The sequence below is a fragment of the Pseudomonas sp. S5F11 genome (genome assembly GCF_019641515.1).
Taxonomy (GTDB): Bacteria; Pseudomonadota; Gammaproteobacteria; order Pseudomonadales; family Pseudomonadaceae; genus Aquipseudomonas; species Aquipseudomonas rhodesiae.
This window is the reverse complement of record NZ_JAIFJZ010000001.1, coordinates 5,846,015-5,902,838: the sequence shown is the minus strand read 5'-3', so window position 1 is coordinate 5,902,838 and position 56,824 is coordinate 5,846,015. Positions and strand designations below refer to the sequence as shown.

At 62.7% G+C, this 56,824-nt stretch carries 51 protein-coding genes and 2 pseudogenes (2 of these 53 cut by a window edge); 26 read left to right on the top strand and 27 right to left on the bottom strand.

Annotation, left to right across the window (positions count from 1 at the left end; genetic code table 11):
- The 12 genes and pseudogenes from K1567_RS26860 to pedF all read right to left on the bottom strand — a co-directional run.
- Positions 1 to 1,572: the 5' portion of an MFS transporter gene (locus K1567_RS26860; RefSeq protein ID WP_220697984.1), read on the bottom strand. Its footprint begins 75 nt before the window's first position; the window shows 1,572 of its 1,647 coding nt (coding positions 1–1,572); the start codon lies at positions 1,570 to 1,572; its stop codon lies beyond the left edge, outside the window.
- Between the two features lie 186 nt (positions 1,573 to 1,758).
- Positions 1,759 to 3,222, bottom strand: coding sequence for a DASS family sodium-coupled anion symporter (locus K1567_RS26855; protein ID WP_220697983.1), 1,464 nt, complete (start codon positions 3,220 to 3,222; stop codon positions 1,759 to 1,761).
- A 76-nt stretch (positions 3,223 to 3,298) separates the two neighbouring features.
- Positions 3,299 to 4,669 carry a hybrid sensor histidine kinase/response regulator gene (locus K1567_RS26850; RefSeq protein WP_034098910.1) on the bottom strand — a complete coding sequence of 457 codons (1,371 nt, stop codon included), beginning with the start codon at positions 4,667 to 4,669 and terminating at the stop codon, positions 3,299 to 3,301.
- Positions 4,653 to 5,816, bottom strand: a complete 1,164-nt coding sequence (gene ercA / locus K1567_RS26845) for an alcohol dehydrogenase-like regulatory protein ErcA (RefSeq protein WP_034098911.1) — start codon at positions 5,814 to 5,816, stop codon at positions 4,653 to 4,655. The genes K1567_RS26850 and ercA overlap by 17 nt, the downstream gene beginning before the upstream one ends.
- Before the next feature lie 128 nt (positions 5,817 to 5,944).
- Positions 5,945 to 6,016 (bottom strand): pyrroloquinoline quinone precursor peptide PqqA, encoded by a 72-nt coding sequence (gene pqqA, locus K1567_RS26840; RefSeq protein ID WP_010209364.1) that lies wholly within the window; start codon positions 6,014 to 6,016, stop codon positions 5,945 to 5,947.
- Positions 6,017 to 6,257: 241 nt separating this feature from the next.
- Positions 6,258 to 6,356 (bottom strand): annotated as a pseudogene (locus K1567_RS28110) (hypothetical protein); the annotation flags it as partial.
- Positions 6,357 to 6,508: 152 nt separating this feature from the next.
- Positions 6,509 to 8,029 (bottom strand): aldehyde dehydrogenase family protein, encoded by a 1,521-nt coding sequence (locus tag K1567_RS26835; protein ID WP_034110971.1) that lies wholly within the window; start codon positions 8,027 to 8,029, stop codon positions 6,509 to 6,511.
- A gap of 121 nt (positions 8,030 to 8,150) precedes the next feature.
- A complete protein-coding gene (locus tag K1567_RS26830) occupies positions 8,151 to 9,926 on the bottom strand; it encodes a PQQ-dependent methanol/ethanol family dehydrogenase (protein ID WP_034098916.1) in 1,776 nt (591 codons plus the stop codon).
- Between the two features lie 115 nt (positions 9,927 to 10,041).
- Entirely contained in the window at positions 10,042 to 10,974 is a 933-nt protein-coding gene (locus tag K1567_RS26825) for a quinoprotein relay system zinc metallohydrolase 1 (RefSeq protein WP_169868500.1), read from the bottom strand.
- Positions 10,975 to 10,990: 16 nt separating this feature from the next.
- Positions 10,991 to 11,740 (bottom strand): quinoprotein dehydrogenase-associated SoxYZ-like carrier, encoded by a 750-nt coding sequence (locus K1567_RS26820; RefSeq protein WP_034098920.1) that lies wholly within the window; start codon positions 11,738 to 11,740, stop codon positions 10,991 to 10,993.
- A gap of 9 nt (positions 11,741 to 11,749) precedes the next feature.
- Entirely contained in the window at positions 11,750 to 12,625 is an 876-nt protein-coding gene (locus K1567_RS26815; RefSeq protein WP_094066485.1) for an ABC transporter substrate-binding protein, read from the bottom strand.
- A gap of 4 nt (positions 12,626 to 12,629) precedes the next feature.
- Positions 12,630 to 13,091, bottom strand: a complete 462-nt coding sequence (pedF, locus tag K1567_RS26810) for a cytochrome c-550 PedF (RefSeq protein ID WP_034098924.1) — start codon at positions 13,089 to 13,091, stop codon at positions 12,630 to 12,632.
- A gap of 254 nt (positions 13,092 to 13,345) precedes the next feature.
- Here pedF and exaA point away from each other — a divergent pair, with 254 nt between their 5' ends.
- Both exaA and K1567_RS26800 read left to right on the top strand, forming a co-directional pair.
- Positions 13,346 to 15,235: a quinoprotein ethanol dehydrogenase gene (gene exaA, locus K1567_RS26805; RefSeq protein WP_220699013.1), complete on the top strand. Its 1,890-nt coding sequence runs from the start codon at positions 13,346 to 13,348 to the stop codon at positions 15,233 to 15,235.
- 222 nt (positions 15,236 to 15,457) lie between these two features.
- Positions 15,458 to 16,105: a pentapeptide repeat-containing protein gene (locus K1567_RS26800; protein ID WP_040268799.1), complete on the top strand. Its 648-nt coding sequence runs from the start codon at positions 15,458 to 15,460 to the stop codon at positions 16,103 to 16,105.
- Positions 16,106 to 16,186: 81 nt separating this feature from the next.
- On the opposite strand, the gene K1567_RS26795 is transcribed toward K1567_RS26800, so the two are convergent.
- Entirely contained in the window at positions 16,187 to 16,813 is a 627-nt protein-coding gene (locus tag K1567_RS26795) for a response regulator transcription factor (RefSeq protein WP_034098927.1), read from the bottom strand.
- Complete coding sequence (locus K1567_RS26790) at positions 16,810 to 18,072, bottom strand: sensor histidine kinase (RefSeq protein WP_169868528.1); 1,263 nt, start codon at positions 18,070 to 18,072, stop codon at positions 16,810 to 16,812. The genes K1567_RS26795 and K1567_RS26790 overlap by 4 nt, the downstream gene beginning before the upstream one ends.
- 185 nt (positions 18,073 to 18,257) lie before the next feature.
- Here K1567_RS26790 and K1567_RS26785 point away from each other — a divergent pair, with 185 nt between their 5' ends.
- The 8 genes from K1567_RS26785 to K1567_RS26755 all read left to right on the top strand — a co-directional run bounded on the left by K1567_RS26785 (position 18,258) and on the right by K1567_RS26755 (position 25,222).
- Positions 18,258 to 19,430 carry an ABC transporter substrate-binding protein gene (locus K1567_RS26785; protein WP_220699012.1) on the top strand — a complete coding sequence of 391 codons (1,173 nt, stop codon included), beginning with the start codon at positions 18,258 to 18,260 and terminating at the stop codon, positions 19,428 to 19,430.
- Positions 19,431 to 19,456: 26 nt separating this feature from the next.
- The gene (locus K1567_RS26780; RefSeq protein ID WP_047882600.1) at positions 19,457 to 20,416 is read left to right on the top strand and encodes a YVTN family beta-propeller repeat protein; all 960 of its coding nucleotides are present in this window, start codon (positions 19,457 to 19,459) and stop codon (positions 20,414 to 20,416) included.
- On the top strand, positions 20,413 to 21,153 hold the full coding sequence (locus K1567_RS26775; RefSeq protein WP_040268801.1) for an ABC transporter ATP-binding protein: 741 nt from the start codon (positions 20,413 to 20,415) through the stop codon (positions 21,151 to 21,153). Before K1567_RS26780 ends, K1567_RS26775 begins: the two co-directional genes overlap by 4 nt.
- Positions 21,150 to 21,941 carry an ABC transporter permease gene (locus K1567_RS26770; protein WP_034138669.1) on the top strand — a complete coding sequence of 264 codons (792 nt, stop codon included), beginning with the start codon at positions 21,150 to 21,152 and terminating at the stop codon, positions 21,939 to 21,941. The genes K1567_RS26775 and K1567_RS26770 overlap by 4 nt, the downstream gene beginning before the upstream one ends.
- Before the next feature lie 107 nt (positions 21,942 to 22,048).
- Complete coding sequence (locus K1567_RS26765; protein ID WP_034098935.1) at positions 22,049 to 22,588, top strand: PQQ-dependent catabolism-associated CXXCW motif protein; 540 nt, start codon at positions 22,049 to 22,051, stop codon at positions 22,586 to 22,588.
- 23 nt (positions 22,589 to 22,611) lie between these two features.
- The gene (locus K1567_RS26760; RefSeq protein ID WP_034098938.1) at positions 22,612 to 23,277 is read left to right on the top strand and encodes a response regulator transcription factor; all 666 of its coding nucleotides are present in this window, start codon (positions 22,612 to 22,614) and stop codon (positions 23,275 to 23,277) included.
- 809 nt (positions 23,278 to 24,086) lie between these two features.
- Positions 24,087 to 24,389: a transposase gene (locus K1567_RS28105; protein ID WP_040267329.1), complete on the top strand. Its 303-nt coding sequence runs from the start codon at positions 24,087 to 24,089 to the stop codon at positions 24,387 to 24,389.
- An 8-nt stretch (positions 24,390 to 24,397) separates the two neighbouring features.
- Positions 24,398 to 25,222 carry an IS3 family transposase gene (locus tag K1567_RS26755; protein ID WP_405045956.1) on the top strand — a complete coding sequence of 275 codons (825 nt, stop codon included), beginning with the start codon at positions 24,398 to 24,400 and terminating at the stop codon, positions 25,220 to 25,222.
- Positions 25,223 to 25,280: 58 nt separating this feature from the next.
- On the opposite strand, the gene K1567_RS26750 is transcribed toward K1567_RS26755, so the two are convergent.
- The 5 genes from K1567_RS26750 to K1567_RS26730 all read right to left on the bottom strand — a co-directional run bounded on the left by K1567_RS26750 (position 25,281) and on the right by K1567_RS26730 (position 30,991).
- The gene (locus K1567_RS26750) at positions 25,281 to 27,299 is read right to left on the bottom strand and encodes a NahK/ErcS family hybrid sensor histidine kinase/response regulator (RefSeq protein WP_082136190.1); all 2,019 of its coding nucleotides are present in this window, start codon (positions 27,297 to 27,299) and stop codon (positions 25,281 to 25,283) included.
- Positions 27,229 to 28,386 (bottom strand): nitric oxide-sensing protein NosP, encoded by a 1,158-nt coding sequence (gene nosP, locus K1567_RS26745; protein ID WP_034098939.1) that lies wholly within the window; start codon positions 28,384 to 28,386, stop codon positions 27,229 to 27,231. The genes K1567_RS26750 and nosP overlap by 71 nt, the downstream gene beginning before the upstream one ends.
- Before the next feature lie 167 nt (positions 28,387 to 28,553).
- Positions 28,554 to 29,360: a sulfite exporter TauE/SafE family protein gene (locus K1567_RS26740; RefSeq protein ID WP_034098940.1), complete on the bottom strand. Its 807-nt coding sequence runs from the start codon at positions 29,358 to 29,360 to the stop codon at positions 28,554 to 28,556.
- Positions 29,361 to 30,605, bottom strand: a complete 1,245-nt coding sequence (locus tag K1567_RS26735; protein WP_034098941.1) for an FAD/NAD(P)-binding oxidoreductase — start codon at positions 30,603 to 30,605, stop codon at positions 29,361 to 29,363.
- A gap of 50 nt (positions 30,606 to 30,655) precedes the next feature.
- Positions 30,656 to 30,991 (bottom strand): helix-turn-helix transcriptional regulator, encoded by a 336-nt coding sequence (locus K1567_RS26730; protein WP_017527038.1) that lies wholly within the window; start codon positions 30,989 to 30,991, stop codon positions 30,656 to 30,658.
- Positions 30,992 to 31,086: 95 nt separating this feature from the next.
- Between K1567_RS26730 and K1567_RS26725 the strand changes: the two genes are divergently transcribed.
- Positions 31,087 to 31,950, top strand: a complete 864-nt coding sequence (locus K1567_RS26725; RefSeq protein WP_034110993.1) for an MBL fold metallo-hydrolase — start codon at positions 31,087 to 31,089, stop codon at positions 31,948 to 31,950.
- A 5-nt stretch (positions 31,951 to 31,955) separates the two neighbouring features.
- Here the strand turns inward: K1567_RS26725 and K1567_RS26720 are convergent, their stop codons facing one another.
- The 3 genes from K1567_RS26720 to bkdR form a co-directional block, all read right to left on the bottom strand.
- Positions 31,956 to 33,179 carry an HD-GYP domain-containing protein gene (locus K1567_RS26720; RefSeq protein ID WP_034098944.1) on the bottom strand — a complete coding sequence of 408 codons (1,224 nt, stop codon included), beginning with the start codon at positions 33,177 to 33,179 and terminating at the stop codon, positions 31,956 to 31,958.
- Positions 33,180 to 33,208: 29 nt separating this feature from the next.
- Positions 33,209 to 34,834 carry a methyl-accepting chemotaxis protein gene (locus K1567_RS26715; protein WP_034099839.1) on the bottom strand — a complete coding sequence of 542 codons (1,626 nt, stop codon included), beginning with the start codon at positions 34,832 to 34,834 and terminating at the stop codon, positions 33,209 to 33,211.
- A 177-nt stretch (positions 34,835 to 35,011) separates the two neighbouring features.
- Complete coding sequence (gene bkdR, locus K1567_RS26710; protein ID WP_034098945.1) at positions 35,012 to 35,494, bottom strand: Bkd operon transcriptional regulator BkdR; 483 nt, start codon at positions 35,492 to 35,494, stop codon at positions 35,012 to 35,014.
- A 195-nt stretch (positions 35,495 to 35,689) separates the two neighbouring features.
- Between bkdR and K1567_RS26705 the strand changes: the two genes are divergently transcribed.
- From K1567_RS26705 to K1567_RS26685, 5 genes are all read left to right on the top strand, one after another.
- Entirely contained in the window at positions 35,690 to 36,925 is a 1,236-nt protein-coding gene (locus tag K1567_RS26705; RefSeq protein WP_220699011.1) for a 3-methyl-2-oxobutanoate dehydrogenase (2-methylpropanoyl-transferring) subunit alpha, read from the top strand.
- A 1-nt stretch (position 36,926) separates the two neighbouring features.
- Positions 36,927 to 37,985: an alpha-ketoacid dehydrogenase subunit beta gene (locus tag K1567_RS26700; protein ID WP_034098947.1), complete on the top strand. Its 1,059-nt coding sequence runs from the start codon at positions 36,927 to 36,929 to the stop codon at positions 37,983 to 37,985.
- Positions 37,986 to 39,242: a dihydrolipoamide acetyltransferase family protein gene (locus K1567_RS26695; RefSeq protein WP_034098948.1), complete on the top strand. Its 1,257-nt coding sequence runs from the start codon at positions 37,986 to 37,988 to the stop codon at positions 39,240 to 39,242. It begins immediately after the preceding gene.
- A gap of 4 nt (positions 39,243 to 39,246) precedes the next feature.
- On the top strand, positions 39,247 to 40,626 hold the full coding sequence (gene lpdA, locus K1567_RS26690) for a dihydrolipoyl dehydrogenase (RefSeq protein ID WP_220699010.1): 1,380 nt from the start codon (positions 39,247 to 39,249) through the stop codon (positions 40,624 to 40,626).
- A gap of 182 nt (positions 40,627 to 40,808) precedes the next feature.
- On the top strand, positions 40,809 to 41,828 hold the full coding sequence (locus K1567_RS26685; protein WP_034098950.1) for a branched-chain amino acid aminotransferase: 1,020 nt from the start codon (positions 40,809 to 40,811) through the stop codon (positions 41,826 to 41,828).
- Positions 41,829 to 42,020: 192 nt separating this feature from the next.
- On the opposite strand, the pseudogene K1567_RS26680 reads toward K1567_RS26685, so the two are convergent.
- A pseudogene (locus K1567_RS26680) lies at positions 42,021 to 42,472 on the bottom strand (GNAT family N-acetyltransferase); the annotation flags it as partial.
- Between the two features lie 183 nt (positions 42,473 to 42,655).
- On the opposite strand from K1567_RS26680, the gene ctlX reads away from it, so the two are divergent.
- The 7 genes from ctlX (at position 42,656) to K1567_RS26645 (ending at position 48,552) form a co-directional block, all read left to right on the top strand.
- Entirely contained in the window at positions 42,656 to 43,582 is a 927-nt protein-coding gene (ctlX, locus tag K1567_RS26675; RefSeq protein ID WP_220699009.1) for a citrulline utilization hydrolase CtlX, read from the top strand.
- Positions 43,583 to 43,593: 11 nt separating this feature from the next.
- Positions 43,594 to 44,640, top strand: coding sequence for an ornithine cyclodeaminase (locus K1567_RS26670; protein ID WP_034098953.1), 1,047 nt, complete (start codon positions 43,594 to 43,596; stop codon positions 44,638 to 44,640).
- A gap of 281 nt (positions 44,641 to 44,921) precedes the next feature.
- Positions 44,922 to 45,701: an ABC transporter substrate-binding protein gene (locus K1567_RS26665; RefSeq protein WP_034098955.1), complete on the top strand. Its 780-nt coding sequence runs from the start codon at positions 44,922 to 44,924 to the stop codon at positions 45,699 to 45,701.
- A 101-nt stretch (positions 45,702 to 45,802) separates the two neighbouring features.
- Positions 45,803 to 46,504 (top strand): ABC transporter permease, encoded by a 702-nt coding sequence (locus K1567_RS26660; protein ID WP_034111007.1) that lies wholly within the window; start codon positions 45,803 to 45,805, stop codon positions 46,502 to 46,504.
- On the top strand, positions 46,501 to 47,214 hold the full coding sequence (locus K1567_RS26655) for an ABC transporter permease (RefSeq protein ID WP_220699008.1): 714 nt from the start codon (positions 46,501 to 46,503) through the stop codon (positions 47,212 to 47,214). Before K1567_RS26660 ends, K1567_RS26655 begins: the two co-directional genes overlap by 4 nt.
- 3 nt (positions 47,215 to 47,217) lie before the next feature.
- Positions 47,218 to 48,048, top strand: coding sequence for an ABC transporter ATP-binding protein (locus tag K1567_RS26650; protein WP_198712397.1), 831 nt, complete (start codon positions 47,218 to 47,220; stop codon positions 48,046 to 48,048).
- 6 nt (positions 48,049 to 48,054) lie between these two features.
- Positions 48,055 to 48,552, top strand: coding sequence for an Lrp/AsnC family transcriptional regulator (locus K1567_RS26645; RefSeq protein ID WP_034098959.1), 498 nt, complete (start codon positions 48,055 to 48,057; stop codon positions 48,550 to 48,552).
- 61 nt (positions 48,553 to 48,613) lie between these two features.
- Here the strand turns inward: K1567_RS26645 and K1567_RS26640 are convergent, their stop codons facing one another.
- From K1567_RS26640 to K1567_RS26625, 4 genes are all read right to left on the bottom strand, one after another.
- Positions 48,614 to 49,447, bottom strand: a complete 834-nt coding sequence (locus tag K1567_RS26640; protein WP_034098961.1) for a TIGR03915 family putative DNA repair protein — start codon at positions 49,445 to 49,447, stop codon at positions 48,614 to 48,616.
- The gene (locus tag K1567_RS26635; RefSeq protein WP_040268812.1) at positions 49,444 to 50,664 is read right to left on the bottom strand and encodes a putative DNA modification/repair radical SAM protein; all 1,221 of its coding nucleotides are present in this window, start codon (positions 50,662 to 50,664) and stop codon (positions 49,444 to 49,446) included. The genes K1567_RS26640 and K1567_RS26635 overlap by 4 nt, the downstream gene beginning before the upstream one ends.
- A 128-nt stretch (positions 50,665 to 50,792) precedes the next feature.
- Complete coding sequence (locus K1567_RS26630) at positions 50,793 to 52,130, bottom strand: lysine N(6)-hydroxylase/L-ornithine N(5)-oxygenase family protein (protein ID WP_220699007.1); 1,338 nt, start codon at positions 52,128 to 52,130, stop codon at positions 50,793 to 50,795.
- Positions 52,131 to 52,249: 119 nt separating this feature from the next.
- Positions 52,250 to 52,732, bottom strand: a complete 483-nt coding sequence (locus K1567_RS26625; RefSeq protein WP_034098965.1) for a sigma-70 family RNA polymerase sigma factor — start codon at positions 52,730 to 52,732, stop codon at positions 52,250 to 52,252.
- 263 nt (positions 52,733 to 52,995) lie between these two features.
- Between K1567_RS26625 and K1567_RS26620 the strand changes: the two genes are divergently transcribed.
- The 3 genes in view from K1567_RS26620 to K1567_RS26610 are tightly spaced (each overlapping or abutting the next) and all read left to right on the top strand, a layout consistent with a single transcriptional unit that may run on beyond the window.
- A complete protein-coding gene (locus K1567_RS26620) occupies positions 52,996 to 54,165 on the top strand; it encodes an efflux RND transporter periplasmic adaptor subunit (protein ID WP_169868511.1) in 1,170 nt (389 codons plus the stop codon).
- The gene (locus K1567_RS26615) at positions 54,155 to 56,137 is read left to right on the top strand and encodes a MacB family efflux pump subunit (RefSeq protein ID WP_144419319.1); all 1,983 of its coding nucleotides are present in this window, start codon (positions 54,155 to 54,157) and stop codon (positions 56,135 to 56,137) included. The genes K1567_RS26620 and K1567_RS26615 overlap by 11 nt, the downstream gene beginning before the upstream one ends.
- On the top strand, positions 56,130 to 56,824 hold the beginning of the coding sequence (locus tag K1567_RS26610) for an efflux transporter outer membrane subunit (protein ID WP_213547464.1). It continues 721 nt past the right edge of the window; only the first 695 of its 1,416 coding nucleotides appear in the window; it begins with the start codon at positions 56,130 to 56,132; the stop codon falls past the right edge of the window. Before K1567_RS26615 ends, K1567_RS26610 begins: the two co-directional genes overlap by 8 nt.

The window sequence follows — 56,824 nt, the reverse complement described above, 5'->3', positions numbered from 1 at the left end:
AAAAATCCACAGCATGGTCAGGATCGCGATGATCGCAATCAGCATAAACACATCGTTGTAGGCCATCACATTCGCTTCACGGGTGGCCGCCGTGGCCAGGCTGCGAATGCCCATGAGGTTGCGCAATTCCGGGTCGGCCACCAGCCCGCCGTAGGCCGAACCGCCGCTCTGCACCCGCGCGGCCACGCGGGGGTCGAGCAGGGTCAGGTGTTCGACGATCATGCTGGAGTGAAACTTCTCGCGCACCACCTGGAAAGTGCCGAGCAACGCCGCGCCAATCAGCCCGCCGAGGTTCTGGCAAATGCCGAACATCACCGAAAAACTCACCAGGTTGCGCGGGTTGGTCAGCACGTTTTTGGTGCCCAGTACCATGGTCGGCCCCAGAAAGAACGTACCGCCGAAGCCTAGCAGGAACTGGCTGACATACAGGTTCTGCGGCCGGGTCAGGTTGCTGGACAAGCTGTCCATCACCGACCCGGTGGCCATCAGCGCCAGGGAGATCACCAGCGGCATCAACAGGTGCGCGGGGTTGATGGTCAACGCACTGATCGCCAGCCCGCTGATCGCCCCGGCCAGCATCACCACGTAAAGCGTGTGCATCTGCTCGTAGCTCATATTGAGCATCTGCATAAAACCCACCGCGCCGGTGGACTGCTCGGACAGCACCATACGAATCAGGATCACCGCCAGCGCCAGGCGAATCATCACGCCGCTGCCCAGCCAACGCGTCATCAGCAACGGGTTGGCGCGGTTATGTTCGATGGCCAGGCCAGCCATGATCAGCACCAGGGAGCAGGCCGAGGCGATGCCAATCCACGGCGCTTCCAGCCACCAGTCGATACGCCCCAGGGACAGCACCGCACACAGCAGCGCCACACCGCTGGAAAGAATGGCGAAGGTGAGGAAATCGAGTTTTTCAAAGGTCTTGAAACGGTCACCGGGCGGCAGCTTGAGCAGGAACACACAACCCAGGCAGATCAGCGCCAGGCCCAATTCGAACAGGTACAGGCCGCGCCATTCGGCGATCTGCAGCAGATCCTCGGAGAACAAGCGCGCCAGCGGCAGCGCCAATTGCGCGGTGCCCAACCCCAGCACCAGCGCCTTCAAGCGCCATTTGGCCGGGAACGCCTGGATCATGTAATACAAGCCCAACGAACTGAGGGCCGCGCCCACCATGCCATGGGCCGCGCGCACGGCGATGGCCGAGTTGAGGTCGTTGACGAACAGGTGGCCGAACGTCACCAGCGCATACAGCACCAGAAACACTTCGGTGAAGGCCCGCAAACCGAACTGCTGGCGAAACTTCACCAGCAGCAGGTTCATGCACACGTTGGTCATTACGTAGGCGGCGGGCAGCCAGGCCATTTCCGCGGTGGTCGCACCGAGCGCGCCTTGCAGGTATTGCAGGTTGGCGATCACCAACGAATTGCCCAGCCCGCCGGTGATCGCCACCAGCACACCGACCATCGCGAACAGCCAGCGCTTATAGGTCGGGTGCCAGGGCGTCGACGGCGAACCGGGCAGGCTCGGGCGTTCGTGGGGTTGCCAGGCGCGGGGGGTGTATTTGTCCATTCAATGACCTAGATGACCCGACGGGGGCGTCGGTAATACCTCTACTCAGAGAACAGTAAACCTGAGCGGAGTTCATCTTGCCATCTTGGGGTGGAATGGAGGTCTGAAGCGGGTAGGGTCAGAAAGTGGGAGGGGCAAGCCCTCCCCCACATTGGATCTCAAGTGCATCTGGAGGCAGGCTCCAGATCAAATCCAACCGAGCCAACTCCAGTAAGTCGCCGCCAACACCAACATCAGCCCATACCCGATCAACGTCACCAGAATCCCCACCTTGGCAAACTGGCGCGCGGTAAATGTGCCGGTGCCCAGGCACACCATGTTCTGCGGCGCGTTGATCGGCAGGATAAACCCGTAGCTCATCACAAACCCCAGCAACAGGGTCATGCCCAAGCGGCTGAATTCGCCGGGCAGGGTTTGCAGCACCGCAATCAGGATCGGCAATAGCGCCGAGGTCAATGCGGTGGCGCTGGCAAAGCCCAGGTGGATCAGGATCAGGAACGCGCCAAGGATCGCAAACACCCCCAGCGGTCCGACCTGGTCCAAGCCTGTGTGGGCCACCACCGCAGCACCCAGCCACTGCCCGGCCTGGGTGGTCAGCAGCGCCGTACCCAGGCTGATGCCCACGCCGAACACGATCACCGTGCCCCACGGAATGCGCGATTGCACGTCTTTCCAGGTCATCACACCGATGCCCGGCAACAACAGGAACACCAACCCGGCGTAGGTGGTCGAGGTGGTGTCGAAAGGATGCAGGCGCCCTTCCGTGGCCCACGCCAACAGCAGCAGCACCGACACCGCCAGCAAGCGTTTCTGCGGGCCGGTCATGGGGCCGATGTCCACCAGGGACTGGGCCACGGCTTCCTTGCCGCCGGGGATGCTGTCGGTTTCCGGCGGCAGCAGCTTGAGCACCAGAAACAGCAATACCGCCGACATGATCAGCGCCCACGGCGCGCCAGCGATCAGCCAGTCGAGCCACGACACGCGCTGGCCGAGCATCTTGTCCATAAAGCCGACGGTCAGCAGGTTCTGCGCCGCAGCGGTCTGGATGCCGACGTTCCAGATGCTGGTGCCCTGGGCCACCACGATCATGATCCCGGCGGCGATATTCGAGCGCTTGTCCACGCCGAACGCGGCGATCACCCCCATCATGATCGGCACCACACACGCACTGCGCGCCGTGGCGCTGGGCACCACCAGGCTGAGCAGGATCGTCACCGCGATCGCCCCCAGCAGGATGCGCCGAGTGCTGGGGGCGATACGGCTTAGCGTCACCAGGGCGATGCGCCGATCCAGGCCGGTATGGGTCATGGCCGCCGCGATAAACAGCGCCCCTGCCACCAGCGCCAGCGCCGGGTTGGCGAAGCCGGTGAGCGCCATGCTGATGGCTGGGCTGGAGCCGATCAGGTGCGTGGGGTCTTGCAGCGAGGGTGCCGTGCCGAGCAGAAAGGCCATGAGCGAGGTGATCATGATCGCGCTGGCCTCATAGGACACCGCCTCGGTGATCCACACCACCACGGCAAACACCAGGATCGCCAGCATGCGCTGCCCGGCCACCGGCAGGTCGGCGGGCAGCGGCAACAGCAGCACGCCGGCCATCGCCAACACGGCGATCACCAGGCCCAGGGGCAATTTGAAAGGTGCAGCGGTCATGGCGTACTCCAGGCCTCTAGATCAGGCCTTAGCTTGCCGTAACGCCCGCTGCAACGTGTTGACAGGTATCAAGCTTCTAGGCCAGCAATTGACTGAGTACCGCGCGCAACTTTCCGGGCTTGACCGGTTTGTTCAGCAACGGTGCATCCAGCCGGCGCAACGCACGGCGGCATTGGTCGGTGCGGTCGGCGGTGATGATCACGGCGGGGATCTTGTGACCGAAATGCTCGCGCAACTGCTTGACCACCAGGCAGCCCACCACCCCGTGGTCGAGGTGGTAGTCCGCCAGAATCAACTCCGGCGCCCTGCCCTGCAGCGCCTGCAATGCGCCGGCCTGGTCGGTGGCGGTGACCACGTCGCAACCCCATTGGCCCAGCAGCGCGCGCATGCTGTCGAGGATGCTGATCTCATTGTCGATCACCAGCAAACGCCGCCCCGGCAATGGGTTACCGGTGGTGGGCAGGGTCGGTAACTGGCTGATCGCGGGTGGCATCTCTGCGCTGATGGGCACCTCGATGCTGAACATCGAACCGCGCCCCGGCCAGGAACGCACCGCCACCGGGTAGCCGAGAATCTCGGCGATGCGTTCGACAATCGCCAGCCCCAAGCCCACACCTTTGCGTTCCGACGCGCGGCCGACATCGAGCTGGTTGAACTCCAGGAAGATCGCCTCCAGCCGGTCGGCGGCGATCCCGCGCCCGGTGTCCCACACCTCCAAGCGCAGACGATCGCCACGACGGCGGGCGCCGAGCAGGATGCAGCCTTCGTCGGTGTAGCGGCAGGCGTTGCTCAGGAAGTTGCGCAAGATCCGCGTCAGCAAACGCAGGTCCGTATGGATCGCATACCCCCCGGTGCGCGCACGCAGGTTCAACCCGGCCGCCTGGGCCACCGACTGAAACTCCGAGATCAACGGTGCGAACAGTTCCTCCAGGCGATACACCGCCGCGTCCGGCTTGACCGCCGCCTGGTCGAGCCGCGAGATATCGAGCAGATCCGTGAGTAAGTCCTCGGCGCCTTCCAGGGCCTGATGGGTCCGCTCCACCAGCACCTGCTCGACACTGGGCAACGCCCGCTCGCGCAGGGTGGCGATCAACAGGCGCGCGGCGTTCAGCGGTTGCAGCAGGTCGTGACTGGCGGCGGCGAGGTATTTGTCCTTGCTGCGGTTGGCGGCCTCGGCGGCGTCGCGGGCATCGCGCAGTTGCCGTTCCACCTGTTCACGCTGGGCGATCTGCTGTTGCAGGTTGCGGTTGGCCTCCAGCAATTCATCGGTGCGCGCGGCCACGCGCTGTTCCAGTTCATCGTTGAGGCGGATATAGCGCCGACGCTCGGCTTCCAGTTCGTCCAGGCGTGCCGTCAATTCGGGGTAGTGGCTCTTGCGCGCCGACTGGTCGCCCAGCCCGAGCAACCCGGCGAGGGCGCGCTGCTGGTCGTCAGAGAGCTTCGCCATACACGACCTCGACGTCACGCTGGCTCGACTCGCGCGGGTTGGTGAGGATGCACGGGTCGTGCATCGCATGCTGGGACAGGAACGGAATATCCGCCACGCGCACGCCATGCAAACCGAGGGTTTCATGGAAGCCAATGGCGTGTTTCAGGGCAATCAGGTGTTCCACCAGGCGCCCACAGATCTGCCGATGGTTCAGGCCCCGGCAGTCGATGCCGAAGGTCTCGGCAATCACCTTGAAGCGCTCCGGCGCCGAGTTGTAGTTGAACGCCACCACATGCTCGACCAGCACCGCGTTGCACAGGCCATGGGGCAGATCGAGAAAACCGCCGAGGCTATGGGACATGGCATGCACCGCGCCAAGGATCGCATTGGAAAACGCCAGGCCGGCCTGCATGCTGCCGAGCATGATCTTCTCGCGCAGGGCAATGTCCGTGGGGTTGGCGATCATCTGCACCAGGTTGCCGTTGATCAACCGCATGGCCTCCAGGGCATGGGGGTCGGTGAGCGGGCCATGACCGGTGGAAACGAACGCCTCGATGGCATGCACCAAGGCGTCGATGCCGGTGCAGGCGGACAGGAACGGGTCCATGCTGGCGGTGGTTTCCGGGTCGATCAGCGACACATCCGGCACCACCGCCTTGCTGACGATGGAGAACTTCATGCGTTCCTGCTGGTTGGAAATGATCACGAACTGCGACACATCCGCCGAGGTCCCGGCGGTAGTGGGGATCAGGATCAGCGGTGGGCTGGGCACGCGGATGGTGTCCACGCCTTCGAAGTCCAGAATGCTGCGCCCGTGGGCCACCACGATGCCGATGGCCTTGCCGCAGTCCATGGGGCTGCCGCCGCCGATGGCGACGATCACGTCGCAATGGTTTTCCCGGTACACCTCGGCGCCGAGCATCACCTCCTCCACGCGCGGGTTGGGCGATACGGCGCTGTACAGGCAGTAGTCAATGCCGATGGCCTGCAGGCTGGCTTCCACATCGGCGACCCAGCCGGCGGCGATCACACCGGGGTCGCTGACCACCAGCACCTTGCGCGCACCGAAGGTTTTGGCGTAGTTGCCGACGTTATGCCGGCAACCGGCACCGAAGATGATTTCAGGCGAGACGAATTTACGCAGGAGGCTCAGGTTTGGGCTCATTGGAAAGCCTGTTCTTATTATTTTTGGAAGATGCGCTCCACACTAACCGATCCGCAGGCGTTTGCAATCAGACCAAAGGGTCATTCCCAATAGCGCACCGGCCAGCACTGGGCTGGCCGGCTGTTGAATCAACGGCTGGCGAAGTACATGGTCACTTCAAAGCCGATACGCAGGTCGGTGAAGGCGGGTTTGGTCCACATGGGAGAGTCCTCTTGTTGTGCCGGAAGATTCCGGTAAAGGCATTAATACATGGGGGGTTGGGGGGGCGAATGCTACTTTCGAAGTAAATGCCGCACTGCATTAGTCGCGAATGTACAGGGAACAAAACTGTGGGAGGGGGCTTGCCCCCGATGGCTGTGGGTCAGTCAACATTTATGCCACTGACCCACCGCTATCGGGGGCAAGCCCCCTCCCACACTGGATCGCATTGCAATTAGAGGATCAGAAGAAGCCCAACGGGTTGATGTCGTAGCTCACCAGCAGGTTCTTGGTCTGCTGGTAGTGGTTCAGCATCATCTTATGGTTCTCACGCCCCACACCTTGTCGCCGCCGTAGCCGCGAATGTACAGGGAACAAAACTGTGGGAGGGGGCTTGCCCCCGATGGCTGTGGGTCAGTCAACATTTATGCCACTGACCCACCGCTATCGGGGGCAAGCCCCCTCCCACACTTGATCGCATTGCAATTAGAGGATCAGAAGAACCCCAACGGGTTGATGTCGTAGCTCACCAGCAGGTTCTTGGTCTGCTGGTAGTGGTCCAGCATCATCTTGTGGTTCTCACGCCCCACACCCGACTTTTTGTAGCCGCCGAACGCCGCATGCGCCGGGTAGAGGTGGTAGCAGTTGGTCCACACACGCCCGGCCTTGATCGCCCGGCCCATGCGGTAGGCGCGGTTGATGTCGCGGGTCCACAGGCCGGCGCCGAGGCCGAATTCGCTGTCGTTAGCGATGGCCAGGGCTTCGGCTTCGTCCTTGAAGGTGGTGATGCCCACCACCGGGCCGAAGATTTCCTCCTGGAACACGCGCATCTTGTTGTGGCCCTTGAGCAGGGTCGGCTGGATGTAATAGCCGCTGGACAGGTCGCCGTTCAGGTGTTCGGCCGCGCCGCCGGTGAGCAGCTCGGCGCCCTCCTCCTGGGCGATCTTGAGGTAGGACAGGATCTTGTCGTATTGCTGCTCGGACGCCTGGGCGCCGACCATGGTTTCGGTGTCCAGCGGGTTACCGCGCTTGATCTTGACGATCTTCTTCATCACCTCGGCCATGAACGGTTCGTAGATCGACTCCTGCACCAGCGCCCGCGACGGGCAGGTGCACACTTCGCCCTGGTTGAAAAACGCCAGCACCAGGCCCTCGGCGGCTTTCTCGATAAACTGCGGCTCGGCACGCATGATGTCTTCAAAGAAGATGTTCGGCGACTTGCCGCCCAGCTCCACAGTGGACGGGATGATGTTTTCGGCGGCCGCGTGCATGATGTGCGCGCCAATCGGCGTGGAGCCGGTAAAGGCGATCTTGGCGATGCGTTTGCTGGTGGCCAGGGCCTCCCCGGCTTCGCGTCCAAAGCCCTGCACAATATTGAGCACGCCCGGCGGCAGCAGGTCATTGATCAGTTCGGCGAACACCATGATCGACAGCGGCGTCTGCTCGGCCGGCTTGAGCACGATGCAGTTCCCGGCGGCCAGGGCCGGGGCGAGTTTCCACGCGGCCATCAGCAGCGGGAAGTTCCACGGAATGATCTGCCCGACCACACCCAACGGTTCGTGGAAGTGGTAAGCGGCGGTGTGTTCATTGATCTCGGCGGCGCCGCCTTCCTGGGCGCGGATGCAGCCGGCGAAATAACGGAAATGGTCGGCGGCCAGGGGCACGTCGGCGTTGAGGGTTTCACGTACGGCCTTGCCGTTGTCCCAGGTTTCGGCCACGGCCAGCACTTCGAGGTTTTGTTCGATGCGGTCGGCGATTTTCAGCAGCACCAGGGCGCGGTCCTGGGCCGAGGTCTTGCCCCAGGCATCGGCGGCGGCGTGGGCGGCATCCAGGGCTTTATCGATGTCGGCGGCGCTGGAGCGCGGGAATTCAGCAATCGCTTGGCCGGTGACCGGCGAGGTGTTGGTGAAGTACTCGCCGCTGATCGGTGCGACGAACTCGCCGCCGATGTAATTACCATAGCGCTGCTTGAAGCTGACGATGGCGCCAGGGGTGCCAGGTTGTGCGTAGATCATAGTAAAGCCTCTGTCTGGGTCCGGGCCTGTCGGTCAACAGGCGATCACCCGATAGTAAGGTGCCCCCACCGCCGGGCGAATGCGCCGTTGGCAGGAGGGCACTGCTCATTTGGTCGTAGAACTAGTGCTTGGCCACCAGGTCCTTGGGCAACTTGAAGGTCCAGAGCATGCCGCCCTGGTTGAAGTCCTTGATGCGCTTGGCCACTTCACCGCCCCACAGCGGCACCGCGCCGCCCCACCCGGAGACCACCGAGACATACTGCTCGCCGTCCATGTCCCAGGTAATCGGCGAGCCGAGCACGCCGGAGCCGGTCTGGAATTCCCAGACTTTCTCGCCGGTCTTGGCATTGAAGGCCTGCAGGAAACCTTCCGGCGTACCGGTGAACACCAGGTTGCCCTTGGTGGTCAGCACACCGCCCCACAGCGGCGCGAAGTTTTTGTGGCGCCAGACTTCCTTGCCGCTGACCGGGTCGATGGCGCGCAGCACGCCGATGTAGTCTTCGTTCAACGGTTTGATGGTGAACCCGGCGCCGAGGAACGCCGCGCCTTTCTTATAGGCGATGCCTTCGTTCCACATGTCCATGCCCCACTCGTTGGATGGCACATAGAACAGCCCGGTGTCGCGGTTGTAAGCCATGGGCATCCAGTTTTTCGCCCCGAGGAAGGCCGGCGCAACGAACACCGACGTGCCCTTGGCTTCACTGCCCGGCGCGCCGGGGCGGCTGGCTTCGTTGTAGATCGGCCGGCCGTTCTTATCCAGGCCGGTGGCCCAGGTGATCTTGTCGACAAACGGGAAGCCGCGGATGAACTTGCCGTTGGTGCGGTCCAGCACATAGAAGAAACCGTTGCGGTCGGCCGTGGCCGCGGCTTTGATTTCCTTGCCGCCCTCGGTGTAGTTGAACGACACCAGTTCGTTCACGCCGTCATAGTCCCAACCGTCGTGAGGCGTGCTCTGGAAGTGCCATTTGATGGTGCCGTCGTCCGGGTTAAGTGCCAGGCGCGAGGACGAGTAAAGGTTGTCGCCGGGGCGCAGGTGCGAGTTCCACGGTGCCGGGTTACCGGTGCCGAACAGCAGCAGGTTGGTTTCCGGGTCGTAGTAGCCGCCCAGCCACGGCGCCGCGCCGCCGGTTTTCCACAGGTCCCCCGGCCAGGTTTTACCCGCTTCGCCGCCGGAGATGCCGTTTTCCACGGCTTTGCCGTCCTTGTACACATAGCCCATATGGCCTTCGACCGTCGGGCGGGTCCACAGCAGGTCGCCGTTTTTCGGGTCGTAGGCTTCGATCTTGCCCACCACGCCGAATTCGCCGCCGGCCACGCCGGTGATCAGCTTGCCGTTGATCACCAGCGGCGCGGCGCTGATCGAGTAGCCTTCCTTGTGGTCGGCCACGCGCTTGCTCCACACCACCTTGCCGGTGTCTTTATTCAGAGCCACCAGTTTGGCGTCCAGGGTGCCGAAGAACACCAGGTCGCCGTACAGCGCCACCCCACGGTTGATAACATCGCAGCAGGGGCGGATGTCATCCGGCAGACGCGCATCGTACTGCCAGAGTTTCTTGCCGGTGCGCGCATCCACCGCGAACACCCGCGAATAGGAACCGGTGAGGTACATCACCCCGTCCTTGACCATCGGCTGCGCCTGCTGCCCGCGCTGTTTCTCGCCGCCGAAGGAGAACGCCCAGACCGGGCGCAGGTCCTTGACGTTGTCCACATTCAGAGTGTCCAGCGGGCTGTAGCGCTGGCCTTGCACACCCAGACCGTTGGTGACGATCTGCCCGGGGTTTTTCGGGTCCTGGAGAATGTCCTGATCGCTCACGGCGGCCATGGCCTGGCCGGATAACAGGATGGCACCGAGCAACACACTCAAGGCGAAGGGTTGGCGACGTGCGGGTTGGGTCATGACGGCTACCTCTGCGGTTTTTTGTTATACCCGGGAAATTTTCCCGGTCTGGTGCCGATTCTTGGGCGCAGGGGCGTTCGTCACAATTGACCGCAGTATCGAGATTGCTAGTTCCTTAGTAGCGGGTGTCCAGCCGTTGCATCTGCGCGCGCTCGTAGCGCGGGTACAGGTGGCTGACGCTGCGGGTCAGTTCGTAGCGGCTCAGGTTGATCGCGGCAAAGCGTTCGGGGATGGGGCTGCGGATCAGCTCGGCCATGTCGCTGCCGTTGGCGGCGCCGTCGCGCAGCAGTTGATCGAGCCAGCCCAGGTAATCGCGCATCTGGGCGAACGGCTGCGCATCGGCGGCCACCGGGCCGTGGCCGGGCACGATCAGGGTCCAGGGCAAGGCTTGCAGGGTGTCGAGGTCGGCCTGCCACGCCGCCAGCCCCGGGCTATGGGGCGTGGTCAGGGCGCGCTGGTAGAACACCAAGTCGCCGGTGAACAGCACCCCGGTGCGCTGGTCGAGAATGGCCAGATCGGCGCCGGTATGCCCGGTCAGCGCCAGCAAGCGCAGGTCATGCTGGCCCACGCTCAATACACCGGCTTGCAGCGCCTGGGTCGGCAATACCACTTCGGTGCCGCGCATCCAGTCGCCGACCATGCGGTAGAGGTTTTCCGCCAGGCTGTCGCCCTGCTCGTGCAGCAAGCGCGTGGTGTCGGCCAGGGCGCCGATGGGCACGTCCTTGAACGCTTGGTTGCCCAGGGCGTGGTCAGGGTGATGGTGCGTGATCAGTACCTGGATCACCGGCTTGGGGGTGACTTGGGCGATGGCTTGGCGCAGCGCTTCGCCGTAGCGACGCGACGGCCCGGTGTCGATCACCACCACACCGGCCTCGGTGACGATAAAAGCGGTGTTGACGATATTGCCGCCATTGGCCTTGGCAAAGTTGCCGGTGCTGCCTTCGAGCAGCCAGGTGTCGGCGGCGATCAGCCGAGGCTTGAGGGCGTAGTCCAGGTCCGCCAGGGCGGGCAGGCTCAGGCCCAGGCATAACAAGAGAATCCAGCGCATGCCGCGCTCCTTCTGGTCAGGGGATGGCCGCGTCGAACTCATTGCCGCTGTTGTCGCGCAGCACCAGGCGAGTAGGCCCCGGTGCTTCGATGTCGAAGGCTAGATTGGGGTTCTCGCTGACCGCCGGGAACAATTCCAGCTCGGCCAGCACCTGATCGTCCTGGCCACGCAATTGCCCATGGTTGATAAAAAACTCAGGGATACCGCTGACCAGGCCGTTGTCCATCGGGTGCGCCACTTGCACGCGCACGCGGCTGAATTCGCCACGGGGGTAGCGCCCGCCGAGCACTTCGCCCAGATGCTCTTCCCAGCCCGGCTGGCTGCGCACCACACTGGGCGCGGTGCAGCCGCCGCCGGCCGCGTCGATCAGCGCCGACCCCACATGCCATATGCCGTCATCGGTAAGGACCGCGGCGCGCAACGGCGTGGCTTGCTCGATGCGGATGCGCAGCGCCAGCCACGGCAGCACCCCTTCCTTGGGCTGGAAGTCGACGATTTTCGGCAGCGGGTTCAGTTCGGCCCAGGCCAGGATCCTCACCACATGCCCCTTAAACGCCCGCGCGTCGATTTCCAGCGGCACCTGGCGCGCATCCTCGGCGAACGGCGGCGCCAGCAGCTTGACCCGCGCGTCGAACACGAACGGCGCGTCGGCCAGCAGTTGCTTGTGGTAGAAGGCCCACATCACCGAGGGCACCGGGTCGACCTCCACGGCATGGGCGGCCAGTGGCAGCCAGCAGGCCAGGATGCAGCTCAGTCGCCAGTTCATCGCCTGCTCCTATTGGTACATGTCGGGCACTTCGTAGCGCAGGCCGTAGTGGCGGTAGATCGCCTGCAAACGGCCGTCGCGGATCAGACCTTCAAGGGCTTCTTCCACCGCATAGGCCAACTGGCGATTGCTTTCGTGCACCGCCATGCCGATCTCCCAGCGTTGCCGCCCCATGTTCGGGTAGGCGTTTTCCGCCAAGGCCAGTTGCGGGTCATGGGCCTGCTGCACCTGCCAGTCGATTTCCCCGCGCATGGCCATGACCGCATCGACCTTGCCGGCGCGCATCGCCGCAAACGCCTGGGTCACACTGGGGTAATGCTGGGTGCTGGCCGCGAGTTGGCCGTTGAACACCGAGGTCAGGTAAAACGATGGCACGCTGTCGACTTCGACACCGATGGGGTGCTGCTGGAACACCGCCACGCTGGCGACCTTATCCAAGCGCCGGCGGTCGTAGGCCACCTGCCATTGTTCGTTCTGGTACGGGCCGAACATCACCACCTGGCCGTTTTCCAGTTCGCCTTGATCGTTGCGCCGTTGTGCGTAGTCGTGGTCGTAGGGCGCGCGCAGCATCAGGTCGGCCAGCTGATGGTGATGCAACGGGCTGCCGCGCCAGATGTAGTCGCGCAGGTCGTCGTCGAGCTTTTCGCCGGCCGGCGCCCAGATCAACTTGAGCCGCACACCGAGCGCCTCGGCCAGGGCCTGGGCCAGTTCCACGTCAACGCCTCGGGGGGTGGCGCCGTCCTCGAAACTGTAGGGAGCAAAGTCCTTGTACACCGCCACTTTGATTTCGCCGGCGGCGATCATCTGGTCATAGCTGCGCACCTGCGCCTGCGCCGTGTGGCAGCACAGCAAGGCCAGGCCCAGCACCACGGCAAACAGGCGCATGGCATCACTCCTCGACGTGCACGCTGTCCAGGTAGGTGCGCACCGCCCACAAGGCTTCCTGGCTCAGGTAGTCGGCCATCTTCGGCATGTACACCCGGCCGTCGCGCACCGCGCCATGGCGTACGCGCTCGACAAACCATTCATCACCGGCCTCTCCCACATCCAGCATGCGCAGGTCCGGGGCGATGCCGCCGGATTTGGCTTCCAGGCCGTGGCAGGCGGCGCAGTTCTGGTTGAAGGCGGACGAGCCGATTTCCACGGCTTTGTCATGTTCGGGCGAATTGCGATAGGGGTTGACCGCCGCCCAGCCGTCCTCGTTGACCGGCACGCCGGCGTCTTTGATGGAGGTCAGGCCTTTGGTTTCCACCGCTTGCGGGACCACGTTGCCATGGGCCCAGGCGGCCCCGGCACCAAGCACACCGACCAGCAGACCGGCGACGAGCAAGGCATTGTGTGTTGTTGTCATTGTTTTTGCCCTCAGGATTGCACGCAACACCTCATTGCAGAGGCTCTGGCAACCATCTTAGAAACCCCGGAGCGCGGGCCGTATGCTGCTTTGGTGGTCGCGCCCTCCTCCCTTGGTAGTAGGGCTTGTGGGGCACGCCTAAAACAGTGGCGGCGCGGGAAATCTTCCCGGCCACGGCGGGCGTTTTTCCGTATCCGGCCAGCGCCGCGCGCCGCACCCTGTGCAGGTCAAAACCGACACTGGGAACTGCAACCATGACAATAAGATCGCTACCCGTCCGTTCACCCTTGAGCCTTGCCGTGCAGACCCTGCTGCTGGCCGGCAGCCTGGGCCTGGGCACCGCCGCCCTTGCCGCCGAACCGCCACGCCAGACCCGCGCGGTCACCTGGGAAGACATCGCCAATGACCACCTGAGCACCCAGGACGTGCTGCAATACGGCATGGGCACCAACGCCCAGCGCTGGAGCCCGCTGGCCAAGGTCAACGACAAGAACGTGTTCAAACTCACCCCGGCCTGGTCCTATTCGTTCGGCGACGAAAAACAACGCGGCCAGGAATCCCAGGCCATCGTCAGCGACGGCGTGGTCTACGTCACCGGCTCCTATTCCCGTGTGTTCGCCCTCGACGCCAAGACCGGCAAACGCCTGTGGACCTACAACCACCGCCTGCCCGACAACATTCGCCCGTGCTGCGATGTGGTCAACCGCGGCGCGGCGATCTTCGGCGACAAAATCTACTTCGGCACCCTCGACGCACGGCTTATCGCCCTCGACAAAACCACCGGCAAAGTGGTGTGGAACAAGAAATTCGGCGACCACGCCGCCGGCTACACCCTCACCGGCGCACCGGTGCTGATCAAGGACAAGGTCAGCGGCAAGGTGCTGCTGATCCACGGCAGTTCCGGCGATGAATTCGGCGTGGTCGGCCAGTTGTATGCGCGTGACCCGGACACCGGCGAAGAGGTGTGGATGCGCCCCTTCGTCGAAGGCCATATGGGCCGTCTCAACGGCAAGGACAGCACGCCGACCGGCGACGTGAAGGCGCCGTCATGGCCGGATGATCCAAGTACACCCACCGGCAAAGTCGAGGCCTGGAGCCACGGCGGCGGCGCACCTTGGCAGAGCGCGAGCTTCGATGCCGAAACCAACACGATCATCGTCGGCGCCGGCAACCCTGGCCCGTGGAATACCTGGGCGCGCACTGCCAAGGACGGCAACCCCCACGACTTCGACAGCCTCTATACATCCGGGCAGGTCGGCGTCGACCCCAGCACCGGTGAGGTGAAATGGTTCTACCAGCACACCCCCAACGATGCCTGGGATTTTTCCGGCAACAACGAGTTGGTGCTGTTCGACTACAAAACCCAGGACGGCAAAACCGTCAAGGCCACCGGGCACGCCGACCGCAACGGGTTTTTCTACGTGGTCGACCGCAGCAACGGCAAGTTGCAGAACGCCTTCCCCTTCGTCGACAACATCACTTGGGCCAGCCATATCGACCTGAAGACCGGGCGCCCGGTGGAGAACCCAGGCCAGCGCCCAGCCAAGCCACTGCCGGGGGAAACCAAGGGCAAAGCGGTGGAAGTCTCGCCACCGTTCCTGGGCGGCAAAAACTGGAACCCCATGGCTTACAGTCAGGACACCGGCCTGTTCTACATCCCCGGCAACCAGTGGAAAGAGGATTACTGGACCGAAGAGGTCAACTACAAAAAAGGCTCGGCGTACCTGGGCATGGGGTTCCGCATCAAGCGTATGTATGACGACCACGTCGGCACCCTGCGCGCGATGAACCCCACCACCGGCAAAGTGGTGTGGGAGCACAAGGAAGCTCTGCCGCTGTGGGCCGGCGTGCTGGCGACCAAAGGCAACCTGGTCTTCACCGGCACCGGCGACGGTTTCTTCAAAGCCTTCGACGCCAAAACCGGAGAGGAGCTGTGGAAGTTCCAGACCGGCAGCGGCATCGTCTCGCCGCCGATCACCTGGGAACAGGAAGGCGAGCAGTACATCGGCGTTACCGTCGGCTACGGCGGCGCGGTGCCGTTGTGGGGTGGCGACATGGCCGAGTTGACCAAACCGGTGGCTCAGGGCGGGTCGTTCTGGGTGTTCAAGATCCCGAGTTGGGATAATAAGACCGCGCAAAAATAACCCCCCGGCGAGAATACCGGGCCACCTTTTGCAGCAAGCGGCTCCCCGGTGGTGAGCAGGCTTGCCCTGCGCTCGGCTGCGCAGCAGTCGTAGACCTGAGCGCAGGGAGGTGCTGGAGGAATGCCAGGGCCGCTGCGCAGCCCAGCGCGGGCGGTGCGACGATTCGACAAGCCCGCTAACCAGAACAAGCTCGCTCACCACAGGATCCCCAGAGGTCGCACGATGAACTACCTGCCCTTGTTACTCCTGCTCTGCCTGCCCCTGGCGCACGCCGACGATGGCGACGACACTCCGCTCGTTATCAATGGCTGCACCATCGCCGAACACAGCCAATGCCCCGGCGCCAACCTCAAGGGTGCCAACCTGCGCAACCAGAACCTGAGCAAAATGAACCTGGCCGGCGCCGACCTGCGCGAGGCGGATTTACGCCATGCCAACCTCGACCTGGCCAACCTGGAAAAAGCCCAATTGCAGGGCGCCAACCTGACCCGCGCCAGCCTGCAACAAAGTAACCTGCGCCTGGCCGACTTTACCGGCGCCACGTTGATGGCCGTGCAAGGCTGGGGGCTGTTCGCCCAAGGCGCGCAGTTCGAAAACGCCAACCTCAGCGCGGCCTACCTGCAATTTGCGCGGCTTTCAGGCGCGAAGATGCACAAGGTCAACCTGCGTGCGGCCGACCTGGAAATGACCTGGCTGAGCAAGGCCGACCTGCAAAGTGCCGACCTCAGCGATGCGAATTTGCAGGAAGCCAAGTTCGGTGAGAGCAACCTGGAACAGGCCACCCTCACCGGCAGTCGCCAGCACTACGCGAACTTCCAGGACGCCAATATGGAAGGCTGTACGGATTGCCCCACCACTTGGGGTCGCTAGAACACTACTGAACCTGAGAAAAGTGAGCAGGCTTGGCCTGCTCATCAGGGCGTATCAGTCGTTGCCTCTGCACGCGCCCGCTTATCCAGCCACTCGCACTACTCCCATATCGATCCCCAGGTGCACCAGCTCGGCATGGGAACTGACCTGCAATTTGCTCTTGAGCAAGGTCAGGTGGTTGGACACGGTCTTGCTGCTGATACTCAGTTGTTCGGCGATCTGGCGCATCGGCGTGCCCTTGGCCAGCATCAGGAAAATCTCCAGTTCACGCGGCGTCATACCCTGCCAGCGTTGATCGCCGGGGGTGTAGGCCAGTTCGGTGGCCAGGGCCTGTTCGATATAAGCGTGACCGTCAAGGATGCGCCGCACCGCTTCGATCAACACCTCGGGGGCCGAGCTTTTGGTCAGGTAGCCCGAAGCGCCCGCGTCCAGGGCCTGGCGCACCAGGGGCAGTTCATCGTGCATGCTGAAAAACAGCACACGCAGCTGCGGCAGGCGCTGGCGCAGGCGGCGCAGGGTTTCCAGGCCGCTGATGCCGGGCAGCCCGACATCCATGATCACCAGGTTCGGCACGGCCTCCTGCACGCGTAGCAGTGCGTCTTCGCCACTGGCGGCTTCACGCACGTCAATGGCGGGCAACACGGCACGTAACAGGCTGGCGTAGCCCTGGCGCACCACGGCATGGTCGTCCACCAAGAGAATATTCATGACACCTCCAACGGCATGTTCAGCGCCAGCGCCCAACCGGCGCCGGGATGGCTAAGGACGCTCAGTTCGCCGCCCAGGCAGCGCGCGCGTTCGCCCATCGAGTACAAGCCCACACCCGGACGCTGCGGCGGCTGGGCACCGCGCCCGTTATCCCGTACCCACAGGCGCAAACGCGCACCGCGACACTGCAGGCGCACCCGCACCTGGCTGGCCTCGGCGTGCCGCAGCACATTGGTCAGGGCCTCTTGCAGCAGGCGATACAGATGGGTCTTGCTGGTGCTCGATAACGCCGGTAAGTCAGGGCTGACTCGCAGCTGGCATTCGATGCCATGGCGGGTTTGCCACTGGCTCACCAGCATCGCAAATGCCTCGCCCAGCGGCAGGTGTTGCAGGGCCACCGGATACAGGTCGTGGACCAGCGCGCGAAAGCCTTGCTGTAAGTGTTCACAGTGATCCTCCAACTGCGCCACCGTGCGCGCCACCAAGGCCGGTTGGTCGCTGACCAGCCGTAGCAGGCAGGCCTGGGCACGAATACCGGCCAGGTATTGGCCGAGGTCGTCGTGCAGGGTCTGGGCCAACTGAGTGCGCTCCTGTTCCTGTACCGCCAGCAAGGTGTGGGTGAGTTGGGTGTTGTCGCGTCGGGCCTGCTCCAGAGCGTCGGTCATGCGGTTGAAGTGCAGCGCCAGTTGCCGCGCCTCCGGCGAGCCCTGGGTGCGCAGGCGCACGTTGAGCTGGCCGGCGCACACCTGTTGCAGGGCGCGCAGCAAGGCGTCCAGCACACCCATGCCCCGGCGCACCGCCCAGCGGATCGTCAACAGGCTCACCAGCAGCGCCAGCCCGCACAGGCTGAGCAACTGCTGCACGGAGTCCCAGACTTCATCGATCTCATCCCGTGGGTCGACGGCAATGGACACTCGCCGGCCATCGGCTAAGTCCAGCACCCGCGCGGTGTGCTGTGCGGGAGTCAAGACCCAGCGCGCGAGCCAGGCATCTAGCCCCGTTTGTTCGGGCGCAGGTGGGGTTTGGCCGGCGGCCAGCCAGTAGACCCGCACATGGCGCAGGCTGGCAGTCAGCTGTGGTTGCAGGCTGGCGGGGTCGCGCTCGGCGGTGTCGCCCAGGTAGGCCACCACCGCCGCGGCCGATTGCAATTCGCGCTCCACGTCCGCCAAGGCTTGGTGCAACAGCAGCGCCATACACGCGCCGGTCACCAAGGTGAAGAAGCCGCACACCCACAGGTTGATGCGCCACAGGGCCGACAGCCCAGGCCGGGCGGTGAAGACGCGCATGCTCGTGTCACTCCTGTGAATGAGGCTAGGGTGACCCATGCTAAGACCGCCGCGCGCCGGCGCGGCTACTACCTTGGTACTGCCTCAGCGCTACTTTCTGCATATTTGCAGCGGGCACGGGGCTTCCTATGCTGGCGCTACCTGTCATGGAGTGCCTTATGCGCCAGTTCGCCCCCTACGCCGTGATCTGCCTGCTGGCAATTGCCTGGGCTAGCCACGGCCAGGCCGCCGAAGCGCCCTTGCAGGTGCAGATCGGCTACCTGGGCTATCGGCCCGACCCGGGGCCACTGCTCTCCAATGTAATCCCCGAGCCCGCCGATGCCGGTCAACGCGGTGCCGAGCTGGCGATCATCGACAGCAACAGCACCGGCGCATTTCTCAACCAGCGCTACAGCCTGACCAGCGCCAGCGTGGACAGCCCCGAAGCGCTGCTCGCCGCGGCCCAAGCCCAACACGCACAGGGCCTGCGCCTGTTCGTGGTGAATGCCCCCGCCGCCAGCCTGCGCCAGCTCAGTGCCGCCCTACCCGACAGCCTGCTGTTCAACGCCGGCAGCGCCGATGACCGCTTGCGCAGCACCGAGTGCCTGGCCAATGTGCTGCATACCCTGCCCAGCCGCGCCATGCTCGCCGATGCCCTGGCGCAGTTTCTGGTGCTGCGCAAATGGCAGAAGGCGTTGCTGATTGTTGGCCCCACCGAAGACGACCAAGCCTACGCCGCTGCCCTGCGCCGCGCCGCCAAACGCTTCGGCGTGCAGCTGGTCGCGGAAAAAGCCTGGCGCTTCGATAACGACCAACGCCGCAGCGCCCAAGCCGATATGCCGCTGTTCACCCAGACCGCCGAATACGACGTGGTGCTGGTGGCCGACGAGCGCGGTGACTTCGGCGAATACGTGCCCTATCAAACCTGGTATCCGCGCCCGGTCGCCGGCACCCAGGGCCTCACGCCCACCGGCTGGCACAAAACCGTGGAAACCTACGGCGCCGCCCAATTGCAAAAGCGCTTCGAAGCCCTGGCCGGACGCTGGATGAACGACCGCGATTTCGCTGCCTGGATGGCCGTGCGCAGCGTTGCCAGCGCGGTGAACAAACTGCATCAGGTCGCCCCCCAGGCAATCCGGCAACTGGAGCTGAGCGAGCAGTTGCCCCTGGATGGTTTCAAGGGCCGCAAGCTCAGTTACCGCGCCTGGAACGGCCAGTTGCGCCAACCGATTCCCATCGTGCAGCCGCGCGCCCTGGTCAGCACTTCGCCCCAGGACGGCTTCCTGCACCCCACTAATGAAATGGACAGCCTGGGTTACGACCAACCCGAGGTGACCTGCCGCCTTCCCTGATCGCCCACAATAATAAGGAACTCGCCATGCGCCGCACCCTGCTCTCATGCGCCCTGCTGCTTGCCGCCGGGCATGCCATGGCCAACACCGCCTGGGTCTCCAACGAGAAAGACAACAGCCTGAGCCTGATCGACCTGAACACTCTGCAGGTCACCGACACCCTCAAGGTCGGCCAGCGCCCACGGGGCTTGCTGCTGTCCCATGACAATAAGCTGCTGTACATCTGCGCCAGCGACTCGGACCGCGTGCAGGTAATGGACGTGGCCACGCGCAAGATCATCAAGGAACTGCCCTCCGGCAAAGACCCCGAGCAGTTCGCCCTGCACCCCAATAACCGCTGGTTGTATGTGTCCAACGAGGACGATGCGCTGGTCACGGTGATCGACACCGAGACCGCCAAAGTGCTCGGCCAGATCAGCGTCGGCGTGGAACCCGAAGGCATGGCGGTGAGCCCGGACGGCAAGTGGGCGGTCAACACCAGTGAAACCACCAACATGCTGCACTGGATCGACACCAGCACCCAGACCCTGGCCGACAGCACCCTGGTGGATCAACGCCCGCGCTTTGTCGAATTCAGCCACGACGGCGCGCAGCTGTGGGCCTCGGCGGAAATCGGCGGCACCGTGACCATTCTCGATGTGGCCAGCCGCAAGGTGCTCAAGACCTTGACGTTCGCCATCAAGGGCGTGCACCCGGACAAAGTGCAGCCGGTCGGTATCAAACTCAGCGCCGACGGCAAGTATGGATTTGTCGCCCTCGGCCCGGCCAACCATGTGGCGGTGATCGACGCCAAGACCTTCGAGGTGCTCGATTATTTGTTGGTGGGCCGCCGCGTATGGCAGCTGGCGTTCACCCCGGATCAAAAACAGCTGCTGGCCACCAACGGCGTAAGCGGCGATGTGTCGGTGATCGATGTAGACAGCCTGAAGGTGATCAAGTCGATCAAAGTGGGGCGCTATCCGTGGGGCGTGGTGGTCACGCCATGACCGCCCTGACCGTGCAGGACCTGAGCTTCGCCTACGGCCCGCGTCAGGCCCTGTGCGAGGTAGGTTTCAGCCTGGCGCCAGGGCGCTTTGCCGCGCTGCTGGGGCCTAACGGTGCCGGAAAATCCACCTTGATCGCGTTGCTCACGCGCCTGTATCACCTGCAACGCGGCGAGATCCACGTTGGCGGCCACTCCCTGCGCGACGCACCGCGGGCGGCCCTTAAACAGCTGGGGGTGGTGTTCCAGCAAAGCACCCTGGACCTGGACCTGAGCGTGGAACAGAACCTGCGCTATCACGCCGCGTTGCATGGTTTGTCCCGCCGGCATACCGACCTGCGCGTCGAGGCTGAGTTGGCACGCCAGGGCCTCAGCGAGCGACGCCGTGAAAAGGTCCGCGCACTCAACGGCGGGCACCGGCGCCGCGTGGAAATCGCCCGCGCCCTGCTGCATGAGCCGCGCCTGCTGTTGCTGGACGAAGCCAGCGTCGGCCTCGACCCGGCCAGCCGCCTGGGGTTGAACCAGCATGTGCGCCAGCTGTGCCGGGAGCACGATCTGAGCGTGTTGTGGACCACGCACCTGCTCGATGAAGTGCACGCCGACGACGCGCTGATGATCCTGCATCAGGGCCGGTTGGTGGCCAGCGGGCAAGTCGACGCGCTGGTGCAGGAACATGACGGCGATCTGGGTCGTCTGTTCGCCGGCCTGACCCGCCCCACCGCAACGGGAGCGCCAGCATGAATGCGTATTGGCAGTGCCTGCGCGGCATCGTGCTGCGCGAATGGCTGCGGTTTGTGTTGCAGCGCACGCGGTTTCTCAGCGCCCTGGTGCGGCCGCTGTTGTGGCTGGTGGTGTTCGCCGCCGGGTTTCGCGCCGCGTTGGGCATCTCGGTGATCGAACCCTACGACACCTACATCCCTTACGAGGTGTACATCATTCCAGGGCTGGCCTGCATGATCCTGCTGTTCAACGGCATGCAAGGCTCGCTGGCGATGGTCTACGACCGGGAGATGGGCAGCATGCGCGTGTTGCTGACCAGCCCGCTGCCACGCACGTTTTTGCTGTGCAGCAAGTTGCTGGCCACGGCGTTGATTTCCCTGTTGCAGGTGTATGGGTTCCTGGCGATTGCCTGGGTCTACGGCGTGCAGCCGCCGGCCATGGGGCTGTTGCTGGCCTTGCCCGCATTGTTGCTGGTGGCGCTGATGCTCAGTGCGCTAGGGCTGTTGCTGTCCAATGGAATTCGTCAGTTGGAGAACTTCGCCGGGGTGATGAATTTCGTGATTTTCCCGCTGTTTTTCCTGTCGTCGGCGCTGTATCCGCTGTGGAAGATGCGCGATGCCAGCCAGTGGTTGTACTGGCTGTGCGCGGTCAACCCGTTCACCCACGCGGTGGAGCTGGTGCGCTTCGCCCTGTATGAACGTCTGGCCGGCCTGGCCCTGGCGATCTGTCTGGGCTTGACCGTACTGTTCACCCTGCTGGCAGTGCTGACCTTCAACCCGCAACACGCGGCGTTGCGCAAACCGGGCTGAGGCCGGCAAAACTACTACTTTGGTACTGGTTTTGCTGTCTATCGTCGCATTCCCAAGGGCGTGGGACTCACGTGTAATGGGCGCATAACGATAAGGATTACCCCGCCATGCTGCCCGCCCGATTACCCCTGCTGGCCCTGCTGTGCCTGCTCACCGCCCAGGTCCAGGCCGACACGCCACTGTTTTCCGCCGACGGTTATCGCATCAGCCTGTACCGCAGCCCTACGCCCGAGCATGTGTCGGGAGCGACCATCGTCGACACTCCCGCCCTGCAAGCCTTGCTCGGCCAGGTGCCCGCACCGGTGCTGATCGACGTTTACCGTCGCCAATGGCTGCAAGGCCGCTTTATCGAAGACCAACCCCACGCCAACCTGCCCGGCAGCCGTTGGCTGGCCAATACCGGCGACGGCGACCTCACGCCGGAATGGCAAGGTTATTTCGTGCGGCACCTGTACAAGTACACCGGCGGCGACCTGTCGCGCCCGCTGGTGTTCTATTGCCGCTCCGATTGCTGGCTGAGTTGGAACGCGGTAAAACGTGCCGCCAACCTGGGCTATACCTCTGTGTATTGGTACCGCGACGGTTTGGATGCGTGGGAAGCGGCAAACCTGCCAGTGACGGCTGCGACACCCGAGCCTTTTCAATAACCACTACAAGAAGGTGAACGGCCATGTACAAAATCCTGATTGCCGACGATCACCCGCTGTTTCGCGAGGCGATCCATAACGTCATCAGCGACGGCTTCCCCGGCAGCGAAGTGATGGAAACCGCCGACCTGGACAGTGCCCTGGCCCTGACCCAGGAACACGACGACCTCGACCTGATCCTGCTCGACCTGAACATGCCGGGCATGCACGGGCTCAACGGCCTGATCAACCTGCGCAATGAGTCGCCAACCATCCCGGTGGTGATCGTTTCTGCCGAGCAGGACAAGCAGATCGTGCTGCAAGCCATCACCTATGGCGCGGTGGGGTTTATCACCAAGTCCTCGCCGCGCCTGCAAATGACCGAGGCGATCCAGCAGATTCTCAACGGCAATGTGTACCTGCCGCCGGACATCATCCGCACCCAAAAACCCGGCGCCCAGCGCCGCCTCAACGAAAACCCGGGCTTCGCCCCCGAACTGCTGCAAGCCCTGACCCGCAAACAATTGCTGGTGCTCGAACGCATGACTAAAGGCGAGTCGAACAAACAGATCGCCTACACATTGGAAATCGCCGAGACCACGGTGAAAGCCCATGTATCGGCCATCTTGCGCAAGCTCAATGTACACAACCGCGTACAGGCCATCCTCAGCGCCGGCGACATCGACTTCGGCTCCTACCTGCGCCGCTGAGCCTCCAGACAAACGCGGGGCAAAAGGTGGGAGGGAGCCTGTCCCCGATAGCAGGGGTTCAGTCAATGCATGGGCTGGCTGACCGGCCGCCATCGGGGGCAAGCCCCCTCCCACATCTTGATCTGTGTGGATCAGCGCCGATTATGCTCAATCCTGGCTCATGCTTGCGCCGCTGAGCCTCCAGGCAACCGAGAGGCAAAAGGTGGGAGGGGGCTTGCCCCCGATAGCGGTGGTTCAGTCAATGCATGAGCTGGCTGACAATCCGCCATCGGGGGCAAGCCTCCCCACATCTTGATCTGTGTGGATCAGCGCCGATTATGCTCAATCCTGGCTCATGCCTGCGCCGCTGACCTTCCAGACAAACGAAAGGAAAAAGGTGGGGGGCTTGCCCCCGATAGCAGCGGTTCAGTCAATGCATGGGCTGGCTGACCGGCCGCCATCGGGGGCAAGCCCCCTCCCACATCTTGATCTGTGTGGATCAGCACCGATTAAGCTCAATCTTGGCTCATGCCTGCGCCGCTGGCCTTCCAGACAAACGCGGAACAAAAGGTGGGAGGGGGCTTGCCCCCGATAGCAGGGGTTCAGTCAATGCCTGGGCTGGCTGACCGGCCGCCATCGGGGGCAAACCCCCTCCCACATCTTGATCTGTGTGGATCAGCGCCGATTATGCTCAATCCTGGCTCATGCCTGCGCCGCTGGCCTTCCAGACAAACGCGGGGCAAAAGGTGGGAGGGGGCTTGAACTGGCCTAATGATTTTGGACACTTCAATCGGGCGCTATGATGGCGCCCAAATCTGAGGTGTTTGGATATGCGTAAATCTTATTCGAGTGAGTTCAAGCTCAAGGCTGCCAGCATGGTGCTGGACGAAGGCCAGCCGGTTACCGAGGTGTGTGCCAGTTTGGATATAGGCCCTACCGCCTTGCGTCGTTGGGTCGATCAGGTACGCAAAGAGCGTTTGGGCTCGACGCCGGTAGGCGCCAAGGCGATTACCGCCGACCAGCGAGAAATTCAGAGGCTCAAAGCCCTGCTCAGGGAGAAAGACCTGGACATCGAAATCCTAAAAAAGGCCAGTGCTCTCCTGCTTTTGGACGCCAAAGATCATTCACGCTGATCGATGAGTTGGACGAGCAGTACGGCGTTAATCGGTGTTGCCGGGCGTTCGGCGTCAACCGCAGCAGCTTTTACGCTTGGCGTCAGCGCCAAGGTAAGGCTAACCCTCAGCGAGAGCAGCTTAAAGCCGCGCTGGTCAAGCATCACAAGGCATCGCGAGCTTCTGCGGGAGCGAGGACTTTGGCGAAGGAGCTGCAAGAGAAAGGGCATCGCATCGGCCGGTACTTGGCTCGCAGTTTGATGCGCGAAGCGGGGATCGCCAGCCGCCAGCGCCGACGCCATAAGTACAAATCGTCCGGCGTAGAAGCTTTGGTGGCACCGCACGTGCTCAAGCGTGAGTTTGATGTCACGGCGGTCAATCAGGTGTGGTGTGGCGACGTGACGTACATCAAGGTCGGCAAGCGGTGGCTGTATTTCGCTGCGATTCTGGATTTGTTCGCCCGTCGGATCGTGGGCTGGTCGTTTTCGATGATTTCCGATGCCACGCTGACCTGCGAGGCTTTGCGGATGGCGGTTGAGCTCAGAGGTCGTCCTAAAGAGGTGCTGTTTCATTCAGACCAAGGCTGTCAGTACACCAGTCATAAGTTCAGGAATGAGCTGCTGGCGCATGGCCTGCGGCAAAGCATGAGCCGTAAAGGTGAATGCTGGGATAACGCTCCGATGGAGCGTTTCTTTGGAAGTTTGAAATCAGAGTGGGTGCCCGAGACGGGTTACGCATCAGAACATGAGGCCCGAGCAGACGTGCAGCGTTATGTCTCGCGCTACAACATCACCAGGCCCCACAGTTACAACGATTACCGGTCGCCGGTCGTCAGGGAGAGACTGGCGGCATGAACCTTAAATGGTGTCCAAGAATACTTGACCAGTTCAGCTTGCCCCCGATAGCGGTGGTTCAGTCAATGCATGAGCTGGCTGACAGGCCGCCATCAGGGGCTTGCCCCCTCCTCCCCTTGCCCAGTAGATGGCTCATGGCAGTTTTCAGCTTCATCGGCCGTACCGGTTTGTGCATCAAGGTGTGCCCCTGTTCGCGGATCTGTTGCTTGAGTTCGTTGCTGTAGTTGGCGGTGATCATCAGCGCCGGTATCGGGCGACCGCGGCGGGCGTTGATGCGGGCCACGGCGTCGACACCGTTCTGGTCATTGTCCAGGTGGTAGTCGGCGATCAGCAGGTCGGCCTCGGCGTGGTAGTTGTCCACCTGGCCGGCCAGGTCCTGTTCCGATAAGGCCGTGACCACCTGGCAGCCCCAGCCTTCGAGCAGGGTGCGCATGCCGGCGCAGATCGCCGCGTCGTTATCCAGCACCCATACCCGGGCGCCCTGTAAACGCTCCAGCATCGGTTCGCTCATGCTCGGTGCGGGCAAGGTCTTGGGCGCGGTGGCGCTCAAGGGCACCTCCACGGCAAACATCGAGCCCTTGCCGGGTACGGATTTGACGCTGATGCGATGGCCCAGGATGCCGGCGATCTTTTCCACAATGGCCAGGCCCAACCCCAGCCCGCGATCCTGATCGCGACGCTGCACATCGCCACGTTTGAACTCCTGGAAAATCTCCTCCAGGCGCTCCTCGGCGATGCCCATGCCACTGTCCCACACCTGGATCGACAAGCGCTGATGCTGGCGACGACAGCCCAACACCACGCGGCCGCTATAGGTGTAGCGAATCGCATTGCTCAACAGGTTGCGCAGAATCCGCGCCAGCAGCTGGATATCGCTGTGCACCAACGCCGAACACCCGATGAAATGCAATTCCAGCCCTTCGCTGCGGGCCAGTTCGGTGTATTCGGCCGCCAGGTTGTCCAGCAGCTCGCTCAGGGCGAACGGCGCGATATCGGCCTTGATCACACCGGCGTCCAGCTTGGAAATATCCACCAGGGTGCCCAGTAGGTTTTCCACGTCTTCAAGGGAATTGCTCACATTGCGCACCAGGGTTTCATTGGCCTGGGGCTCGCGACGTTCCAGCAAGGCGCCGGTGAACAGCCGCGCGGCGTTCAGCGGTTGCAGCAGGTCGTGGCTGACGGCGGCAAGGAACTTGGTCTTCGACAGGTTGGCCTGTTCGGCTTCGCGCTTGGCCTCGCGCAGACGGGTTTCCATGCGGCGGCGCTCATCGATTTCCTTGAGCAACTGGTCGTTGAGCGCGGTGAGTTCCGAGGTGCGCTGGGCGACACGCTGCTCCAGGTTCTGATAGGCCTGATGCAGGGCCTCGGCGGTGCGACGACGCTCGGTGATGTCGCGGATCAGCACGAAAATCCCCACCACTTCACCCGTGGCCAGGCGGTTGGGCACGTAGGAGCGCAGCATGTAGCGCTCCTGGTTGTTGATATTGGTTTCGGCGAATTCAAAGGTCACGCTCTCCCCCGCCAGAGCGCGCGCGACATACGCATCGAGACGCTGGCAGTGCTGCTCGCTATGGACCTCGCGCAGGCTCTGGCCGAGCATCATTCCCGGAGGCCAGCAGTACCATTGTTCGTAGACTTTATTGGTGAACTCATACACCAGGTCGGCATTCAGGTAGCCGATCAGCGCGGGGACGTGGTCGGTGATCAGGCGAATCCAGCGTTCGCTTTCCTGGGCCTTTTGCGCGGCGGCCTGCTCACGGCGCAGGGTTTCGGCGCGCAGCCGGGCATTGATCAACAAGTGGTTGCTGGCGCGCAGTTCGGCCATTGCCTGGTTCAAGGCGTCGGTGCGCTCACGAACTTGCTCGGCCAACACCACCGAGTGCTGGAACGTGGTGTACGGGTCATTGCCCTGGGACACACCGGACTCGATGCGTTCGATCAGCGCCGCGTTGATCCGCGCCAGCTTGTGGTTGTCCCCCCGCAGGCGCGCCAGTTCGGCCAGCAGTTCAGTGCGGCCCAGGCGCGCGTCCTCGGGCAATGGCGACCCCGGTAAAGGTCTGGTTGATGTGCATGCCATTGAACTGTTCTCCGTAGGTGTTGAAACCCAGCACGCGTTGGTCCTGCAGGAAACCGCCGATCTGTTCCAGGGTGTCGGCGTCTTCCAGCTCCAGGCGCCGCAGGAAACAGTCGCAGCCGATGGTCAGCAATAGGTCGCCGAGGCGCGTGTGCAGGCCGTCGAACAGGTTTTGCAGGTTTGGCAGGATCGGCCCGGGTTCCATCACGGTGAGCACGATGCCGTTTTCCACCGCGCAGTAGAAACTCAGGCTGAGGTCGTCATGCACTTGCTGGATGGCGCGCACGTAATACTGGTCGTGGATGCGCACTGCCAGCGGGTGGGCAGCGAAGATGCGGTGATCGAGGTCGGCCACCGCCACGCCGATATGCCGCGCGTATTCTTCAGCGGCAGGTTCGGCATTGAGTTCGAATACCCGGCGGGACGGGCTGTCGGCTGCGGTCACCACCAGTTTTTCCGCACGCGGCAGGATGTGGTGAGTGGTGAACACTTCAAAATCCAGCCAGGTGTTGACCAACACCACCACCGCCGCGCCGCTGTGAAACGCGCCGTTGAAATACACATGGGTGTGGGTCAGGAAGTTGTCGTCACCAGCCGAGCCGCCGAAGTGCGGGATATCCCCCAGGGCCGCGCTGAGGGCAGCGAGCACCATTTCTTCGCGGCTGGACAGACCATCGAGCAAGGTCAGGGCAAAGGTGTTGCCTTTGATCGGCGCCAGCGTGTTGCTGCGGCAACCGCCCACCAGGCGTTCGACCATGTGCTGGGCATCGATCAGGCTGAAGTGCTCGACCTGGTCGATCAGTTCGGTGGCAATGGAAAAGTGCGCATGGTTAAAGCCCATCGCGGTCACGCAATTGCGCCCGTAGCCCTGGGGCGTGATCTCGCCGGCGCTGGTGCAACCGACCACGCGCACACTGCCGAAGCAGTGCTGCAAGGCATTGCCCAGGGCCTGCAAATCGTAGGAGGCCGAGCAGAAAAACAGCACAAAACCCAGATACGGATGCAGCAGCTGTCGCGCCAACTCTTCGGCGGCCTGCCCGGCGTCGGTTGCCTGGGACATGGCGCTCACTACGCCTTCGTGGTTGTGCATCGTCGACTCTCCCCTCAGAGGCTTGAGTGTACGAAGGCAGAGGCTGCGGCCCTATGCTACTTGGGTACTGGGTGGGGGATGCGATGGGATGAAAGTGCGCAAACGCACAGAGGATTCAAATGTGGCAGGGGGCTTGCCCCCTCCCACATTGCAATTGCATTTCAAGTTCAGCGTAAAGCGTTCAAAAGCATTCCCGCTGCAACCGCGACACACAGGCTGGCGAAACCCACCTGCAAGGTGCGTGCGGCAATCACCGAGCATAGCCGCCGGCCGATCAGCATGCCGACGATGCTCGCGGCGATAAACACCCAGCCCACGGCGTCTATACGGACGCCGGCATGGAACGCGCCGACCACGCCGATCAGCGAGATCAGACTGATCACCATCAATGACGTGGCGACGATGCCGCGCATCTGCACGTCGGTGAGTTGCTTGAACGCTGGCACGATCAGAAAGCCGCCGCCGACGCCGAGCAAGCCCGACACCGCACCGGTGATGGCGCCCAGCGCGGCCAGGGTGGCGGTGCATTTGGCGGTCCAGGCCAGGCGCCCGGTCTGCTGGTTGAGCATGCAGTTTTTCTGGCCCCAGGAGGCGGCGCCATGGTCGCTCGGCCCGGCCTGGTTTTTTTCCCGTTGCAGCATGCGCCAGGCCACCAGCACCATCAACGCGCTGAACAGGCCCTTGAGCAACGCTTCGGGCATCTGGTGAGCGACGAACACCCCCAGCGGTGAAAACAACGCGCCGAGCAAGGCGATCAGCAAGGCGGCGCGATAGCGCACCAGGCCATGGCGCAAACCGTCTATCGCCCCCACCGCCGCCGCCGCGCCCACCGCGAGCAACGACACCGGCGCGGCCTGGGTCATGCTCAAGCCCAGGCCCAACACCAACGCGGGCACGCCGAGGATGCCGCCGCCCGCGCCGGTCAGGCCCATGACCAGGCCCATCAACACCCCCAACACACTGGCCAGTAGCATTCAGTCCACCTTGCTCAGACGGGTCAGCCACTCGCGGCCCTTGAGCATGCCGTTCCAGTAGAACCACGGCAGCAAGGTCGCCTTGAGCCACCACATGGAGCGGCGCGCTTGGGTCGGGTCGAGGGCGAAGGTCGGCAGCAATTTGCCGCCGTAGCCGAACTCAGCCAGCACCACTTTGCCCTTCTCCACTGTCAGCGGGCAGGAGCCATAGCCGTCGTACTTGAGCGGCAACGGCGCCTGCTTGCGCAGGGCCAGCAGGTTTTCGGCGACCACCACGATCTGCTTGCGCACGGCAGCAGCGGTCTTGGCGTTGCTGGTGCCGCACACATCGCCCAGGCCAAAGATGGGCGCATAGCGCTGATGCTGCAGGCTGTGCGGGTGCACGTCGCACCAGCCGGCGGCGTCGGCCAGCGGGCTGTGGCGGATAAATTCCGGGGCCAGTTGCGGCGGCACCACGTGCAGCAGGTCGAAGGTTTTTTCCACAAGCGTGACGTTGCCCTCGGCATCGTTGACCTCGAACCAGGCTTTGCGCGCCGGGCCGTCGACCTTCACCAGGTTGGCATTGAAGGCCAGGCGCGCGTTGTATTTCTCCACGTATTTCATCAACGGCGGCACGAAGGTCGCCACGCCGAACAGCGCCGCGCCGGCCAGGTTGAATTCCACGCCGATGTTTTGCAAATGGCCCTGCTTGAGCCAGTGGTCGCACGACAGATACATAGCCTTCTGGGGCGCGCCGGCGCATTTGATCGGCATGGCCGGCTGGGTGAACAGTGCCTTGCCGGCCTTGAGTTGCTTGACTTGCTGCCAGGTATAAGCGGCGTGCTCGTAGCTGTAGTTGGAAGTCACGCCGTGCTGGCCGAGGGTGTCCTGCAAGCCTTCGATTTTCTCCCAGGCCAGGCGCAGGCCGGGGCAGACAATGAGGTTGTTCCAGGTCACGCGCTGGCCGTTGTCGAGCACCAGGCTCTGGCTGTCCGGCAGCACCTCGGTCACGGCGGCCTGCACCCAGGTCACGCCATTGGGCAGCACATCGGCCAAAGGGCGGCGGGTCTTTTTCAGGTCGTAGGCACCGCCGCCCACCAGAGTCCAGGCCGGTTGGTAGCAGTGGTAGTCGCTGGGTTCGATCAGGGTGATGTTCAGGTCGGGGTCGCGCTTGAGCAGGCTGGCCAGCAAGCCAATGCCTGCCGAACCGCCGCCGATGACAACGATGTCGCCACTGATGGTCTGGCCCCAGTGTTGGTCGGTCATGGTCTATCGCCTTTTTTGTCAATGCACACAAGGGTCGCTGCCGGATGGCGTCACGCCCAGCTTTTTATGACCGCGCCGCAGTAAAGGCCGGACAGGGTCTTCATCACTTGGATCACTTCGTGGCTGGCCAGTCCGTAGAAAATGTATTTGCCTTCGCGACGGGTGGCCACCAGCCCTTCGTCGCGCAGGATGCCAAGCTGTTGCGACAGCGTCGGCTGGCGCACGCCGGTCATGGTTTCCAGCTCGCCCACATTGCGTTCGCCCTGGGTCAACTGGCACAGGATCAACAGGCGGTCTTCGTTGGCCAACGCCTTAAGCAAGGCACAGGCCTTGGACGCGGAAGCACGCAGTTGGGCGACTTCGCCCTCACTCAAGGTAGATTCCATTTGCTTCGGGTCCTGTGTGTCACTTAATCTGAAAACATTATGTGTAAACATAAAGTGATTGTAATCACTTTTTTCCAGCATCAGGGGCTACCGCCATGCCAGCGTTGATTCAATCCTTTCTGGACGAGGCGTCGTCGACCTACACCTACGTGGTCTACGAAGCGGACGGCGGCCCCTGTGCCATCGTCGATTCGGTGCTCAACTACGATCCGGCTTCCGGTCGCACCGACACCGCCCAGGCTGACAAGGTGATCGCATTCGTGCACGAGCACGGGTTGCAGGTGCAGTGGTTGCTGGAAACCCATGCCCACGCCGACCACCTGTCCGCCGCGCCGTACCTGCGCCGTACGCTGGGCGGCAAGATCGCCATCGGCCAGTGCATCAGCCAGGTGCAAAACGTGTTTAAAAACCTGTTTAACCTGGAGCCGGAATTTCGCGTCGACGGTTCGCAGTTCGATCATTTGTTCGCGCCGGACGAAATCTTCCACATCGGCCGTTTGAAAGCCCAGGCGTTGCATGTGCCCGGGCATACCCCGGCAGACATGGCCTACCTGATCGACGGCAAGCTGATCCTGGTGGGCGACACGCTGTTCATGCCGGATGTGGGCACCGCCCGCTGCGACTTCCCCGGCGGCGATGCGCATCAGTTGTACGCGTCGATGCGCAAGTTATTGGCCTTCCCCCTGGAAACCCAGTTGTACGTGTGCCACGACTACCCGCCCCAGGGGCGCGAGGCGAAATGCCTGACCACGGTGGCCGAACAGCGCGCAAGCAATATTCATGTGCATGACGGTGTGGATGAAGCGGCGTTCGTGGCGATGCGCACCCAACGCGACGCCGGGTTAGGAATGCCGACGCTGCTGCTGCCGGCGATTCAGGTGAACGTACGCGCGGGGAATATGCCGCCGGCGGAAGACAACGGCGTGGTGTATTTGAAGATCCCGCTCAACCAGCTCTGAAGCGCCTAATCGAAATAAGAACCCTTGCCACGGGTAATGCCGCACCATAACTCGTCGACTTGCTTGAACCCCCACTCTTCAGCCAAGGCACGGCCGACGATCTTGTCCGGTTGCTTGGCGAGGTTGACCACCGTCTGAGTCACCGGCAGCCCGGAACGCGCGGAGAAGAACACCTTGACCACGGGGGTCAGCAATGACAGTGGGTTTTGTTCGAGGACCACCGCGATGCGGCCACTTTCCAGGCGCACCAAAGCGCCGACGGGGTAAATACCCACGCAACGCACGAACGCCTGGAACACCCGTTCATCAAAATGGCCTTTCCATTCCGCCATTTTCTGAATCGCTTCGGCAGGCCCCCAAGCGTGCTTGTAAGGGCGCTCCGAAGTCACGGCATCGTATACGTCACACACCGCGCCCATTTGTGCCAACAAACTGATCTGGTCCTGCACCAGGCCATGGGGATAGCCACTGCCGTCGCATTTTTCATGGTGGTGCAGGCAGACATCCAACACCAGGGCGCTGATCCGCGGCGACTGCCGTAACAAATCGGTGCCCAGCACCGGGTGTTTGCGTACCACGCCAAACTCACCGTCGGTCAAGGCCCCCGGCTTGTTCAGGATAGGTTCGGGAACGGCCATCTTGCCCACGTCATGAAACAACCCCGCCAGGCCCGCCTCCTGCACCAACGGCGGCGCCAGGTCCAACTGGCGCGCCAGGGCGATCATCAAACCGGAGACCGCCACCGAGTGCATGTAGGTATATTCGTTTGCCGTCTTCAGCCGTGCCAGGCTGATCAAGGCATGGGGATGGCGCAGGATGGATTGGGAGATCTCGTCCACCAGCGCGGCCGCCTGGGTCGGCTCCACTGCCCGCCCCATGCGCAGGTCACCGAACATTTCGATCACTGCGCGTTTGGCCACCGCGCACAGTTTGACCGCTCGGGCCACTTCAGCCTTGATGTCGGCCGGCTCAGCCACCACCAGTCGCGACGGCGCCGCGAGTGGTTGCACCGTTTGCTCCGGGCTGGGCGCGATGCTGAGGCTGATATCGCAGCCCTTTTGAGTATCGATCCACACGGCGCGCACCGGAGCATCGCGCAAACGCTGCACGTCCTCAGCGTGGCTCAGCAGAAAGCTGGTTTTCCAAAAGCCATGATCAATCCAGGCGCCGTCGAGTTTATGGACATACATTCCCTGAACGACTTGCGATGCAGAAATGCACTTCAACATCTCCCCCCCTCACGACCGCGATCCTGCGGTCAAGCCACGGAGAATTTCCCAACGATCTGCTTGAGGTCTATCGCCAATCTGGACAGCTCATGACTGGCCGTAGACGTCTGGCTCGCCGCCGAAGAACTCTGGATAGACAAATCGCGAATGCTGATCAGGTTCTGGTCAACGGAACGCGCTACATGAGCCTGCTCTTCGGAAGCGGCCGCAATCAACAGATTTCTTTCATTGATATCGCCAATCGCCTCGGTAATCTGCGTCAGCGCCACGCCGGCTTCGTGGGCAATCTTCAAGGAGTCCACAGCTTCGCTGCGGTTCAAGCCCATGGACGCCACCGCCTCGCTGGAGCAGACCTGGATTTTCGCAATCATTTGCTCGATTTCCTGGGTCGAGGTCTGCGTGCGATGAGCCAGCGCGCGGACTTCATCGGCGACCACGGCAAAGCCGCGCCCTTGCTCACCGGCCCGCGCGGCCTCAATGGCGGCGTTCAATGCCAGCAAATTGGTCTGCTCCGCGATCGAGCGGATCACCTCGACCACCTTGGCAATGTCCTGGGCCTGCTTGGCCAAGCCCTCGACCTCCAGCCCGGTCTGCTGGACCGTAGCGCTAAGTTTTTCGATCGAGGCAATAGTTTGTGTGACCCGTTCCTGGCCCACCGACGCCGATCGCTGGGAGTCCTGAGTCGACTGTGAGGCCGAAATGGCATTTCTGGCCACTTCCTCGACTGCCGCAGTCATCTGATTGACCGCCGTGGCGGCCTGGTCGGTTTCCAGGCTTTGGCGTTCGATACCGGCGCTGGACTCGCGCGTGATGGAACTCATCTCTTCCGCCGCCGACGCCAGTTGCCCGGATGCTTCGGAAATATGCTGCAGCGTGGCTTTAAGGTTCATCTGCATGGCGGCGGTGGACCGTTGCAACTCGGTCAGCTCGTCATTGCCATTGACAGCAATGGCCACGCGTAAATCGCCGTCGGCAATCTTGCCGGTCGATACCAACAACTCCCGCACGGGAACAACGATGCTGCGGGTAAACAGGCGAGCGACCACGATGGCAAGCAGCACTGAGCCGCCCATCAATACCCACGTGAACATCCGCGCCGCGTCATGCTCGCTGGACGCCACGTTTACAGCGGCGGTCGAGCCACGCCCATTCAATGCGATCAACTCGCTGATGGAACGTTGAACTTCAAGCGCGATAGGCCCGTTGACTTCCCGCAAGTATGTCGACATCTGTTCGGCCGACATTGTCGAAGCCTCTCCCACAAACTCATCCATTCTCTGGCTGTAATTCTTGATGCTGGCCAATACCTGGTTGTACGTGACTTGTTCCTCGGGGCTCGATACCAACGGCGCATAACGAGCAGCAACATCAAGGACCTCGGTGCGCACGGCTTTGAGCTTTTCGAGAGATGCCGGGTCCTGGCGGGGTATTTCCATGGCGTAACGGCGTAAATCCAGGCGTAGTTTGTAGAACGCCGAATCGATCTCGCCTGCCAGGCGAATACTGGGCAACCAATTGGTTTCTATTTCAACAGTCGATGAATAAACCTTATCGACTTTAACTAGCGTCATTGCTCCCTGAATTAACAACAGAACACACACCACCCCAAAACAAAGTGTGGTACGAACGTTCAACTTCCAGGCTCTCATGTACATCGCGGTATACCCCTTGTACCGGGCCGCGAACATCCCGGCCTCATGGGGCTAATGTGTTTAATCGGATGTGAAAAATACGTGACTGCTCACGCAATTTTTCATTAATGGAAAATAAAAAAGACGCCGATTATTACCGAGCTAACTATCGGTGCCTTTCAGGTTTAGTGACCGCACCGATCAAACCATCAACCCACCTGGCGGCAATGGCAACGCAGTCTTGTAGCGCACCTGCTTGAGCGCAAAGCTGGAGCGGATATTCGCCACGCCCGGCACTTTGGTCAGAAAGTCCATCATGAAGCGTTCCAGCGCCTGAATCGTCGGCACCAGCACGCGAATCAGGTAGTCGGGGTCGCCGGCCATCAGGTAGCACTCCATCACCTCGGGGCGATCGGCAATGGCGCTCTCGAACTGTTGCAGGGCCAGTTCGTTCTGCTTTTCCAGACTGACGTGAATGAACACATTGACGTGCAAGCCCAGCAGGTCGGCGTCCAACAGGGTGACCTGCTCGCGGATCAGGCCCAGTTCTTCCATGGCCTTGACCCGGTTGAAACACGGGGTGGGCGACAGGTTGACCGAGCGCGCCAGGTCGGCGTTGGTGATGCGCGCATTCTCCTGAAGGGCGTTGAGAATGCCGATATCGGTACGGTCCAGTTTGCGCATGAGACAAAATCACCTGTTTATTATGTTTATGCAGTTTTTTTATCCGCAAATGGTCCCGAGCGCAACGAAACACAGATAAATATTCTTCTACGCCCCGCCTATGATTGTTGTAGGACAAGATTTCTCCTACCCGGAGACGGATTGTCAGCTAGCGCGCCCACTACAAGAAATTCACAAGATAGAGCGTAGAAAGCCATGACCCAGCAGTACGAACCACTGCGCCTGCACGTTCCCGAACCCTCGGGCCGCCCAGGCTGCAAGACCGATTTCACCTACCTGCGCCTGACCGACGCCGGCCTGGTGCGCAAACCCGCCATCGATGTAGAACCCGCCGACACCGCCGACCTGGCCAAGGGCCTGATCCGCGTGCTCGATGACCAGGGCCAGGCCCTGGGGCCGTGGGCCGAAGGGGTTCCCTTGGAGGTTCTGCGCAAGGGCATGCGCGCCATGCTCAAGACGCGGATCTTCGACAACCGCATGGTGGTCGCCCAGCGTCAGAAAAAAATGTCGTTCTACATGCAGAGCCTTGGCGAAGAAGCCATCGGCAGCGCCCAGGCCTTGGCCTTGAACATCGACGACATGTGTTTCCCCACCTATCGCCAGCAAAGCATCCTGATGGCCCGCGAAGTGCCGCTGGTGGACCTGATCTGCCAGTTGCTGTCCAACGAGCGCGACCCCCTAAAAGGCCGTCAGTTGCCGATCATGTACTCGGTCAAAGACGCTGGGTTCTTTACTATTTCCGGCAACCTCGCCACCCAATTCGTACAGGGCGTGGGCTGGGGCATGGCCTCGGCGATCAAGGGCGATACCAAGATCGCCTCGGCCTGGATCGGCGACGGCGCCACCGCCGAATCGGACTTCCACACCGCCCTCACCTTCGCCCACGTCTACCGCGCGCCGGTGATTCTCAACGTGGTCAACAACCAGTGGGCCATCTCCACCTTCCAGGCCATCGCCGGCGGTGAAGCCACTACTTTCGCCGGACGCGGCGTCGGTTGTGGCATTGCCTCCCTGCGTGTGGACGGCAACGACTTCATCGCGGTGTACGCCGCTTCCGCCTGGGCCGCCGAACGTGCGCGCCGCAACCTCGGCCCGACCCTGATCGAATGGGTCACCTACCGCGCCGGCCCCCACTCCACTTCGGACGATCCGTCCAAGTACCGCCCCGCCGACGACTGGAGCCACTTCCCGCTGGGCGACCCGATTGCCCGTCTCAAACAGCACCTGATCAAGATTGGCCAGTGGTCCGAAGAGGAACACGCGGCGGTCAGTGCCGAACTGGAAGCCGAAGTCATCGCCGCACAAAAACAAGCCGAGCAGTACGGCACTCTGGCCGGTGGCCAGATTCCAAGCGCCGCGACCATGTTCGAAGACGTCTACAAAGAGATGCCGGAGCACTTGAAGCGCCAGCGTCAGGAGTTGGGGATCTGACATGAACGATCACAACAACAGCATCGAACTGGAAACCGCCATGACCACCACCACCATGACCATGATCCAGGCCCTGCGCTCGGCCATGGATGTGATGCTCGAACGGGACGACAACGTCGTGGTGTTCGGCCAGGACGTCGGCTACTTCGGCGGCGTGTTCCGTTGCACCGAAGGCTTGCAGAGCAAGTACGGCACCTCGCGGGTGTTCGACGCGCCGATCTCCGAAAGCGGCATCGTTGGCGTGGCGGTAGGCATGGGCGCCTATGGCTTGCGCCCGGTGGCGGAAATCCAGTTCGCCGACTACGTGTACCCGGCCACCGACCAGATCATCTCCGAAGCCGCGCGCCTGCGTTATCGCTCGGCCGGCCAGTTCACCGCGCCGCTGACCATGCGCATGCCCTGCGGTGGCGGCATATATGGCGGCCAGACCCACAGCCAAAGTATCGAAGCGGTGTTCACCCAGGTCTGCGGCCTGCGCACGGTGATGCCGTCCAACCCGTATGACGCCAAGGGCCTGCTGATCGCCTCCATCGAAAACGATGACCCGGTGATCTTTCTCGAACCCAAGCGCCTGTACAACGGCCCGTTCGACGGCCATCACGACCGCCCTGTCACCCCGTGGTCGAAACACCCGCAAGCCCAAGTGCCGGACGGTTACTACACCGTGCCCCTGGACGTGGCCGCCATTGTGCGCCCGGGCTCGGCCGTCACCGTGCTGACCTACGGCACCACCGTGTATGTGTCACAGGTCGCCGCCGAAGAAACCGGCATCGATGCCGAAGTCATCGACCTGCGCAGCCTGTGGCCGCTGGACCTGGAAACCATCGTCAAGTCGGTGAAAAAGACCGGCCGTTGCGTGGTGGTGCATGAAGCCACGCGCACCTGCGGCTTTGGCGCCGAGCTGGTAGCGCTGGTGCAGGAGCATTGCTTCCACCACCTGGAAGCGCCGATCGAACGCGTCACCGGGTGGGACACCCCCTACCCGCACGCGCAAGAGTGGGCGTATTTCCCAGGGCCGTCCCGTGTGGGCGCGGCGCTGCAACGGGTCATGGAGGTCTGAATGGGCACGCACGTTATCAAGATGCCGGACATTGGCGAAGGCATCGCGGAAGTGGAACTGTCGGTCTGGCATGTGAAGGTCGGCGATATGGTCGTCGAAGACCAGGTGCTGGCGGACGTGATGACCGACAAGGCGATGGTGGACATTCCCTCGCCGGTCCACGGCAAGGTCATTGCTCTCGGCGGCGAGCCGGGCGAAGTCATGGCCGTGGGCAGTGTGTTGATCAGCATCGAAGTGGAAGGCGCGGGCAATGCCAAGGATGTGCCGGCGGTTGCCGAACCGGTGAAGGCCGCACCTGCGGTGGAAGCCAAACCCGCGCCGGTTGAAAGCAAACCCGCGCCAACCAAGGCTGCGACGCAAGCCCCGGTGGCCCGCGAAGCTGACGAACGCCCCCTGGCCTCCCCCGCTGTGCGCAAGCATGCGCTGGATGCCGGTATCCAACTGCGGCTGGTCCAGGGCACCGGCCCGGCCGGGCGGATCCTGCACGAAGACCTCGACGCCTATCTGCAACAAGGTTCGGCGAAGCCTTCGACGGCAGCCACCCCTTACGCCGAACGCCACGACGAAGAACAAATCCCGGTAATTGGCATGCGCCGCAAGATCGCCCAGCGCATGCAGGACGCCACCCGGCGCGCCGCGCATTTCAGCTATGTGGAAGAAATCGATGTCACTGCGCTGGACGAACTGCGCGTGCACCTCAACGAAAAACACGGTGCCACTCGGGGAAAACTGACCCTGCTGCCGTTTATCGTGCGCGCCATGGTCGTGGCGCTGCGGGACTTCCCGCAGATCAACGCACGCTACGACGACGAAGCCCAGGTCATCACCCGCCTCGGCGCGGTGCATGTGGGCGTCGCCACCCAGAGCGACGTGGGTTTGATGGTGCCGGTGGTGCGGCATGCCGAAGCGCGCAACCTGTGGGGCACCGCCGAAGAAATCACGCGCCTGGCCACGGCCGCACGCAATGGCAAGGCCAGCCGTGAGGAATTGTCTGGTTCCAGTATCACCCTGACCAGCCTCGGCGCCTTGGGCGGTATTGTCAGCACACCGGTGCTGAATCTGCCGGAAGTGGCGATTGTCGGCGTCAACCGCATCGTCGAACGGCCGATGGTGATCAAGGGCCAGATCGTGATTCGCAAGATGATGAACCTCTCCAGTTCCTTCGATCACCGCGTGGTCGATGGCATGGACGCGGCGCAATTTATCCAGGCCATTCGCGGCCTGCTCGAACAACCCGCCAGCCTGTTCCTGGAGTAAGGGCATGACACAAATTACCCATACCACCCTGCTGATTATCGGCGGCGGCCCCGGCGGTTATGTGGCGGCGATCCGCGCCGGGCAATTGGGCATTCCGACCATCCTGGTGGAAGGCCAGGCCCTGGGCGGCACCTGCCTGAATATCGGTTGCATCCCGTCCAAGGCCTTGATCCATGTGGCCGAACAATTCCAGCAAACCGTGCACCATAGCCAGGGTTCCCAGTTGGGCATCGAAGTGGATGTACCCAACCTGGATATCCGCAAAAGCGTGGAGTGGAAGGACGGCATCGTCGACCGCCTGACCACCGGCGTCGCCGCGTTGCTCAAGAAACACAAGGTGCAAGTGATCCACGGCTGGGCCAAGGTGGTGGACGGCAAGACCGTCGATGTCGGCGAGCAACGCATCCAGTGCGAACACCTGCTGCTGGCCACGGGTTCGAAAAGCGTCAACCTGCCGATGCTGCCGATTGGCGGGCCGATCATTTCATCTACCGAAGCGTTGGCTCCCACCCAAGTGCCCAAGCGCCTGATTGTGGTGGGCGGCGGCTACATCGGCCTGGAACTGGGCACGGCCTACCGCAAGCTTGGCGCAGAAGTCAGCGTGGTCGAGGCGCAGGATCGCATCCTGCCCGCCTACGATGCCGAATTGACCCAACCGGTGGCCGACTCCCTCAAGCAACTGGGGGTGAAGCTGTACCTAAAGCACAGTGTCACCGGGTTTGCCGACGGCCACCTGCAAGTGCGTGACCCCAATGGCGACACCTTGTCATTGGCCACCGACCAGGTGCTGGTCGCGGTGGGTCGCAAACCCAACACCCAGGGCTGGAACCTGGAAGCGCTGAACCTGGACATGAACGGTACGGCAATCCAGGTCGACAGCCGCTGCCAGACCAGCATGCGCAACGTGTGGGCCATCGGCGACCTGAGCGGCGAACCGATGCTGGCGCACCGGGCCATGGCCCAGGGCGAGATGGTCGCCGAACTGATCAGCGGCCTGCATCGCGAGTTCATCCCGGCGGCGATCCCGGCGGTGTGCTTTACCGACCCGGAAGTGGTGGTGGTCGGCAAGACCCCCGACGATGCCAAGGCGGCGGGGCTGGACTGCATCGTGTCGAGTTTCCCGTTCGCGGCCAATGGCCGGGCGATGACGCTGGAGTCGAAAACCGGCTTCGTGCGGGTGGTGGCGCGGCGTGACAACCACCTGATTGTCGGCTGGCAAGCAGTGGGCGTTGGCGTCTCGGAGCTGTCCACGGCCTTCGGCCTGAGCCTGGAAATGGGCGCGCGCCTGGAAGACGTGGCCGGCACCATCCATGCGCACCCGACCCTCGGTGAGGCTGTGCAGGAAGCGGCATTGCGGGCGCTGGGCCACGCGCTGCATCTGTAAGCCAGTCAGCTCCCACCTTTGGAATGCAATCAACGGTGGGAGCCAGGCTTGCCCGCGATAGCGGCGGATCAGCCAATACAGATGTCGGATGGTCCGCCCACCTGCTCCCACACGAGCCAAGAATGCAGTATTGTTGCGCCCATCCAGAAAAAAATCCGACTTGACCAGAGATAGAGGGTGTCATGGGTAACGAAAGCATCAATTGGGACAAGCTGGGTTTTGACTACATCAAGACCGACAAGCGGTTTCTCCAGACCTGGAAGAACGGCGAATGGCAAGCTGGCACCCTGACCGACGACAACGTGCTGCACATCAGCGAGGGCTCCACCGCCCTGCACTACGGTCAGCAGTGCTTCGAGGGCCTCAAGGCCTACCGCTGCAAGGACGGCTCGATCAACCTGTTCCGCCCGGACCAGAACGCCGCCCGCATGCAACGCAGCTGCGCGCGCCTGCTGATGCCGCATGTACCGACCGACGTATTCATCGACGCCTGCAAACAAGTGGTCAAGGCCAACGAGCGCTTCATCCCGCCCTACGGCAGCGGCGGCGCGCTGTACTTGCGCCCGTTCGTGATCGGCACCGGTGACAACATCGGCGTGCGCACCGCGCCGGAGTTCATCTTCTCGGTGTTCTGCATCCCGGTCGGTGCCTACTTCAAGGGCGGCCTGGTGCCCCACAACTTCCAGATCTCCACCTTCGACCGCGCCGCGCCACAGGGCACCGGTGCAGCCAAGGTCGGTGGCAACTACGCCGCCAGCCTGATGCCAGGCTCGGAAGCGAAGAAATCCGGTTTCGCCGACGCGATCTACCTGGACCCAATGACCCACTCGAAAATCGAAGAAGTCGGTTCGGCCAACTTCTTCGGGATCACCCATGACAACAAGTTCATCACACCGAAGTCGCCTTCGGTGCTGCCAGGCATCACCCGCCTGTCGCTGATCGAACTGGCCCAGACCCGCCTGGGCCTGGAAGTGGTCGAGGGCGAAGTGTTCATCGACAAGCTGGACCAATTCAAGGAAGCCGGCGCCTGCGGCACGGCGGCGGTGATCTCGCCGATCGGCGGTATCCAGTACAACGGCAAACTGCACGTGTTCCACAGCGAAACCGAAGTCGGCCCGATCACCCAGAAGCTCTACAAAGAGCTGACCGGCGTGCAGACCGGTGACGTCGAAGCGCCAGCCGGCTGGATCGTAAAGGTCTAACCGCCTGTGGGAGGGGCTTGCCCCCGATAGCAGTGGCTCAGTCAATGAATCTGTCGACTGATACACCGCATCGGGGGCAAGCCCCCTCCCACATTCGAGCCGGTTCTTTCAGTTAACTGAGGAGGGCGTTTGGATTCTCATATAGGGCAAGCCCCCTCCCACATTTACTTTCCGGTGTTCTCAGGCATCGCACGAGAACAACGCCTTCTCCATCACCAACGTGCGCTCATTGCCGTGATCGACCTCACGTACCGTGCGAAACCCCAGCCTGGCGTAAAACGGCTCGGCCGTCAGCGAGGACGGCACACTCAGCGTTGTCACCCCCGCTTCCCCCGCGCGCAGTTCGATTTCACTCATCAGTAACCGGCCAATGCCCTGCCCTTGCCGCGTCGGGTTGACGAACACCGAGCGCACCACTTTGGCATCCAGTGCAGCGGTGCCGACGATCAACCGACCCTGACGGCCACTAGTACCACACGCCGCTTGAGCAGCTCGCGCACCGCGTCGGGCGTAAAGCTGCTGGCCACCCGCTCAATCACATCCGGCGGATAGTCCTGTGCGTTGCTGCCGTACAAAGCCGCCAGGATGACCTGGCTGATTCCCTCGGCATCGTCGGGTTGGGCGAGACGTACGACGGTAGACATATTTCCTCCTGGCCAACGGCGTCATAACCGACACCCCACTATCCACAACTCTCCCAGCCGATTCGGCTGCCCCACGCCCCTTTTCAGCTTTCCCCGCTGAGCGGCCCTGCTGTTTCAGCCGGGATTCATCCGGCACAACCCACACAATAGCTGCACAGTTCATCCCATGGATTTCGTGCCCCCATGCAAACCACCAACACCGTCCTGATGATTCGCCCGGCGCGCTTTGCCTTCAACCCGGACACCGCGGTCAACAACCGTTTCCAACGCCCACCCGCCGACCCCCTCAGCGCACAGCAGAAAGCGCTGGAGGAGTTCGATGAGTATGTCGACACTCTGCGCCGCCATGGCGTGGAAGTGCTAGTGGTACAGGACACGCCAGCGCCCCATACCCCCGATTCGATCTTCCCCAATAACTGGTGGAGCAGCCACGCCGACGGCAGCCTGGTGCTGTACCCGATGGAAGGCCAGAACCGACGACTGGAGCGCGATAAAGGGGTGCTGCAGGTCCTGGAACAACGCTTTGCGATCACCAGCACCATCGACCTGAGCCACCTGGAACGAGAGAACATCTTCCTCGAAGGCACCGGCAGCATGGTGCTCGACCGCCAGCACCGCATCAGCTATGCCTGCCACTCCGGGCGCACCCACCAAGATGCGCTGCGCCAGTTCGCCGAACGACTCGATTACCGGCTCTGCGTATTCCACGCCGTCGACCGCCATCACGCGCCGATCTATCACAGCAACGTGATGATGAGCGTCGGCCGTGACCTCTCGGTGGTGTGCTTGCAAGCCCTGCCCGACGCCGCCGAGCGCCTGACCTTGGAGCGTTCACTGCGCGACACCGGCAAGGACATCGTCTCGTTGGACTTCGATCAATTGGAAGCCTTCGCCGGCAACATGCTCGAAGTGCACGACCGCGACGGCCAACCGCTGCTGGTGATGTCCGCCAGCGCTTGGGGCGCCCTGCACCCGCAGCAACGCCGCCATGTGGAGCGCCACACGCGGCCGGTGGTGGTGAATATCGACAACATCGAACGCATCGGCGGCGGCAGTGCCCGCTGCATGCTGGCCGAAGTGCATCTGCCCGCCCGCCCCTCATTTCAATAAGGAGTCTTGCCATGACCCGCTATATCGACGTCAACGACCTCAGCTACCTGGTTTCGCAAAAAGGCTTGCAAACCTGCATCACCGAAATGGCCGAGTACATTCGCGCCGACTACCTGCGTTGGCAGGATTTCGAAAAATGCGCGCGCCTGGCCAACCATTCGCCTGAGGGCGTAATCGAGTTGATGCCGGTCTCGGACGCGTCGCTGTATGCCTTCAAATACGTAAACGGCCACCCGAAAAACACCCTGGCCGGCATGCTTACCGTGATGGCCTTCGGTGCCCTGGGCGATGTGGACACTGGCAAGCCGGTGCTGCTGGCGGAAATGACCCTGACCACCGCGATCCGCACCGCAGCCACCTCCGCCCTGGTGGCGCGCTACCTGGCGCGGCAAAACAGCCGCAGCATGGCCTTGATCGGCAACGGCTCCCAGAGCGAATTCCAGGCGCTGGCCTTCCACGCCATGCTGGGCATCAATGAGATCCGCCTGTTCGACATCGACGCCAAAGCCACCGCCAAATTGGCCGCCAACCTCAAAGCCTTCCCGGCGATCAAGGTGATTCTGGCCGACAGCGTGGCGGCGGCGGTCAAAGGCGCGGACATCGTTACCACTGTGACCGCCGACAAGGCTTACGCGACGATCCTCACCGACGCGATGATCGAGCCGGGCATGCACCTCAACGCTGTCGGCGGCGACTGCCCAGGCAAGACCGAGCTGGACCGACGTATCGTCGAGCGTGCCCGGGTGATCGTGGAATACGAGCCGCAAAGCCGTATCGAAGGTGAAATCCAGCACATGCCCGCCGATTCGCCGGTGACCGAACTATGGCAAGTGATCAACGGCCAACAACCTGGCCGCGAGAACGAGCGCCAGATCACCCTGTTCGATTCGGTAGGCTTTGCCATCGAAGATTACTCGGCCCTGCGCTACGTACTGGACGTGGCCCAAGCCCTGGACATCGGCAGCGAGCTGGAACTGGTGCCGGACCTGGCCGACCCGAAGAATCTGTTCGCGCGCCTGGCCCAACAGCCGGCCGCACAGCAGAAAAAGCGCGCCTGAAACCGCTCTGGCCTGCCCCTTTGCGCGAGGGGCAGGCGCACTTTTACACAGATAAAAGCCGATTCTGCGCGCGTCACAGCCGAATCCGCTGCATTGCAGGTTTTAACAGCGCAATTCGCGGTTTAGGCGTGGGGTAAACGACACAAAAAACGCACCATCATGACGCATTCTCTGTGTCGCCCGAATCGCCAGAAGTGACAGGTTCGCTGCATAAACAGAACAGAAATACGCTTCACTTTTTAACTGCCCTGACATCAATTACAAAATATAGGGACTGCACCATGACTCCATTGCGATCACTCTTCGCTGCGTTGCTGTTGCCACTGTGCGCCACCGCCGCTCACGCCCAGGAGTGGAAAGAAATCCGCTTCGGCGTGTTCCCCGAGTACCCACCCTTCGAATCCGTAGCCGCCGACGGCAGCCTGCAGGGATTCGATATCGAACTGGGCAATGCGATCTGCGCCAAGCTCGACGTCAAATGCACCTGGGTGCACAACGAGTTCGATGGCATGATCCCGGCGCTGCGCGCGCGTAAGTTCGACGCCATCATGTCGTCCATGGCCGTAACACCGGCCCGCGAAAAAGTTATCGATTTCAGCGACCGTCTGTTCCTCAGCCCAACCTCGGTGATCACCCGCAAGAACGCCGATTTCGGCGATACCCCGCAATCGTTGAAAGGCAAACAGGTCGGCGTGCTGCAAGGCTCGTTGCAGGAGGCCTATGCCCGTGCGCATCTGGCCAAGCTCGGCGCTCAGGTCAAGGCGTACCAGTCCCAGGACCAGAACTACGCCGACCTGCAAAACGGCCGCCTCGACGCCACCCTCACCGACAAACTCGAAGCCCAGCTGAACTTCCTGTCCAAGCCCGAAGGCGCCGACTTCAAGACCGGCCCGGCCTTCAAGGACCCTACCCTGCCCCTGGACATCGCCATGGGCCTGCGCAAGAACGATGCTGAGCTACGCGCTCTGATCAACAAGGGCATTGCCGCCATCCAGGCCGATGGCACCTATACGCAGATCCAAAAGAAGTACTTCGGCGATCAAGACATCTACCACGAATAAGCCCCTTCCCCGAAGGAGGACACTTGCGTGAGAGGGGGTTGCCCCCTCCCACACAAGCCCCCTGCCAACGGGGTATGTCTGCGCCCAATAGAGATCTTCCCATGAACGAATTCCTCAACCTGCAGGGCTACGGCCCGATGCTGGCCCAGGGGGCCTGGATGACGCTCAAGCTGGCGTTCCTGGCGCTGGCCCTGAGCCTGGCACTGGGGCTGATCGCCGCCGGCGCCAAGCTGTCCAGCGCCAAATGGCTGCGCGTACCGGCTACGCTCTACACCACGCTGATCCGCAGCGTGCCGGACCTGGTGCTGATCCTGCTGATCTTCTACAGCCTGCAACTGTGGCTCAACGACCTGACCGAAACCTTTGGCTGGGCGTACTTCGAAATCGACCCGTTTACCGCCGGGGTGGTCACCCTGGGGTTTATCTACGGCGCGTACTTCACCGAGAACTTCCGCGGCGCGATCCTCAGCGTGCCGGCCGGCCAACTGGAAGCGGCCACCGCCTACGGCTTGAGCCGCTGGCAGCGTTTCCACCTGGTGCTGTTTCCGCAATTGATGCGCTTTGCCCTGCCGGGCCTGGGCAATAACTGGCTGGTGCTGCTCAAGTCCACCGCGCTGGTATCGATCATCGGCCTGTCGGACCTGGTCAAGGCCGCCCAGAACGCCGGCAAGACCACCAACGAGCCGCTGTACTTCCTGATGCTTGCAGGCCTGGTGTACCTGGTGATCACCACCCTGTCCAACCGCATCTTCAAGCGCCTCGAACGGCGCTACAACCTCGGCATCAAGGGGATGGCGCGATGATCGAACTGTTCCAGCAATACGGCCTGGCCTATCTGTTCAGCGATGGCTCGGGATTGTCCGGTGTCGCCATGACCCTGTGGCTGTTCATTATCTCCATAGTCCTCGGTTTTTTTCTGTCGATGCCATTGGCCCTGGCTCGCGTGTCGGAACACGTCTGGCTGCGTTGGCCGGTAGAGGTCTACACCTACCTGTTTCGCGGCACACCGCTGTATATCCAACTGCTGATTTGCTACACCGGGCTGTACAGCCTGGAGGTGGTACAGGACAACGCCCTGCTCAACCAGTTTTTCCGCAATGCGCTGAACTGCACCCTGCTGGCCTTCGTGTTGAATACCTGCGCCTACACCGTGGAAATTTTCGCAGGGGCTATCCGCAATATTCCCCACGGCGAAATCGAAGCGGCCCGCGCCTATGGCCTACACGGCTGGCGGCTGAACCTGTTTGTGGTGATCCCGGCAGCCCTGCGCCGCGCACTGCCGGCGTACAGCAATGAAATGATCTTGATGCTGCACGCCACGTCCCTGGCATTCACCGCCACGATTGCCGACATCCTCAAAGTGGCCCGCGACGCCAACGCCGAAACGTTCCTGACGTTCCAAGCCTTCGGCATCGCGGCCCTGCTCTACATGCTGCTGTCCTTTGCACTGGTGGGCCTGTTCCGACTGGCCGAACGTTGCTGGATGCGTTTTCTTGTACCTACCCGAGGCTAACCCATGAATCAGTCCGCGCAGGCCCTGGCTGCATACCCGATCGACGTACCCGCTGCCAACGCCGCAACAACCGCCATCAAGCTTCAGGTCGAAGGCATCCACAAGCGCTACGGCGACCACGAAGTGCTCAAGGGCGTGTCCCTCAATGCACGCAACGGCGATGTGATCAGCCTGATCGGCGCCAGCGGTTCCGGCAAAAGCACGATGCTGCGCTGCATCAACTTCCTCGAACAGCCCGACGCCGGGGTCATCACCCTGGACGGTATCAGCATCGAAATGCGTCAGGGCCGCGCCGGCACCCGCGCGCCCCATCAGGCGCAGTTGCAGAACCTGCGCACGCGGCTGGCCATGGTGTTCCAGCACTTCAACCTGTGGAGCCACATGACCGTGCTGGAGAACATCACCCTGGCGCCGCGCCGGTCCCTGGGCGTCAGCGCCGCCGAGGCGGAAAAACGTGCGCGGCTGTACTTGGACAAAGTCGGCCTGCCGGGCCGGGTGGCAGAGCAATACCCGGCGTTCCTGTCCGGCGGCCAGCAACAACGCGTGGCCATTGCGCGGGCGCTGGCGATGGAGCCGGAAATTATTCTGTTCGACGAACCGACGTCAGCGCTTGACCCTGAGCTTGTAGGAGAAGTCCTCAAAGTCATACAGACGTTGGCCGAGGAAGGTCGTACCATGCTGATGGTCACCCACGAAATGGGCTTTGCCCGCCAGGTATCCAGCCAGGTGCTATTCCTGCACCAGGGCCGGGTCGAAGAGCAAGGCAGCGCCCAGATCCTCGACCATCCCAGCAGCGAGCGCTTGCAGCAATTTCTTTCCAACCGTTTGAAGTGAACCACCATGGAAACCAAGGCCAACGGACCCCATACCTCCCCTACCCTGGACCGCATCGACGAAGCGATCATCGACGTGCTGCGACACCAGGGCCGGATCACCTACGAAAAACTCTCGTCGCTGGTGCACCTGACCCCCAGACCCTGCCTGGAGCGAGTGCGCAAGCTGGAGCGGCGTGGGGTGATCCGCGGGTATGGGGCGATCATCGATGTGCAGATGGTTTCGCCAGGGTTGTCGTTGCTGGTGCTGGTGGCCTTGTCCAACCAAAGCGGGCGCTCGGCGCAAAGGGCCTTCGAAGCCTGCATGAAGGCGTGCCCGCAGGTGTTCGAATGCCAACTGATCAGCGGGCCGTTCGACTACAGCTTGCGCATGCGCTGCCGGGATATGGAGCACTACCGGGTGGTGTCGGAACTGTGGCTGAACAATGACGAATTGCATATCGACAAGCTGGTGGCGCATCCAGAACTGGCCGTGGTGAAAAACACCGCCATCGAACTGAGCTGAAATCCCCGCCACAAGACACCGGCGATCCAATGTGGGAGCGGGCAAGCCCCTCCCCTATTTTTTAACTGTGCCCGCTCAAGATTTTCTTGCCAGGCCGAGCGCCTATCATCCTCGCCTGACCATCCTTCTGCTTCCCCGTTCGCGCCTCGCTGATCAGGCCCGGGATCAGCTTGCCTTCGGGCAGGTTTTTCCAGAACCGACTGGGCAAGTGGCCTTCCATCACCTTGGGGTTCAACCGCGCCGGGTTGAAGATGTGGCTGTAGTAGGTCAGCCACATGGCGCTGTGGGGGTCTTCGACGTTCTGTGCCAGTTGCTGCCAGGCTTCGGGGCAATGGCGTTGATGAATCAATTGCTGGCCGTCGTAATACACGCCGTCCAACGGTGTGGCGATCATCCAGCGATGGCGGCCCATGCGCCCGATAAAGTGCTGGCTGGCCGACTTCAGAATATCGTGGGCCGGTTCATGCCAGGCCACGTACTCCGGCAACTCCGGCCCGGCCTCTGGCGGCAGCGCGACAAAGCGCACGAACGCGTGCAGGTGATGGGCTTCGCGGCTGACCTGCTTGATCCGCCGCTGCAACTCGCTGCCCAGTTTGTCGCCCGCCAGCATCGCGGTGCGGTCGCCGTGGCTGACGCGCCACAGCACTTCATACAACAGGCTCCAGCGTTGGTCGCCGTGGTAGCAGGCGGCCGACTCCAGCAGTTCGAGCAGTGCCTTGGGAATACGCGCCTGAAACGGCCCCAGCCCGGCAGGGATCGGCTCATCGGTGGCAAACAGGTCCGCCGCCTGGGCCTCGCCCCAGCTCACTTGGCTGGGGTCGACCTGATGGCTGAGCAGCCAGCGCGCCTGTTCGCGCCAGGTGCCGAACAGGTTGTCGCATTCCAGGCTGATCATCCCCACAGCCCCATTTGCTGCGGTTGCGGCCGGTCGCGCAGTTGCTCGCGCAGCAACACACTGGTGCTGTCCGCCTGTTGCGGGTGGTAGTCGCTGGTGATGAAAAACGGCTTGGCCTTGGCCAGCACACAGCGCATGCGCGCCAGGTCTTCGAAGCGGATTTTGCGTTCGCGGCGCAGGTCCACCAGGCGCTGGGTGGTGCGCAGGCCGATGCCGGGAATGCGCGCGATCAACGTCGGTTCGGCTCGATTGAGGTCCAGGGGGAACACCTCTCGATGCTCAAGGGCCCAGGCCAGTTTGGGATCGATATCCAGCGCCAGGTGACCGGGGCCTTCGAACAACTCGCCGGCACTGAAGCCGTAGCTGCGCAGCAGGAAGTCGGCCTGGTACAGGCGGTGTTCGCGCATCAACGGTGGCGCGGCGAGGGGTACGCTTTTTGGGCTGTTGGGAATGGGGCTGAACGCCGAGTAGTAGACGCGGCGCAGCTTGAAGTTACCGTACAACGCTTCGGCGCCATGCAGGATGGTGCTGTCGTCGGTGTCGTCGGCGCCGACGATCATCTGGGTGCTCTGCCCGGCCGGGGCGAAACGCGGCGCGCGAGGCTCATTGAGGACCGTCTGCTCGCCGGTGTAGATGGTCCGCATGGCCTGCTTGATCGAGCCGATCTGCTTTTCCGGTGCCAGGGTTTGCAGGCTGGCATCGGTGGGCAGTTCGATGTTCACGCTCAGGCGATCGGCATAACGCCCGGCCTCGGCAATCAACGCCGGGTCGGCTTCGGGGATGGTCTTGAGGTGGATATACCCGCGAAAGTCATGCTCTTCGCGCAGCAGCTTCGCCACCCGGACAAGCTGCTCCATGGTGTAGTCGGCCGAACGGATAATGCCGGAGCTGAGGAAAAGCCCGCTGACGCAATTGCGCCGGTAGAAATCCAGGGTCAGGGTGACCACTTCTTCCGGGCTGAACCGCGCACGGGGCACGTCGCTGGAGCGGCGGTTGACGCAGTACTGGCAGTCGTAAAGGCAGAAGTTGGTGAGCAGCACCTTGAGCAGTGACACGCAGCGCCCGTCAGGCGTATAGCTGTGGCAGATGCCCATGCCATCGGTGGAGCCCAGCCCCGCCTTGCCCTCGGAACTGCGCTTGGGCGCGCCGCTGCTGGCGCAGGACGCGTCGTACTTGGCGGCGTCGGCGAGGATGCTGAGTTTTTCGATCAACTGCATGGCGGGCTACCGATACTGGTTTTTTGTACAGTATCAGTGGTAACCCCTTGTCACAAGTACCGCCCGTAGGGGCGAGCTTGGGCGAAAGCACACTGCCTCGCCCTTCCGCCCCGCCTACCGGCGCGAACTCAGCTCGCGGTGGCCAGCAGCAATTCCTCGATTGACCGCCCTTGGCTGCGCCCACGGTCCAGGGCATACAGCGACGCTGCAATCTCATCCGCGCGGATCGGCAGCACCGACAGCAAGGTATCGCTCAACCCATGACTGGCCTGGCTGAAGCCCTGGATATAGATGCCGGCGTTGCAGCGCTCGTCGGTGACGATGCGGTAGTCGCGGCTCACTTCGAAATCGCCCATGTAGGTTTCCAGAGGGGCGAGCAGTTCGCGGTGCATCTGGCGCTCATAACCGGTGGCGAGGATGACCGCGTCGTAGTGATGCACGGTCGTTTCACCCGTGGCGTTGTTGCGCAGAGCCAGTTCGATGCCCAGCGCGCCGGGAGTGACCTTCTCCACCACGGTCATGGTGCGGAACGCCTGGCGCGCGATGCCGGAGACTTTCTGGCGATAGAAAATGCCGTAGATGCGCTCGATCAGGTCCAGGTCCACCACCGAATAGTTGGTGTTCTGATACTCCGCCACCAACCGCTCTCGCTCGGCGCCGACTTGCTGGAACACCAGGTCGGTGAACGCCGGCGAGAACACTTCGTTGACGAACGGGCTGTCATCGGCCGGCTTGAGCGCCGAACCGCGCAGGATCATGTCCACCTGCACCGAGGGGAAGCTGTCGTTGAGGTCGATAAAGGCTTCGGCCGCGCTCTGGCCGCCGCCGATGATCGCGATGCGCATCGGCTTGCCTTCTACACACGGCTGGTTGGCCATGCGCGCCAGGTACTGAGAGTGGTGGAACACGCGGTGGTCGTTCTTGAACGCCTTGAAGGTATCGGGAATGCGCGGCGTGCCGCCAGCGCTGACCACCACCGAACGGGTAGTGCGCACATGCTGCTCGCCCAGCGCATCGCGGGAGATCACCCGCAAAGCCTCGACCTGCTGCTGATGCAGGATCGGTTCGATGGCCAGCACTTCCTCGCCGTAGCGGGCCTGGCTCTGGAAGTGCCCGGCGACCCAGCGCAGGTAGTCGTTGAACTCCATGCGGCACGGATAGAAGGTGCCGAGGTTGATAAAGTCCACCAGACGGCCGTGGGCCTTGAGGTAGTTGACGAAGGAGTACGGGCTGGTGGGGTTGCGCAGGGTCACCAGGTCCTTGAGGAAGGAAATCTGCAATTCGCTCTGGGTCACCAGGGTATTGCCGTGCCAGCGATAGTCGGCCTGTTTGTCCAGAAACAGCACGTCCAGTTTGCCCTGCGCCTTCTCGCGCTCTTGCAGGGCGATGGCCAGTGCCAGGTTCGACGGGCCGAAACCGATGCCGATCAGGTCGTGAACCGCGGGCGAAGCAATTGCCTGTGTCATTCCAGTGTCCTCTGGATAAGCCCCGTGGCGGTGGGGCGGGAATACCTTCAAGACCTGCACAACAGGTCGTGTGTTGATAGGAAACGAGGACAGTGAAAAAAAATTTAAGCCGTCGACCCTCAGTGCGCATCCCACTCGCGCATCCGCACGCGGCAGTGTTTCATGGCATTGACGATGTTTTTTTCCACCAGAGCGCGGGAGATGCTCAGGCGTTCGGCGATTTGCAGATGGCTCAGGCCGTCCAGCTTGCGCAACAGGAAACTCTCGCGGCAGACCGCCGGCAGTTCGGCCAGAGCGCGCTCAAGCAGTTCCAGGCGCTGGGCCTGATCGTGGCTGGCGTGGGGCGTGCCGGCGGCGAAGCGCTCTTCGCTGTCCAACACCTCCAGCGGCTCGACCTGGCGCAAGGCATTGCGCCGATGGCCGTCGATCACAAGGTTCAACGCCGTGCGGTACAAAAAGGCGCGGGGTTGCTCGATGGGGGTATCGCTGGAGCGTTCCAGTACCCGCACATAAGCGTCATGCACCACATCTTCGGCCACCTGACGGTTGCCCAGCTTGGCGTTCAGGAAACACACCAGCTCGCGATAGTAGTTTTCCAACACGACTCCCGACCATCTTGAAAAAACGCTGCAGGCGCGAGCGTTATCGGGCCTGCAGAAGGGTGCCATTCGATAATGGCAGTTTGGGTGGGTGCAATTTATAGTAATTCTCATCTACTTTTAAAGAAGACTTGTAACGCCAGCCGTTTTTTTATGCAAAAGAGCTGCAACGGCCTATGTAAGTGCTTAAATTCCAGCGCCCTTATCTCGTTTAACTGTCAGCTCTGCGCAACCGCGCCCTGAACTCTCCTGGCTGGAATCCATCCATGAAACGCCCCCGCCCCGCCCGACGCGCCTTGCTTGTTGTAGCGTGCCTGTTACCGCTGATCGCCGTCGCCGCGTGGCAGGTACTGCCCTCGGGCCGCGACGACCTGACCACCGTCACCGTGACCCGCGGCAATATCGAAAACAGCGTGACCGCCCTCGGTACCCTGCAACCGCGCCGCTATGTGGACGTGGGCGCCCAGGCGTCCGGGCAAATCCGCAAGATCCATGTCGAGGCGGGCGATCAGGTCAAGGAAGGCCAATTGCTGGTGGAAATCGACCCATCCACCCAACAGGCCAAGCTCGACGCCAGCCGCTACGCCATCGAAAACCTTAAGGCGCAATTGCAGGAACAGAAAGCCCAGCACGAGTTGGCGCGCCAGAAGTACCAACGCCAGCAGCGCCTGGCCAGCGGCAACGCCACCCGTGAAGAAGACGTACAAACCGCCAAGGCCGAGCTGAGCGCGACCCAGGCCCGGGTCGACATGTTCCAGGCCCAGATCCGCCAGGCCCAGGCCAGCCTGCGCAGCGATGAAGCGGAGCTTGGCTACACACGTATTTATGCGCCAATGAGCGGCACCGTGGTGGCGGTGGACGCCCGCGTCGGCCAGACCCTCAACGCTCAACAGCAGACGCCGCTGATCCTGCGCATCGCCAAGTTGTCGCCGATGACCGTATGGGCCGAGGTGTCGGAGGCCGATATCGGCCACGTCAAACCCGGCATGAGCGCCTATTTCACCACCCTGAGCGGCGGCAACCGGCGCTGGAGCAGCACTGTGCGGCAGATCCTGCCGATCCCGCCCAAGCCGTTGAACGAAACCCAGGGCAGCGGCAGCCCCACCAGTTCCAATAAAAGCGGCACCGGCCGCGTGGTGCTGTACACCGTGCTGCTGGACGTGGATAACACCGACAACGCACTGATGGCTGAGATGACCACTCAGGTGTTCTTCGTCGCCGGCCAGGCCAAGGACACCCTCACCGCCCCGGTCGCCGCCCTGCTCGGCAACGGCAACACCGACAAACAGATCGCCCGCGTGGTGATGCCCAACGGCAGCATCGAACAGCGCGAGGTGCGCCTGGGCCTCAGCGACCGCTTGCGGGTGCAGGTGCTCGACGGTTTGAACGAAGGCGACCACCTGTTGATCGGCCCGGGCGACGGCCATGGGGGTTGAGGTGAGTACGCCGCTGATCGAACTCAGGCACATCCGCAAAACCTACGGCGGCGGCGACAGCCCTCAAGTTGACGTATTGCGCGGTATCGACCTGGCGATTCACGCCGGCGAATTCGTGGCGATTGTAGGCGCATCCGGCTCGGGCAAATCCACCTTGATGAATATCCTCGGTTGCCTCGACCGCCCCAGCAGTGGCGAGTACCTGTTCGCCGGGGAGAACGTCGCGCACCTGGACAGCGACGCCCTGGCCTGGCTGCGCCGTGAAGCGTTCGGTTTTGTGTTCCAGGGTTATCACCTGATCCCGTCCGGTTCGGCCCAGGAAAACGTGGAAATGCCGGCGATCTACGCCGGAATCAGCGCCGCCGAACGGCATGCACGGGCCAGCGCCCTGCTCACCCGCCTGGGCCTGGCCGAACGGACCGGCAACCGCCCGCACCAGCTCTCCGGTGGCCAGCAGCAGCGGGTGTCCATCGCTCGCGCGTTGATGAACGGCGGGCACATCATCCTCGCCGACGAACCCACCGGCGCCCTCGACAGCCACAGCGGCGCCGAGGTAATGAGCCTGCTCGACGAGCTGGCCAGCCAGGGCCATGTGGTGATCCTGATCACTCACGACCGCGAAGTCGCGGCGCGCGCCAACCGCATCATCGAGATTCGCGATGGCCTGATCATCAGCGATTCGGCATCCGCCCACGACACCGCGCCCGCCGCTACCCCCGGCGCCCTGCAAGCAGTGGACCTGCGTCAGCGTCTGGCGGACGGCGCCGAACACAATGGCGCCTGGAAAGCCGAACTGGTGGACGCTGTCCAGGCGGCCTGGCGTGTGATGTGGATCAACCGCTTCCGCACCGCGCTGACGTTGCTCGGCATCATCATCGGCGTGGCGTCGGTGGTGGTGATGCTGGCCGTGGGCGAAGGCAGCAAGCGCCAGGTCATGGCGCAGATGGGTGCGTTCGGTTCAAACATCCTCTACCTCAGCGGCGCCTCACCCAACCCACGCACGCCGCTGGGCATCGTCAGTTTGGCCGACGTCGCAGCGCTGGCGGCGCTGCCTCAGGTGCAGCGCATCATGCCAGTCAACGGCAGCGAAGCCGGGGTGCGTTACGGCAACGTCGACTACATGGCGTACGTGGGAGGCAACGACACCAATTTCCCCGACATTTTCAACTGGCCGGTGGTCGAGGGCAGTTACTTCACGGCGGCCGACGAGCGCGCCGGGGCCACGGTGGCGGTGATCGGTCATCGGGTGCGCGAGAAGTTGTTCAAGGGCCTGGTCGACCCGATCGGCCAATACATCCTGATCGAGAACGTGCCGTTCCAGGTCATCGGCGTGCTGGCGGAAAAAGGCGCCAGCTCCGGCAATAAAGACAGCGACGACCGCATCGCCATTCCCTACACCGCCGCCAGCGTGCGCCTGTTCGGCAGCTACAACCCCGAGTATGTGGTGATCGCCGCCGCCGATGCACGCAAGGTGCATGAGGCCGAACAGGCCATCGACCAGTTGATGCAGCGCCTGCACCACGGCAAGCGCGACTACGAGCTGACCAACAACGCCGCGATGATCCAGGCCGAGGCGCGCACCCAGAACACCCTGTCGCTGATGCTCGGTTCGATTGCGGCGATTTCCCTGCTGGTGGGCGGTATCGGTGTGATGAACATCATGCTGATGACGGTGCGCGAGCGTACCCGCGAAATCGGTATCCGCATGGCCACCGGCGCACGCCAGCGCGACATCCTGCGCCAGTTCCTCACCGAGGCGGTGATGCTCTCGGTGGTCGGCGGCCTGTGCGGCATCGCTCTGGCCTTGCTGGTGGGCGGCGTGCTGACGCTGGCCAAGGTGGCAGTGCAGTTTTCCCTGGTGGCGGTGCTTGGCGCGTTTGGCTGTGCGTTGGTCACCGGCGTCGTATTCGGCTTTATGCCGGCCCGTAAAGCTGCCCGGCTCGATCCGGTTAAGGCATTGACCAGTGAATAAACCCTGTATCCCATCGCACCTGTGCGTGCTCAGCCTGTGCCTGCTGCTCAATGCCTGCGCCGGCCAACCGCCCAGCGTCGACAGCCGCATCGCGCCGCCGGCCGCCTGGCAGTACGCCGAACGCGAGGCCGCCCAGAACGTGAACACCCAGTGGTGGACACAGTTCGGCAGTGCGCCGCTCAATCGTTTGATCGGACAGGCGCGGCGCGACAGTTTCGATGTGGCCGCAGCGGTGGCGCGGGTGCGCCAGGCTCAGGCCAGCGCGGTGATTGCCGGCGCGCCGTTGCTGCCGGAGGTGAAGGCCAACCTCACCACCAGCCATCAGAAGCTGCTGCGCGGCCCCGGCGGCCCGGACCTCGACGCCAGCGATAGTGACGACACGGTCAACAACTTCGGCGCCAACCTGACCGCCAGCTACGAAGTGGATTTCTGGGGCGCGCGCGCTGCCGCCCGCGACAGCGCCCTGCACAGCCTGCGGGCCAGCGAATTCGACCAGGCCACCGTGGAACTGACCCTGCTCAGCAACGTCGCCGACCGCTATGCGCAAACCCTCGCCGCCGAGCAACGCCGGCAGATCGCCGAGTTGAACCTGGCCAATGCGCGGGATGTGCTCGCCCTGGTGCAAACCCGCTATGACGCCGGCTCGGCCACCGCGTTGGAGTTGGCCCAACAAAAAAGCCTGGTGGC

Excerpts from the sequence above, each read along its gene's own strand:
- K1567_RS26855 (WP_220697983.1), bottom strand. The coding sequence starts at position 3,222 with ATGACCGCTGCACCTTTCAAATTGCCCCTGGGCCTGGTGATCGCCGTG.
- K1567_RS26850 (WP_034098910.1), bottom strand. The coding sequence starts at position 4,669 with ATGGCGAAGCTCTCTGACGACCAGCAGCGCGCCCTCGCCGGGTTGCTC.
- ercA (WP_034098911.1), bottom strand. The coding sequence starts at position 5,816 with ATGAGCCCAAACCTGAGCCTCCTGCGTAAATTCGTCTCGCCTGAAATC.
- K1567_RS26835 (WP_034110971.1), bottom strand. The coding sequence starts at position 8,029 with ATGATCTACGCACAACCTGGCACCCCTGGCGCCATCGTCAGCTTCAAG.
- K1567_RS26830 (WP_034098916.1), bottom strand. The coding sequence starts at position 9,926 with ATGACCCAACCCGCACGTCGCCAACCCTTCGCCTTGAGTGTGTTGCTC.
- K1567_RS26825 (WP_169868500.1), bottom strand. The coding sequence starts at position 10,974 with ATGCGCTGGATTCTCTTGTTATGCCTGGGCCTGAGCCTGCCCGCCCTG.
- K1567_RS26820 (WP_034098920.1), bottom strand. The coding sequence starts at position 11,740 with ATGAACTGGCGACTGAGCTGCATCCTGGCCTGCTGGCTGCCACTGGCC.
- K1567_RS26815 (WP_094066485.1), bottom strand. The coding sequence starts at position 12,625 with ATGCGCCTGTTTGCCGTGGTGCTGGGCCTGGCCTTGCTGTGCTGCCAC.
- pedF (WP_034098924.1), bottom strand. The coding sequence starts at position 13,091 with ATGACAACAACACACAATGCCTTGCTCGTCGCCGGTCTGCTGGTCGGT.
- exaA (WP_220699013.1), top strand. The coding sequence starts at position 13,346 with ATGACAATAAGATCGCTACCCGTCCGTTCACCCTTGAGCCTTGCCGTG.
- K1567_RS26800 (WP_040268799.1), top strand. The coding sequence starts at position 15,458 with ATGAACTACCTGCCCTTGTTACTCCTGCTCTGCCTGCCCCTGGCGCAC.
- K1567_RS26795 (WP_034098927.1), bottom strand. The coding sequence starts at position 16,813 with ATGAATATTCTCTTGGTGGACGACCATGCCGTGGTGCGCCAGGGCTAC.
- K1567_RS26785 (WP_220699012.1), top strand. The coding sequence starts at position 18,258 with ATGCGCCAGTTCGCCCCCTACGCCGTGATCTGCCTGCTGGCAATTGCC.
- K1567_RS26780 (WP_047882600.1), top strand. The coding sequence starts at position 19,457 with ATGCGCCGCACCCTGCTCTCATGCGCCCTGCTGCTTGCCGCCGGGCAT.
- K1567_RS26775 (WP_040268801.1), top strand. The coding sequence starts at position 20,413 with ATGACCGCCCTGACCGTGCAGGACCTGAGCTTCGCCTACGGCCCGCGT.
- K1567_RS26770 (WP_034138669.1), top strand. The coding sequence starts at position 21,150 with ATGAATGCGTATTGGCAGTGCCTGCGCGGCATCGTGCTGCGCGAATGG.
- K1567_RS26765 (WP_034098935.1), top strand. The coding sequence starts at position 22,049 with ATGCTGCCCGCCCGATTACCCCTGCTGGCCCTGCTGTGCCTGCTCACC.
- K1567_RS26760 (WP_034098938.1), top strand. The coding sequence starts at position 22,612 with ATGTACAAAATCCTGATTGCCGACGATCACCCGCTGTTTCGCGAGGCG.
- K1567_RS28105 (WP_040267329.1), top strand. The coding sequence starts at position 24,087 with ATGCGTAAATCTTATTCGAGTGAGTTCAAGCTCAAGGCTGCCAGCATG.
- K1567_RS26750 (WP_082136190.1), bottom strand. The coding sequence starts at position 27,299 with ATGGCATGCACATCAACCAGACCTTTACCGGGGTCGCCATTGCCCGAG.
- nosP (WP_034098939.1), bottom strand. The coding sequence starts at position 28,386 with ATGCACAACCACGAAGGCGTAGTGAGCGCCATGTCCCAGGCAACCGAC.
- K1567_RS26740 (WP_034098940.1), bottom strand. The coding sequence starts at position 29,360 with ATGCTACTGGCCAGTGTGTTGGGGGTGTTGATGGGCCTGGTCATGGGC.
- K1567_RS26735 (WP_034098941.1), bottom strand. The coding sequence starts at position 30,605 with ATGACCGACCAACACTGGGGCCAGACCATCAGTGGCGACATCGTTGTC.
- K1567_RS26730 (WP_017527038.1), bottom strand. The coding sequence starts at position 30,991 with ATGGAATCTACCTTGAGTGAGGGCGAAGTCGCCCAACTGCGTGCTTCC.
- K1567_RS26725 (WP_034110993.1), top strand. The coding sequence starts at position 31,087 with ATGCCAGCGTTGATTCAATCCTTTCTGGACGAGGCGTCGTCGACCTAC.
- K1567_RS26720 (WP_034098944.1), bottom strand. The coding sequence starts at position 33,179 with ATGTTGAAGTGCATTTCTGCATCGCAAGTCGTTCAGGGAATGTATGTC.
- K1567_RS26715 (WP_034099839.1), bottom strand. The coding sequence starts at position 34,834 with ATGTACATGAGAGCCTGGAAGTTGAACGTTCGTACCACACTTTGTTTT.
- bkdR (WP_034098945.1), bottom strand. The coding sequence starts at position 35,494 with ATGCGCAAACTGGACCGTACCGATATCGGCATTCTCAACGCCCTTCAG.
- K1567_RS26705 (WP_220699011.1), top strand. The coding sequence starts at position 35,690 with ATGACCCAGCAGTACGAACCACTGCGCCTGCACGTTCCCGAACCCTCG.
- K1567_RS26700 (WP_034098947.1), top strand. The coding sequence starts at position 36,927 with ATGAACGATCACAACAACAGCATCGAACTGGAAACCGCCATGACCACC.
- K1567_RS26695 (WP_034098948.1), top strand. The coding sequence starts at position 37,986 with ATGGGCACGCACGTTATCAAGATGCCGGACATTGGCGAAGGCATCGCG.
- lpdA (WP_220699010.1), top strand. The coding sequence starts at position 39,247 with ATGACACAAATTACCCATACCACCCTGCTGATTATCGGCGGCGGCCCC.
- K1567_RS26685 (WP_034098950.1), top strand. The coding sequence starts at position 40,809 with ATGGGTAACGAAAGCATCAATTGGGACAAGCTGGGTTTTGACTACATC.
- ctlX (WP_220699009.1), top strand. The coding sequence starts at position 42,656 with ATGCAAACCACCAACACCGTCCTGATGATTCGCCCGGCGCGCTTTGCC.
- K1567_RS26670 (WP_034098953.1), top strand. The coding sequence starts at position 43,594 with ATGACCCGCTATATCGACGTCAACGACCTCAGCTACCTGGTTTCGCAA.
- K1567_RS26665 (WP_034098955.1), top strand. The coding sequence starts at position 44,922 with ATGACTCCATTGCGATCACTCTTCGCTGCGTTGCTGTTGCCACTGTGC.
- K1567_RS26660 (WP_034111007.1), top strand. The coding sequence starts at position 45,803 with ATGAACGAATTCCTCAACCTGCAGGGCTACGGCCCGATGCTGGCCCAG.
- K1567_RS26655 (WP_220699008.1), top strand. The coding sequence starts at position 46,501 with ATGATCGAACTGTTCCAGCAATACGGCCTGGCCTATCTGTTCAGCGAT.
- K1567_RS26650 (WP_198712397.1), top strand. The coding sequence starts at position 47,218 with ATGAATCAGTCCGCGCAGGCCCTGGCTGCATACCCGATCGACGTACCC.
- K1567_RS26645 (WP_034098959.1), top strand. The coding sequence starts at position 48,055 with ATGGAAACCAAGGCCAACGGACCCCATACCTCCCCTACCCTGGACCGC.
- K1567_RS26640 (WP_034098961.1), bottom strand. The coding sequence starts at position 49,447 with ATGATCAGCCTGGAATGCGACAACCTGTTCGGCACCTGGCGCGAACAG.
- K1567_RS26635 (WP_040268812.1), bottom strand. The coding sequence starts at position 50,664 with ATGCAGTTGATCGAAAAACTCAGCATCCTCGCCGACGCCGCCAAGTAC.
- K1567_RS26630 (WP_220699007.1), bottom strand. The coding sequence starts at position 52,130 with ATGACACAGGCAATTGCTTCGCCCGCGGTTCACGACCTGATCGGCATC.
- K1567_RS26620 (WP_169868511.1), top strand. The coding sequence starts at position 52,996 with ATGAAACGCCCCCGCCCCGCCCGACGCGCCTTGCTTGTTGTAGCGTGC.
- K1567_RS26615 (WP_144419319.1), top strand. The coding sequence starts at position 54,155 with ATGGGGGTTGAGGTGAGTACGCCGCTGATCGAACTCAGGCACATCCGC.